This window comes from Albidovulum salinarum (genome assembly GCF_025673475.1).
In the GTDB taxonomy this organism is placed as follows: domain Bacteria; phylum Pseudomonadota; class Alphaproteobacteria; order Rhodobacterales; family Rhodobacteraceae; genus Albidovulum; species Albidovulum salinarum.
Map to the genome: position 1 here is coordinate 107,224 of NZ_JAOVQO010000010.1, position 53,679 is coordinate 160,902.

60 protein-coding genes, 1 tRNA gene, 1 other RNA gene and 1 pseudogene (2 of these 63 cut by a window edge) are annotated in these 53,679 nt (G+C 67.2%); 24 read left to right on the top strand and 39 right to left on the bottom strand.

Features of this window, described 5'->3' with window-relative positions; translation table 11 throughout:
- From OEZ60_RS12050 to OEZ60_RS12060, 3 genes are all read left to right on the top strand, one after another.
- Nucleotides 1-432, top strand: partial view of a class I SAM-dependent methyltransferase gene (locus OEZ60_RS12050; RefSeq protein WP_263336434.1) — the 3' portion only. The gene continues 204 nt to the left of window position 1, outside the view; 432 of the gene's 636 nt are visible here — the last part of the coding sequence; its start codon lies off the left edge, out of view; it ends in the stop codon at nt 430-432.
- A 234-nt stretch (nt 433-666) separates the two neighbouring features.
- A complete protein-coding gene (locus tag OEZ60_RS12055; protein ID WP_263336436.1) occupies nt 667-1,200 on the top strand; it encodes a hypothetical protein in 534 nt (177 codons plus the stop codon).
- Between the two features lie 223 nt (nt 1,201-1,423).
- Nucleotides 1,424-2,404 (top strand): S8 family serine peptidase, encoded by a 981-nt coding sequence (locus OEZ60_RS12060; RefSeq protein WP_263336437.1) that lies wholly within the window; start codon nt 1,424-1,426, stop codon nt 2,402-2,404.
- 66 nt (nt 2,405-2,470) lie between these two features.
- Here OEZ60_RS12060 and tig read toward each other — a convergent pair whose 3' ends face one another.
- The 4 genes and pseudogenes from tig to OEZ60_RS12080 form a co-directional block, all read right to left on the bottom strand.
- The gene (tig, locus tag OEZ60_RS12065) at nt 2,471-3,805 is read right to left on the bottom strand and encodes a trigger factor (RefSeq protein WP_263336440.1); all 1,335 of its coding nucleotides are present in this window, start codon (nt 3,803-3,805) and stop codon (nt 2,471-2,473) included.
- Between the two features lie 19 nt (nt 3,806-3,824).
- A tRNA-Leu gene (locus OEZ60_RS12070) sits at nt 3,825-3,909 on the bottom strand.
- A 159-nt stretch (nt 3,910-4,068) separates the two neighbouring features.
- A pseudogene (locus OEZ60_RS12075) lies at nt 4,069-5,010 on the bottom strand (ADP-dependent NAD(P)H-hydrate dehydratase); the annotation flags it as partial.
- Nucleotides 5,011-5,124: 114 nt separating this feature from the next.
- Nucleotides 5,125-5,859: an NAD(P)H-hydrate epimerase gene (locus OEZ60_RS12080; RefSeq protein ID WP_263336442.1), complete on the bottom strand. Its 735-nt coding sequence runs from the start codon at nt 5,857-5,859 to the stop codon at nt 5,125-5,127.
- A gap of 178 nt (nt 5,860-6,037) precedes the next feature.
- On the opposite strand from OEZ60_RS12080, the gene OEZ60_RS12085 reads away from it, so the two are divergent.
- Nucleotides 6,038-6,376 carry a P-II family nitrogen regulator gene (locus OEZ60_RS12085; RefSeq protein WP_263336444.1) on the top strand — a complete coding sequence of 113 codons (339 nt, stop codon included), beginning with the start codon at nt 6,038-6,040 and terminating at the stop codon, nt 6,374-6,376.
- Between the two features lie 73 nt (nt 6,377-6,449).
- On the top strand, nt 6,450-7,856 hold the full coding sequence (gene glnA, locus OEZ60_RS12090; RefSeq protein WP_263336447.1) for a type I glutamate--ammonia ligase: 1,407 nt from the start codon (nt 6,450-6,452) through the stop codon (nt 7,854-7,856).
- Nucleotides 7,857-7,921: 65 nt separating this feature from the next.
- Here the strand turns inward: glnA and OEZ60_RS12095 are convergent, their stop codons facing one another.
- On the bottom strand, nt 7,922-8,233 hold the full coding sequence (locus OEZ60_RS12095; RefSeq protein ID WP_263336449.1) for a hypothetical protein: 312 nt from the start codon (nt 8,231-8,233) through the stop codon (nt 7,922-7,924).
- A gap of 295 nt (nt 8,234-8,528) precedes the next feature.
- Between OEZ60_RS12095 and dddP the strand changes: the two genes are divergently transcribed.
- Nucleotides 8,529-9,872 (top strand): dimethylsulfonioproprionate lyase DddP, encoded by a 1,344-nt coding sequence (gene dddP, locus OEZ60_RS12100; RefSeq protein WP_263336452.1) that lies wholly within the window; start codon nt 8,529-8,531, stop codon nt 9,870-9,872.
- Between the two features lie 45 nt (nt 9,873-9,917).
- On the opposite strand, the gene OEZ60_RS12105 is transcribed toward dddP, so the two are convergent.
- Complete coding sequence (locus OEZ60_RS12105; RefSeq protein WP_263336454.1) at nt 9,918-10,136, bottom strand: hypothetical protein; 219 nt, start codon at nt 10,134-10,136, stop codon at nt 9,918-9,920.
- 218 nt (nt 10,137-10,354) lie between these two features.
- Here OEZ60_RS12105 and OEZ60_RS12110 point away from each other — a divergent pair, with 218 nt between their 5' ends.
- On the top strand, nt 10,355-11,578 hold the full coding sequence (locus OEZ60_RS12110) for a bifunctional alpha/beta hydrolase/OsmC family protein (RefSeq protein ID WP_263336456.1): 1,224 nt from the start codon (nt 10,355-10,357) through the stop codon (nt 11,576-11,578).
- Nucleotides 11,579-11,597: 19 nt separating this feature from the next.
- Here the strand turns inward: OEZ60_RS12110 and OEZ60_RS12115 are convergent, their stop codons facing one another.
- Nucleotides 11,598-12,014 (bottom strand): DUF6314 family protein, encoded by a 417-nt coding sequence (locus OEZ60_RS12115; protein ID WP_263336459.1) that lies wholly within the window; start codon nt 12,012-12,014, stop codon nt 11,598-11,600.
- Nucleotides 12,015-12,445: 431 nt separating this feature from the next.
- Here OEZ60_RS12115 and purB point away from each other — a divergent pair, with 431 nt between their 5' ends.
- The 4 genes from purB (at nt 12,446) to OEZ60_RS12135 (ending at nt 16,290) form a co-directional block, all read left to right on the top strand.
- Entirely contained in the window at nt 12,446-13,750 is a 1,305-nt protein-coding gene (purB, locus tag OEZ60_RS12120) for an adenylosuccinate lyase (RefSeq protein WP_263336461.1), read from the top strand.
- Nucleotides 13,751-13,852: 102 nt separating this feature from the next.
- Complete coding sequence (locus OEZ60_RS12125) at nt 13,853-14,020, top strand: adenylosuccinate lyase (protein ID WP_263336464.1); 168 nt, start codon at nt 13,853-13,855, stop codon at nt 14,018-14,020.
- A 75-nt stretch (nt 14,021-14,095) separates the two neighbouring features.
- A complete protein-coding gene (locus OEZ60_RS12130; protein ID WP_317852833.1) occupies nt 14,096-15,175 on the top strand; it encodes a flagellar motor switch protein FliG in 1,080 nt (359 codons plus the stop codon).
- Between the two features lie 239 nt (nt 15,176-15,414).
- Nucleotides 15,415-16,290 (top strand): lysophospholipid acyltransferase family protein, encoded by an 876-nt coding sequence (locus tag OEZ60_RS12135; RefSeq protein WP_263336465.1) that lies wholly within the window; start codon nt 15,415-15,417, stop codon nt 16,288-16,290.
- A 24-nt stretch (nt 16,291-16,314) separates the two neighbouring features.
- Here the strand turns inward: OEZ60_RS12135 and OEZ60_RS12140 are convergent, their stop codons facing one another.
- Nucleotides 16,315-17,022 carry a DUF1223 domain-containing protein gene (locus OEZ60_RS12140; protein ID WP_263336468.1) on the bottom strand — a complete coding sequence of 236 codons (708 nt, stop codon included), beginning with the start codon at nt 17,020-17,022 and terminating at the stop codon, nt 16,315-16,317.
- A 223-nt stretch (nt 17,023-17,245) separates the two neighbouring features.
- Here OEZ60_RS12140 and acnA point away from each other — a divergent pair, with 223 nt between their 5' ends.
- Both acnA and OEZ60_RS12150 read left to right on the top strand, forming a co-directional pair.
- Nucleotides 17,246-19,936, top strand: coding sequence for an aconitate hydratase AcnA (acnA, locus tag OEZ60_RS12145; protein ID WP_263336470.1), 2,691 nt, complete (start codon nt 17,246-17,248; stop codon nt 19,934-19,936).
- A gap of 178 nt (nt 19,937-20,114) precedes the next feature.
- A complete protein-coding gene (locus OEZ60_RS12150) occupies nt 20,115-20,420 on the top strand; it encodes an antibiotic biosynthesis monooxygenase family protein (protein WP_263336472.1) in 306 nt (101 codons plus the stop codon).
- Nucleotides 20,421-20,428: 8 nt separating this feature from the next.
- On the opposite strand, the gene OEZ60_RS12155 is transcribed toward OEZ60_RS12150, so the two are convergent.
- The 9 genes from OEZ60_RS12155 to yajC form a co-directional block, all read right to left on the bottom strand.
- Nucleotides 20,429-20,968, bottom strand: a complete 540-nt coding sequence (locus OEZ60_RS12155) for a DsbE family thiol:disulfide interchange protein (protein WP_263336473.1) — start codon at nt 20,966-20,968, stop codon at nt 20,429-20,431.
- On the bottom strand, nt 20,961-21,116 hold the full coding sequence (gene ccmD, locus OEZ60_RS12160) for a heme exporter protein CcmD (RefSeq protein WP_263336475.1): 156 nt from the start codon (nt 21,114-21,116) through the stop codon (nt 20,961-20,963). The genes OEZ60_RS12155 and ccmD overlap by 8 nt, the downstream gene beginning before the upstream one ends.
- A complete protein-coding gene (locus OEZ60_RS12165) occupies nt 21,116-21,844 on the bottom strand; it encodes a heme ABC transporter permease (protein WP_263336477.1) in 729 nt (242 codons plus the stop codon). The genes ccmD and OEZ60_RS12165 overlap by 1 nt, the downstream gene beginning before the upstream one ends.
- A 56-nt stretch (nt 21,845-21,900) precedes the next feature.
- Nucleotides 21,901-22,557: a heme exporter protein CcmB gene (ccmB, locus tag OEZ60_RS12170; RefSeq protein WP_263336480.1), complete on the bottom strand. Its 657-nt coding sequence runs from the start codon at nt 22,555-22,557 to the stop codon at nt 21,901-21,903.
- 79 nt (nt 22,558-22,636) lie between these two features.
- Nucleotides 22,637-23,263: a heme ABC exporter ATP-binding protein CcmA gene (gene ccmA, locus OEZ60_RS12175; RefSeq protein WP_263336586.1), complete on the bottom strand. Its 627-nt coding sequence runs from the start codon at nt 23,261-23,263 to the stop codon at nt 22,637-22,639.
- Nucleotides 23,264-23,303: 40 nt separating this feature from the next.
- Nucleotides 23,304-23,660, bottom strand: a complete 357-nt coding sequence (locus OEZ60_RS12180) for an Mth938-like domain-containing protein (RefSeq protein ID WP_263336588.1) — start codon at nt 23,658-23,660, stop codon at nt 23,304-23,306.
- Entirely contained in the window at nt 23,660-24,634 is a 975-nt protein-coding gene (gene secF / locus OEZ60_RS12185; protein WP_263336483.1) for a protein translocase subunit SecF, read from the bottom strand. Before secF ends, OEZ60_RS12180 begins: the two co-directional genes overlap by 1 nt.
- A gap of 11 nt (nt 24,635-24,645) precedes the next feature.
- Nucleotides 24,646-26,316, bottom strand: a complete 1,671-nt coding sequence (secD, locus tag OEZ60_RS12190) for a protein translocase subunit SecD (RefSeq protein ID WP_263336486.1) — start codon at nt 26,314-26,316, stop codon at nt 24,646-24,648.
- Nucleotides 26,317-26,352: 36 nt separating this feature from the next.
- A complete protein-coding gene (yajC, locus tag OEZ60_RS12195) occupies nt 26,353-26,682 on the bottom strand; it encodes a preprotein translocase subunit YajC (protein WP_263336488.1) in 330 nt (109 codons plus the stop codon).
- A gap of 443 nt (nt 26,683-27,125) precedes the next feature.
- Here yajC and serS point away from each other — a divergent pair, with 443 nt between their 5' ends.
- Nucleotides 27,126-28,415 (top strand): serine--tRNA ligase, encoded by a 1,290-nt coding sequence (gene serS, locus OEZ60_RS12200; protein WP_263336490.1) that lies wholly within the window; start codon nt 27,126-27,128, stop codon nt 28,413-28,415.
- Nucleotides 28,416-28,421: 6 nt separating this feature from the next.
- Here serS and OEZ60_RS12205 read toward each other — a convergent pair whose 3' ends face one another.
- The 3 genes from OEZ60_RS12205 to OEZ60_RS12215 form a co-directional block, all read right to left on the bottom strand.
- Nucleotides 28,422-28,964 carry an RSP_2648 family PIN domain-containing protein gene (locus OEZ60_RS12205; RefSeq protein ID WP_263336493.1) on the bottom strand — a complete coding sequence of 181 codons (543 nt, stop codon included), beginning with the start codon at nt 28,962-28,964 and terminating at the stop codon, nt 28,422-28,424.
- On the bottom strand, nt 28,961-30,163 hold the full coding sequence (locus tag OEZ60_RS12210) for an RSP_2647 family RNA methyltransferase (protein ID WP_263336496.1): 1,203 nt from the start codon (nt 30,161-30,163) through the stop codon (nt 28,961-28,963). Before OEZ60_RS12210 ends, OEZ60_RS12205 begins: the two co-directional genes overlap by 4 nt.
- A 97-nt stretch (nt 30,164-30,260) precedes the next feature.
- Complete coding sequence (locus tag OEZ60_RS12215; protein ID WP_263336499.1) at nt 30,261-30,425, bottom strand: RSP_7527 family protein; 165 nt, start codon at nt 30,423-30,425, stop codon at nt 30,261-30,263.
- Between the two features lie 190 nt (nt 30,426-30,615).
- On the opposite strand from OEZ60_RS12215, the gene edd reads away from it, so the two are divergent.
- Together edd and eda are read left to right on the top strand one after the other, a co-directional pair.
- Nucleotides 30,616-32,415, top strand: a complete 1,800-nt coding sequence (edd, locus tag OEZ60_RS12220) for a phosphogluconate dehydratase (RefSeq protein ID WP_263336501.1) — start codon at nt 30,616-30,618, stop codon at nt 32,413-32,415.
- Nucleotides 32,416-32,497: 82 nt separating this feature from the next.
- Complete coding sequence (gene eda / locus OEZ60_RS12225; RefSeq protein WP_263336504.1) at nt 32,498-33,139, top strand: bifunctional 4-hydroxy-2-oxoglutarate aldolase/2-dehydro-3-deoxy-phosphogluconate aldolase; 642 nt, start codon at nt 32,498-32,500, stop codon at nt 33,137-33,139.
- 9 nt (nt 33,140-33,148) lie between these two features.
- Here eda and OEZ60_RS12230 read toward each other — a convergent pair whose 3' ends face one another.
- Nucleotides 33,149-33,703 (bottom strand): 5-formyltetrahydrofolate cyclo-ligase, encoded by a 555-nt coding sequence (locus OEZ60_RS12230; RefSeq protein ID WP_263336507.1) that lies wholly within the window; start codon nt 33,701-33,703, stop codon nt 33,149-33,151.
- Nucleotides 33,700-35,082 carry a magnesium transporter gene (gene mgtE, locus OEZ60_RS12235; RefSeq protein WP_263336510.1) on the bottom strand — a complete coding sequence of 461 codons (1,383 nt, stop codon included), beginning with the start codon at nt 35,080-35,082 and terminating at the stop codon, nt 33,700-33,702. Before mgtE ends, OEZ60_RS12230 begins: the two co-directional genes overlap by 4 nt.
- 130 nt (nt 35,083-35,212) lie before the next feature.
- Here mgtE and guaD point away from each other — a divergent pair, with 130 nt between their 5' ends.
- A complete protein-coding gene (gene guaD / locus OEZ60_RS12240) occupies nt 35,213-36,493 on the top strand; it encodes a guanine deaminase (protein ID WP_263336513.1) in 1,281 nt (426 codons plus the stop codon).
- Between the two features lie 172 nt (nt 36,494-36,665).
- Here the strand turns inward: guaD and OEZ60_RS12245 are convergent, their stop codons facing one another.
- The 3 genes from OEZ60_RS12245 to OEZ60_RS12255 all read right to left on the bottom strand — a co-directional run bounded on the left by OEZ60_RS12245 (nt 36,666) and on the right by OEZ60_RS12255 (nt 39,384).
- The gene (locus OEZ60_RS12245; RefSeq protein ID WP_263336515.1) at nt 36,666-38,003 is read right to left on the bottom strand and encodes an 8-oxoguanine deaminase; all 1,338 of its coding nucleotides are present in this window, start codon (nt 38,001-38,003) and stop codon (nt 36,666-36,668) included.
- Nucleotides 38,004-38,158: 155 nt separating this feature from the next.
- Nucleotides 38,159-38,959: a histidinol-phosphatase gene (gene hisN, locus OEZ60_RS12250; RefSeq protein WP_263336518.1), complete on the bottom strand. Its 801-nt coding sequence runs from the start codon at nt 38,957-38,959 to the stop codon at nt 38,159-38,161.
- Between the two features lie 62 nt (nt 38,960-39,021).
- A complete protein-coding gene (locus OEZ60_RS12255; RefSeq protein WP_263336521.1) occupies nt 39,022-39,384 on the bottom strand; it encodes a helix-turn-helix domain-containing protein in 363 nt (120 codons plus the stop codon).
- A 327-nt stretch (nt 39,385-39,711) separates the two neighbouring features.
- Between OEZ60_RS12255 and OEZ60_RS12260 the strand changes: the two genes are divergently transcribed.
- Complete coding sequence (locus tag OEZ60_RS12260) at nt 39,712-40,683, top strand: NADPH:quinone oxidoreductase family protein (RefSeq protein ID WP_263336523.1); 972 nt, start codon at nt 39,712-39,714, stop codon at nt 40,681-40,683.
- Here OEZ60_RS12260 and OEZ60_RS12265 read toward each other — a convergent pair.
- Nucleotides 40,584-41,522 carry a LysR family transcriptional regulator gene (locus tag OEZ60_RS12265; RefSeq protein ID WP_411709802.1) on the bottom strand — a complete coding sequence of 313 codons (939 nt, stop codon included), beginning with the start codon at nt 41,520-41,522 and terminating at the stop codon, nt 40,584-40,586. The genes OEZ60_RS12260 and OEZ60_RS12265 overlap by 100 nt on opposite strands.
- Before the next feature lie 119 nt (nt 41,523-41,641).
- Between OEZ60_RS12265 and OEZ60_RS12270 the strand changes: the two genes are divergently transcribed.
- Both OEZ60_RS12270 and OEZ60_RS12275 read left to right on the top strand, forming a co-directional pair.
- Nucleotides 41,642-41,860, top strand: a complete 219-nt coding sequence (locus OEZ60_RS12270; protein WP_263336524.1) for a DUF1127 domain-containing protein — start codon at nt 41,642-41,644, stop codon at nt 41,858-41,860.
- A gap of 113 nt (nt 41,861-41,973) precedes the next feature.
- Entirely contained in the window at nt 41,974-42,753 is a 780-nt protein-coding gene (locus tag OEZ60_RS12275) for a Bax inhibitor-1/YccA family protein (protein WP_263336527.1), read from the top strand.
- Nucleotides 42,754-42,801: 48 nt separating this feature from the next.
- Here the strand turns inward: OEZ60_RS12275 and OEZ60_RS12280 are convergent, their stop codons facing one another.
- From OEZ60_RS12280 to OEZ60_RS12300, 5 genes are all read right to left on the bottom strand, one after another.
- Nucleotides 42,802-43,308, bottom strand: a complete 507-nt coding sequence (locus tag OEZ60_RS12280) for a GNAT family N-acetyltransferase (RefSeq protein ID WP_263336529.1) — start codon at nt 43,306-43,308, stop codon at nt 42,802-42,804.
- Nucleotides 43,309-43,374: 66 nt separating this feature from the next.
- Nucleotides 43,375-43,542 carry a 50S ribosomal protein L33 gene (gene rpmG, locus OEZ60_RS12285; RefSeq protein WP_017928995.1) on the bottom strand — a complete coding sequence of 56 codons (168 nt, stop codon included), beginning with the start codon at nt 43,540-43,542 and terminating at the stop codon, nt 43,375-43,377.
- Between the two features lie 119 nt (nt 43,543-43,661).
- Entirely contained in the window at nt 43,662-44,360 is a 699-nt protein-coding gene (locus OEZ60_RS12290) for a tellurite resistance TerB family protein (RefSeq protein WP_263336540.1), read from the bottom strand.
- Nucleotides 44,357-44,575, bottom strand: coding sequence for a hypothetical protein (locus OEZ60_RS12295; RefSeq protein ID WP_263336541.1), 219 nt, complete (start codon nt 44,573-44,575; stop codon nt 44,357-44,359). Before OEZ60_RS12295 ends, OEZ60_RS12290 begins: the two co-directional genes overlap by 4 nt.
- Nucleotides 44,576-44,584: 9 nt before the next feature.
- Nucleotides 44,585-45,520 (bottom strand): LysR family transcriptional regulator, encoded by a 936-nt coding sequence (locus tag OEZ60_RS12300; protein ID WP_263336543.1) that lies wholly within the window; start codon nt 45,518-45,520, stop codon nt 44,585-44,587.
- Between the two features lie 119 nt (nt 45,521-45,639).
- On the opposite strand from OEZ60_RS12300, the gene OEZ60_RS12305 reads away from it, so the two are divergent.
- Complete coding sequence (locus OEZ60_RS12305) at nt 45,640-45,867, top strand: hypothetical protein (RefSeq protein WP_263336545.1); 228 nt, start codon at nt 45,640-45,642, stop codon at nt 45,865-45,867.
- A 38-nt stretch (nt 45,868-45,905) separates the two neighbouring features.
- On the opposite strand, the gene rnpB is transcribed toward OEZ60_RS12305, so the two are convergent.
- From rnpB to gatC, 5 genes are all read right to left on the bottom strand, one after another.
- Nucleotides 45,906-46,304, bottom strand: an RNA gene (gene rnpB, locus OEZ60_RS12310) — RNase P RNA component class A.
- Between the two features lie 11 nt (nt 46,305-46,315).
- Nucleotides 46,316-46,990 (bottom strand): N-acetylmuramoyl-L-alanine amidase, encoded by a 675-nt coding sequence (locus OEZ60_RS12315; RefSeq protein ID WP_263336547.1) that lies wholly within the window; start codon nt 46,988-46,990, stop codon nt 46,316-46,318.
- Between the two features lie 3 nt (nt 46,991-46,993).
- The gene (locus tag OEZ60_RS12320; protein WP_263336550.1) at nt 46,994-47,824 is read right to left on the bottom strand and encodes a hypothetical protein; all 831 of its coding nucleotides are present in this window, start codon (nt 47,822-47,824) and stop codon (nt 46,994-46,996) included.
- A 44-nt stretch (nt 47,825-47,868) separates the two neighbouring features.
- The gene (gene gatA, locus OEZ60_RS12325) at nt 47,869-49,356 is read right to left on the bottom strand and encodes an Asp-tRNA(Asn)/Glu-tRNA(Gln) amidotransferase subunit GatA (RefSeq protein ID WP_263336552.1); all 1,488 of its coding nucleotides are present in this window, start codon (nt 49,354-49,356) and stop codon (nt 47,869-47,871) included.
- Nucleotides 49,353-49,640 (bottom strand): Asp-tRNA(Asn)/Glu-tRNA(Gln) amidotransferase subunit GatC, encoded by a 288-nt coding sequence (gatC, locus tag OEZ60_RS12330; protein WP_263336555.1) that lies wholly within the window; start codon nt 49,638-49,640, stop codon nt 49,353-49,355. Before gatC ends, gatA begins: the two co-directional genes overlap by 4 nt.
- A 123-nt stretch (nt 49,641-49,763) precedes the next feature.
- On the opposite strand from gatC, the gene OEZ60_RS12335 reads away from it, so the two are divergent.
- Together OEZ60_RS12335 and OEZ60_RS12340 are read left to right on the top strand one after the other, a co-directional pair.
- Nucleotides 49,764-50,294, top strand: coding sequence for a prolyl-tRNA synthetase associated domain-containing protein (locus tag OEZ60_RS12335; RefSeq protein ID WP_263336557.1), 531 nt, complete (start codon nt 49,764-49,766; stop codon nt 50,292-50,294).
- Nucleotides 50,295-50,425: 131 nt separating this feature from the next.
- Complete coding sequence (locus tag OEZ60_RS12340) at nt 50,426-51,118, top strand: metal-dependent hydrolase (RefSeq protein WP_263336559.1); 693 nt, start codon at nt 50,426-50,428, stop codon at nt 51,116-51,118.
- Between the two features lie 42 nt (nt 51,119-51,160).
- On the opposite strand, the gene OEZ60_RS12345 is transcribed toward OEZ60_RS12340, so the two are convergent.
- The 3 genes from OEZ60_RS12345 to OEZ60_RS12355 all read right to left on the bottom strand — a co-directional run bounded on the left by OEZ60_RS12345 (nt 51,161) and on the right by OEZ60_RS12355 (nt 53,160).
- On the bottom strand, nt 51,161-51,388 hold the full coding sequence (locus OEZ60_RS12345; RefSeq protein WP_263336561.1) for a hypothetical protein: 228 nt from the start codon (nt 51,386-51,388) through the stop codon (nt 51,161-51,163).
- A gap of 373 nt (nt 51,389-51,761) precedes the next feature.
- Nucleotides 51,762-52,646: a sulfotransferase domain-containing protein gene (locus OEZ60_RS12350; protein WP_263336563.1), complete on the bottom strand. Its 885-nt coding sequence runs from the start codon at nt 52,644-52,646 to the stop codon at nt 51,762-51,764.
- Between the two features lie 58 nt (nt 52,647-52,704).
- Complete coding sequence (locus OEZ60_RS12355) at nt 52,705-53,160, bottom strand: nucleoside deaminase (RefSeq protein ID WP_263336565.1); 456 nt, start codon at nt 53,158-53,160, stop codon at nt 52,705-52,707.
- A gap of 103 nt (nt 53,161-53,263) precedes the next feature.
- Between OEZ60_RS12355 and OEZ60_RS12360 the strand changes: the two genes are divergently transcribed.
- On the top strand, nt 53,264-53,679 hold part of the coding region annotated (locus OEZ60_RS12360; RefSeq protein WP_263336567.1) for a pseudouridine synthase (this coding region is incomplete at its 3' end). Its footprint extends 857 nt past the window's final position; 416 of 1,273 annotated nt are visible.

A 53,679-nucleotide genomic window follows, 5' to 3' on the forward strand; every position in this document is an offset into this window, starting at 1 on the left:
TCGCCCGACATGCTCGACAAGGCGCGCCAGAAAGTCGCCGAGAAGGGGCTGACCCATGTCACCCGGATCTCCGAGATGGACGCCCGCACACTCTCCTTCCCCGACGACCATTTCGACACCGTCGTGGCGATGTACCTCGTCTCCGTCGTGCCCGAGCCTGAACGCGTGCTGGCGGAGATGGCGCGGGTCTGCAAACCGGGTGGCGAGGTGCTGATCGTCAACCACTTCGCGCGCGACAAGGGCGTGCTCGCCGCGATCGAGCGGCTCTTCGCCCCGCTCGCACATATCATCGGCTGGCATTCGGATTTCGCGATGGAACGGGTGCTCGGCGCCGACGCCCTCGAAACCGTCAGCGTGCAGGACATCGCGCCCTTCGGCCTGTTCACCTTCCTCAAGCAGCGCAAGCTGAACGCGGAATCGGCCGCGGCCTGACACCGCGGCCCTCGAAGATCGGCAGGCGCCCGGCAGCCGGACGCCTCATGCCCGCCACATTGCCGCTGCAACCTACGCTCGTGCCGCCCCGACCGCTCCGCGCGGGCCGGGGCGATACCGGGGGCTTGGGCTGCGGGGCGGAGGATGAACGCTCGAACCCGTCGGAGTGCCGGCGATCCGTGCGCGGACCGTCGCAAGTCAAGCCCCGGCCTCGCCGGAGCGATGTGCCTCGTGATGGCGCTCATCCCTCACAAAGCCATGCCGCAGCAGTTCTGGGAGATGACGCAGCTCGTCGACGCGCGCGCAGGCACGAGCTTGAGCGACATTGCGCGACAGCTCGGAACCGGCGGGTACGAACTCTCGGACGGCTCACCGGTCGCGTTCTCGGATTGGTATTCAAGCAGCTGGACCGACCTCCGCCTCACCTGGGTCACGCAAGTGAGCCAGAACTTCGGCGTCTATTGGGGCTTCGGCACCGGCGAGCGCGGCCCAAAGTACGAGATCGAACCGAGCCTTAAGCTCGGCCTGATCGTGCTGCAGCCCGTCTCGCGGAACGGGATGCTTTCGCTCTCGGCGACCACGGTGATCGGGGGCGCTTTCAACGAGGGTACCTGTACCGCCGATTACGGCGCGATCGGCGGGACGCAGACCGTCAACTGCCGGCTCGCGGCCTCGGTTTTGCCGCCGGAAGAAACCCTGGCCTATCTCGTCCATGAGAAACCGGCCGACCGATTCGAGCTGATTCTACGCTACCGGCTCTCGTTCTAACTCAACAAGTTCACTGCGTTACGAGGATTGATCACAAAATCAGAACAACGACGTTGCCCGGAGCGCCAATCTCCGGCCCGAGACGGCAAGGCGCGCAATTTCTTTGACAGGTCCGGACCGGCTTCACCCACAATGTCACATCAGACACCAGAAACCTTTGCCCAGCGGCCCCACCGGCCAGCCCGGCGCCAGGGCCGCTCCTTGACCGAAAGGAGACGGATCCTTGCGTTTCAACGGTACCCTCCTGAGTTTCGTCGCGGCCAGCCTCATTGCCGTGACCGCCCCGATCAACCCCGCCACGGCGGACGAACCCGACCTCTTCCTCCACGCGAGGGGAGACAGGGGCAAGCCGGGCGGCAACGACGGCGGAACGCCCAGCGCGCCCACCTACTATTCCTGGATGAGCCCCGAGGTCCAGGCCGCCTGGGACGCGGGCTTCCTCGGCCAGGACGTGTCGATCACCGTCGTCGACGACTTCAACAGCCGCAGCAAGGGCTTCGGGAACCTCGGTGACGGCATCAGCCGCAAGCGCCACGGCGAGTGGACGCTGAAGCAGGCAGGGATGATTGCCCCCGAGGCGTTGACCTTCGCCGACGAATTCACCGTCGAGTCCGCGGTCACGCTCCGGTCCGGCATGAACGTGATCAACGCCAGCTACGGGTTCCAGGAACTGGCCAGCCTCTACAGCACCGGCTGGGAAAACGCCTATCCGCAGGAGAAGTCGATCATCGACGCGGCCCGGAACGGCACTGCGGTCATTTCGAAATCCGCCGGCAATAACGGCCTGCCGATCGGCTCCGTCCTCGCCGACGGCAGCCAGGACTTCCTCTCGCTCGGCCTCGTCGGCACGCAATCGGCGATCTTCGTCGGCGCGACCGACTGGAACGGCACGGTGAGCGCCCCGGCCCTGCTTGCCAGCTATTCGAACTACCCGGGCGCCAACACGACGATCCAGAACCAGTTCCTCGTGGTCGGCGTCGACAGCTCCACGACAGGGCTTGCCGGCACCTCGTTCGCGGCGCCGATCATCAGCGGCTATGCGGCGGTGCTGTCGAGCAAGTTCAAGTCCGCCAGCGAAACCCAGATCGCGAACCAGCTCCTCTCGACCGCGCGGCAGGACACGCTCCTGTTCTACGACCCGCAGTTCCACGGCCGCGGCGAGGCGAGCATCACCCGCGCGCTCGCCCCCGCCTCGATCCAGTAGACGGCCGCTTGCAACGAAAAAGGCCGCGCGGATCGCGCGGCCTTCGGTGTTCCAGATCGGTTCCGATCAGAGTTCGTCGAGCGCCTCGACCGCCTTCTGCAGATCGTCCTTGGAGACTTCCTTCTCGGTCACCTTCGCACCCGAGACGACGAGGTCGACGACCTTGTCCTCGAAGATCGGCGCGCGCAGCTGCTGCTGCATCTGCGGGTTCTTCTGCACGAATTCGAAGAACGCGCGCTCCTGGCCCGGATACTGCCGCGCCTGCATCATCACCGCCTGGGTCATCTCGGAATCGGTGACCTCGACCTTCTCCTTGCGGCCGATCTCGGCCAGCAGGAGACCGAGGCGCACGCGGCGCTCGGCGAGGGCCTTGTGCTCCTCGGTCGGCTCGATCGAACCGTGGTCGTGGTGGTGCACGTCCGGGTTCTCGTCATGCCAGAGCTGGTGGGCGATCTGGCCGGCCTCGGCCTCGACGAGGCTCGGCGGCAGGTCGAACTTCACCAGCTTGTCGAGCGCGTCAAGCAGCCCCCGCTTCATCACCGCGCGAGCCGCGCCGTGGTACTCGGCTTCCAGCCGCTCGCTGATCTGGCCCTTCAGCGCCTCGAGGCTCTCGGCCCCGAACTGCTTGGCCAGCTCGTCGTCGATTTCGGCCGGCTTCGGCGCCTTCACGGCCTTCACCGTGCAGTCGAAGACCGCTTCCTTGCCCGCAAGGTGCTTTGCACCGTATTCGGCCGGGAAGGAAACCTTCACCGCGACTTCGTCGCCAGCCTTGGCGCCGACGAGTTGGTCCTCGAAACCGGGAATGAACGAGCCCGAGCCCAGCTCGAGCGGATAGTCCTCGCCCGAGCCGCCCTCGAAGGCCTCGCCGTCGATCTTGCCGACGAAGTCGATCACGACCTGGTCGCCGTCCTTGGCCTTGGTGCCCTTCTTGCGGTCCTCGAAGTTCTTAGCCGACTTCGCGAGGTTCTCGAGCGCCTCGGTCACGGCGGCTTCATCGGCCTTCACGACGAGCTTCTCAAGCGTCAGCGCCGAGGTGTCGACCTCCGGGATCTCCGGCAGCGCCTCGTAGGACATCTCGACCACGACATCGTCGCCCTCTTTCCAGTTCTCGCCGCCCTGCATCTCGACCTTGGGCTGCAGCGCCGGACGGTCGCCAGTGGCCTCGAAATGCGACTTCATCGCGCCGTCGATCGCGTCCTGCATCGCATCGCCGAGGATGCGCTGGCCGAACTGCTTCTTCAGAAGCGCCATCGGCACCTTGCCCTTGCGGAAGCCCTTCATCTCGACTTCCGGCTGCGCCTCGATGAGCTTCTCGTTCACTTTCGCGTCCAGATCGGCGGCCGGCACGGTGATCGTGTAGCTGCGCTTCAGGCCGTCTTTCAGGGTCTCGGTGACCTGCATTCCTTCGTCCTTTTCCTCATGGTGCGGGTGGAGGGACTTGAACCCCCACGCCTTGCGGCGCCAGAACCTAAATCTGGTGCGTCTGCCAGTTTCGCCACACCCGCAATGCCCCCCGGAGCGGATCCGACCGGAACCGCCCTCGAAATCGGCGCCCTTCTAGCAAGAGTCCTTGGGCGATGCGAGCGGAAAAGTGTCGCCGCGCCGGTTCCACGGGCCATTGGTTCCGCCCGGCGGGAGGCTTTGGAACCGCGGAAACTTGGCCGTCAGAGCCCGAGATCGCGGAATACCGCCGGAAGCTCTTCGGGCAGGTCCTCGGCGATGAGGCCGGGCCCGAACTTCCGCGCGCATTCGACATGGAGCCAGGCGGCAGCCTCCGCCGCCGGCATCGGCGCGAAGCCGCGCGCCAGAAGCCCGGCGATGAACCCCGCGAGCACGTCGCCCGAGCCCGCCGTCGCGAGCCAGGGTGCCGCGCGGTCGTAGTGCGCCGAGTTGATGGAACAGCGCCCGGACGGATCCGCGATCACCGTGTCCGGCCCCTTGAAAAGCACCACACAACCCGCCCGCGCCGCCGCCTCGCGCGTCGCGTCGACCTTGGAATAGGCGGGGCCTTTCGTTGCCGGTTCCGCGAGCTTCTCCGCGATGTCGGGGAAGAGCCGGGCAAACTCGCCGGCATGGGGGGTGAGGACGCAACGGTCGTGGAGCGCGGCAAACAGGCCAGGCTCGCGGGCGAGGATCGTCAGCGCGTCGGCGTCGAGGACGACGGCACGCGCGGCCCCCCGCCCCTCTCCCCTCCCCACGAGGGGGAGGGGAAGCGCCTCCACCCCGGTCGCACCACCAGCCTCACCGCAGCTCCCCTCCCCCTCGTGGGGAGGGGATGAGGGTGGGGGGACGTGGGCGCCAACGCCGAGCGCCGTCGCCACCAGCGCCACCTCCCGATCACCGGTCCCGAGCCCCGGCCCGAGGCAGAGCGCGTTGATCCGCTCGTCTTCCAGCACCAGCCCGAGCGCCTCGGCATCCGCAAGAGGCTTCAGCATCACCGCATCGAGCCGCGCGGCATTCTCCACCAGCGCCTCGGGCGGACAGCCCACGGTGACGAGTCCGGCCCCGATCCTGAGCGCCCCCCGCGCGGCAAGACGGGCAGCCCCGCCCTTGCCCGCGCCGCCAGAGAGGATCAGGGCGTGGCCGTGGGTGTATTTGTGCGAACCTTGCGTTTTCGCGAGTCGCTCGCGCATCGCCGGTCCGCCCGCGACTGCCTTTGCCTCACGAAACATGCCTGCCTCGCTCCCCGAGAAACTGGCGGCAAGAAATGGAGGCATCCGTCATTTGACGACCTCCGCAATATGATCCCAAGGGCCAAGACCAATGTCTTTGACGACCACGTTTCCGCAGGATGCTGTGGTATATGAATGCAGATGAGCGGGTTTCATACGATGGAATGTGACCGTCAGATCGGCGAGGAACCAGGACAGGTAGTCGGGCGGCTCTGGCTCGTCAGCGAACATACCCGAAGGAATGTCAATCGCAACGTGCCGCGCCGGCGTTAGCCGGTCCCCCACGCCGACCTCTATATCATTATACCCGAACAGCGGCGACAGGCCCTCAATAGAGCGGGTGAGGCCAACCCCGAATATCGCGTCCACGACTAGAGATGTGCCGCTAAGTCCGTAAGCCGCCTCATTGAACCGTTCAACATCCGCTTCCGTGACACGCGGAAAACTCAGACTTGTCACCTCCCCCATCCCCCGCCACCGCTCATAATTCACCCGCGCATCCGGCGGCAGCTTTGCAGGCTCCCCGTAGAGGAAGACCTCCACCTCCCAGCCCCATTCCTTCAGGAGCCGCGCGACGACAAACCCGTCGCCGCCATTGTTGCCCGGACCGCAGAGCACCACCGCCCGGTGCGAGCCCGCCTTCAGTTCCGGCCATTCCTCGAAGATCGCCTCGACGACGCCGCGCCCGGCGCGTTCCATCAGCTCCAGCCCGGTCACTTCGCCCGAGGCGATCGCCGCCTGTTCGATGGCGCGCATCTGCGCGGCGGTGAGGAGTTCGGTCATGCTCAAACCTCGATGTTCGCAAACTGCCCGCGATCCGGGCGAAATGCTCAAATTTTGGGCAGCAACGCAGGAATCCCCGACGCTCAGCCCCCGAGCGGAGCCTAGCCAATTGTGCCGGCCCGGCGGAAGTGGTGACAGGGGCGCGACCGCAGGAAATTACCCCGGGGAGAGTCGGCCCATGAAGAAGATCGAAGCCATCATCAAGCCCTTCAAGCTCGACGAGGTGAAGGAGGCGCTTCAGGATGTCGGCGTCCAGGGGCTCAGCGTCATCGAGGTCAAGGGCTTCGGCCGCCAGAAGGGCCATACCGAGCTCTATCGCGGTGCCGAATACGTCGTCGACTTCCTGCCCAAGGTGAAGATCGAGGTCGTGCTCTCTGACGACATGGTCGAGGCCGCGATCGAGGCGATCATCTCGGCCGCGCGCACCGACAAGATCGGCGACGGCAAGATCTTCGTCACCCCCGTCGAACAGGTCATCCGCATCCGCACCGGCGAGACCGGCGAGGACGCGATCTGATACCCCGGAGCGCAGGAAGGGCCTGATCCCGCCCTGCGCCCGGCCCCGCAACACCCAACCGAAAGGAAGAGACATGAGCGCCAAGGACGTTCTCAAGCTCATCAAGGACGAGGAGATCGAATACGTCGATGTCCGCTTCACCGACCCCAAGGGCAAGCTGCAGCACGTGACGCTGATCGTCGACATCATCGACGAGGACTTCTTCGAGGAAGGCTTCATGTTCGACGGCTCTTCGATCGCCGGCTGGAAGTCGATCGACCAGTCCGACATGAAGCTGATCCCGGACACGTCCTCGATCTACATCGATCCGTTCTACGCGGAAAAGACGCTCTGCATCCACTGCAACGTCGCCGAGCCCGATACCGGCGAGCCCTATTCCCGCGACCCGCGCGGCACCGCCGCCAAGGCCGAGGCTTACCTCAAGTCCACCGGCATCGGCGACACCGCCTATTTCGGCCCCGAGGCCGAGTTCTTCATCTTCGACGACGTCCGCTATTCGGTCTCGCCGCAGAAGGTGTCCTACCAGATCGACAGCCATGACGCGGCCTGGAACACCGACACCGAATACGAGATGGGCAACCAGGCGCACCGCGCGCTCCACAAGGGCGGCTACTTCCCGGTCAACCCGATCGACGCCTCCCAAGACCTGCGCGGCGAGATGCTCTCGACCATGAAGCGCATGGGCATGAAGGTCGACAAGCACCACCACGAGGTGGCGACCGCCCAGCACGAGCTTGGCCTCATCTTCGGCGGCCTCGTCGAGCAGGCCGACAACATCCAGAAGTACAAGTACGTCATCCACAACGTCGCCGCCGCCTACGGCAAGTCGGTGACCTTCATGCCGAAGCCGATGAAAGGCGACAACGGCTCGGGGATGCATGTCAACATGTCGATCTGGAAGGGCGGCAAGCCCTTGTTCGCCGGCGACAAGTATGCCGACCTCAGCCAGGAAGCGCTCTGGTTCATCGGCGGCATCCTGAAGCACGCCAAGACCCTGAACGCCTTCACCAACCCGTCGACGAACTCCTACAAGCGCCTGATCCCGGGCTTCGAGGCCCCGGTCCTGCGCGCTTACTCCGCCCGCAACCGCTCGGGCTGCGTCCGGATCCCGTGGACCGAAAGCCCGAAGGCCAAGCGCGTCGAGGCCCGCTTCCCGGATCCGGCGGCGAACCCCTACCTCGCCTTCGCGGCACTGCTGATGGCCGGCCTCGACGGCATCAAGAACAAGATCGATCCGGGCCCGGCTTCGGACAAGGACCTCTACGACCTGCCGCCGGAAGAACTGGCGGGCATCCCGACCGTCTGCGGTTCGCTCCGTGAGGCGCTCGAGGCGCTCGAAGCCGATCACGGCTTCCTGCTCGCGGGCGACGTGTTCACCAAGGACCAGATCGACGGCTACATGGCGCTCAAGTGGGAAGAGGTCTATGCCTACGAGCATACGCCCCACCCGATCGAGTACCAGATGTACTACAGCTGCTGAGGCATTGCCCGGCATGGAAAGGGCCCCGATCCGGGGCCCTTTTTCGTTTCCCTCTCGCGGCAGCTTCAGGCGTGTGCGCCCGCTTTCGCGCCGATGTGGATATGGGCCTTGCCTTCCGACACCGTCGGCGCCGCCGCGCTGATATGCGCGGCATTGGCCTTCAGCCACTCCTTCGCCACGGCGAGGCTCCTGTCGGTCCCCGCCTTGTCGGTGCAGACCGTCACGGTGAAGCATCCGTCCTTCGTCTCGACCAGATCGTAGCTGACGAAGCCGGGCACCCCCGAGATGAGCTTCTCGACCTCGCTCCGGCGCGAGATCAGGAGTTTCGTCAACTCCTCCACGCCCTTGCCGGCATAGCTGCGTATCATGACATGCATCGCGATAGCCCCCTCCTTGAACGATTGTGGAAAGATCGTCTCGGGGCACCCTGTTCGCGCCCGGAGGCGACGGCGGAAGGATAGCGAAACCCGACCGATTCTTGCACGCTTGCGCGTGACTGGCGGTTCCATCGGCCATTTTCGGCGCATGAGCGTTGGGCGAGGCTGGCACGGGGGGGCGACGCAGCGGGAATCCGCGCCGCGAAAGGGCGGAATCTGACCGTCCCCGCGTCGCAATCGGGGGGGACGGCGGCGGGAACCGCTTCCATCCTGCCCGCTGAAACCGGAGGCTTCCATGGACACTCACTACCGCGACATCCGCAAGATCGATCCCTCGAAGGGCTCCACGCTCGGCGACGGCACCCCTAACGACAACAACCGCGTCGAGATCGGCCCGACGCAGCTCGCCTTTCGCGAATGGGAAGCCGCCGGGCTCACGCTGCCCAATCTCGAACGGATGCGCGAGCATCGCTGGAAGCGCCTGACGAAGGCGGTCGTCGATCGTGGCTGGGGCGGCCTTCTGATGTTCGACCCCCTGAACATCCGCTACGCGACCGACTCGACCAACATGCAGCTCTGGAACACCCACAACCCGTTCCGCGCGCTTCTTCTTTGTGCCGACGGCTACATGGTGATGTGGGACTACAAGCAGTCACCCTTCCTCTCCGAGTTCAATCCGCTCGTCCGCGAGCAGCGGTCCGGGGCGGATTTCTTCTACTTCGACCGCGGCGACAAGGCCGGCGACGCCGCCCGCCGCTTCGCCGCCGAGGTGAAGGACCTGATCGCCGCGCATGGCGGCGCCAACACCCGGCTCGGCGTCGACAAGATCATGCTGCACGGGCTCCGCGCTCTCGAAAGCCAGGGCTTCGAGGTCATGGAAGGCGAGGAAGCGACCGAGAAGACCCGCGCCATCAAGGGCATCGACGAGATCCTCGCGATGCGCTGCGCCCATGACGCCTGCGAGAAGGCGGTGGCCGAGATGGAGCGCGCCTGCCGCGAGGGCGTGCCCGGCGGCAAGATGAGCGAGGACGACGTCTGGGCCGTGCTTCACGCAGAGAACATCAGGCGCGGTGGCGAATGGATCGAGACCCGTCTCCTCGCCTCCGGGCCCCGCACCAACCCCTGGTTCCAGGAATGCGGCCCCCGCCTCATCCAGCCGAACGAGATCGTTGCCTTCGACACTGACCTCATCGGCTCCTACGGCATCTGCATCGACATCTCACGCACCTGGTGGGTCGGCGACGCCAAGCCCACCAACGCGATGATCTATGCCATGCGCCACGCGCACGAGCACATCATGACCAACATGGAGATGCTGAAGCCCGGCGTCTCGCTGAAGGAACTGACCTTCGGCGGCCACCACCTCGACGAGCAGTTCCAGAAGCAGAAATACGGCTGCAAGATGCACGGGGTCGGGCTTTGCGACGAGTGGCCGCTTGTCTCCTACCCCGATGCCTGGGTCGACGGCGCCTTCGACTATGTGATCGAGCCCGGCATGGTGCTCTGCGTCGAGGCGCTGGTCTCGCCCGAGGACGGTGATTTCTCGATCAAGCTCGAGGACCAGGTGCTGATCACCGAGACGGGGTACGAGAACCTGACGAAATACCCCTTCGACGAACGGCTCATGGGGCTGGCCTGAACCAGCCCCGATTTTTCGGCGAAGAATCGCTGCCTCGCCGGACGCTCAGCCTTCCGGCCAGGTCGAGCGCCGAACATTGCCATGCCAGTCCTCGGAGATCCCGCCGACCGCGGGGTCTCCGCTGCCGCGCCGGTCCGAATCGCCTTCGGAAAGCAGAAGCACGAACACCCCGAGGGCGGCGAGGACGATCACGCCCACGATAGGGTCGGTCCTCTTGCGCCGATCGATGATATGGTGCCGCGCGCCATGTATCGTGCTCTTCATGGGTTGCCTCCTTTCGCTTCGTCTTGCCAGGAAAGTAGGCACTCCCAAACCATAATAAAAACGAATGTAATTGATTTTAAAGATCACGATAAGTGATGATTTTCTCCAACCGCACCCGCTGACGCTCCCTCACCTGTCCGTGACATGCCGACGCCGACCCTTGCCGCGCCGGACCCGCGCCCCCAGTCTTGACCGGATCGCGAAGAGAGGACACGACCATGGCAATCGAACGGATCACCTTTCCCGGCCATTCCGGCGCGGACCTGTCGGCCCGGCTCGACTTGCCAGAGGGGGCGCATCTCGCGACCGCGCTCTTTGCGCATTGCTTCACCTGCGGCAAGGACGTCGTCGCCGCACGCCGCATCGCCGGGGCGCTCGCGGCAAGGGGGATCGCCACCTTGCGCTTCGATTTCACCGGGCTCGGCCAGTCCGAGGGCGATTTCGCGGCGACGGGCTTTTTCTCGAACGCCGCCGATCTGAAGGCCGCCGCCGACTACCTCGCCGCCCGCGGCATGGCGCCCGCGCTCCTCATCGGCCATTCGCTCGGCGGCGCCGCGGTCCTGAAGGCGGCGGGCGGGATCGGCAGCGCCCGCGCCATCGTCACCATCGGCGCGCCCTACGATCCGGGTCACGTCACCCACAATTTCGCCGGCGCCCTCGACCGGATCGAAGCGGAGGGCGCAGCCGAGGTCGATCTCGGCGGCCGCCCGATCCGCATCGGCCGCGACTTCGTGCGCGAGGTGAGGGCCGAAGAGCTTTCCGCCCCCATCGCCAACCTCCGGCGCGCGCTCCTCGTGCTGCACGCACCGCGCGACGCGATCGTCGGCATCGAGAACGCGGCCGAGATCTTCAAGGCAGCCAAGCACCCCAAGAGCTTCGTCACCCTCGACGATGCCGACCACCTGATAAGCCGCACGGAAGATGCCGACTACGCCGCCGAAGTGATCGCCGCGTGGGCTGCGCGCTATCTCGACCTTAAGGCCCCCGAGCCGCCAAAGGGCGCGCCCGAAGGGATCGTGCGCGTATCTGAGGCCGATCCCGAGGGCTTCCTGCAGAACGTCAATCACGGGCCGCGCCACCACACGCTCGCCGACGAGCCCGAAAACTATGGCGGCACCGACCGGGGCATGACGCCCTACGGGTTCCTTGCTGCCGGGCTCGGTGCCTGTACCTCGATGACGATCCGCATGTATGCACGGCGCAAGAAGTGGCCGCTCGCCCATGTCCGGGTCGATGTCAGCCACGACAAGGTCCATGCCGAGGACTGCGCCGATTGCGAGAAGGGTGCCCGGATCGACCGCTTCCTTCGCGCGATCACGCTCGAGGGCGATCTGGACGAGGATCAGCGTGCAAAGCTTCTGGAGATCGCCGACAAATGCCCGGTGCACCGGACGCTCGAACACAACTCCCGGATCGAGACCCGGCTGGTCCCGGTCGAATAGATTCGCAATCTACGACGTTTCAGGCCCGCGAATAGCGGCTGATCATCGTGTAGTCCTTGCGCGGTCCCATCACCACCCAGACCGCCCGCCAGTCCGGCCAGTCACAGAAGTCGTAATGCACCCGGTAGTCGTCCGGCGAGCAGAGATGATGCGCCTCGGGAAAGGCCGGATCGAAGGCATGGAACGGCTTGCCGTCGCCATGATCGACTGCGATCCGCTCGCCATCGGTGCGCCAGAGATAATCCCGAATGGCCGTCATCGACGGCCCCGGCCCGAGCCGAAGTTCGCCCTCCTCGTGATAGGCAAGGCCGATCTCGACCGGGCGGAAGAATGCCCGCCCCTCGAACCGCCCCTCGGCGTGGCCAAGCCGATCCTGGATCACACGGCCGACCTGCCATTCTCCTGTGAAATCAGTTAGTTTTGGAATGAAGCTCATTTCTCTCAATACTCCCTTACCGTTAACCACCCGCCGCTACTAGTAATCTGCGGCCGGCCGCTCACTGTCGGCCGCTTCAGCATGCGACAGTTCCACGATTTCGAGGGCATACAGGCCTAACAAGTCCGGTCGTTCCCGACCGACCTGCAACCCTCTCTCCATGCCGCACCGGCGCTGGACATCGTGCCACGGTCTTCGCGGAACGATCGACTTGCGCCATCCAACAGGTGCGGGCTTTGCTCGGTTGGCGCTTCCGAAAGTCCGACGGGGGATAACATTGGCCGCTCCCGTACCACGGCCGCGACCGCAAGAACCGCGAGCCATGCATTCCGAAAGGAGCAAACGCAGCATCACCCGCGCCCCTTCTTGCCACCCGAGCCCTACCAGTCTAGGACAACCGCGCCCGTCTCACAAAGAAAAAGGCCACCCGGATGATCCCTCGCTATGCCCGCCCCGAAATGGTCGCCATCTGGTCGCCCGAAACCAAGTTCCGGATCTGGTACGAGATCGAGGCGCATGCCTGCGACGCGCAGGCGGCTCTGGGCGTGATCCCGAAGGCCAATGCCGAGGCGGTCTGGCGCGCCAAGGACGTCGAGTTCGACGTCGCCCGCATCGACGAGATCGAGGCCGTCACCAAGCACGACGTCATCGCCTTCCTCACCCATCTCGCCGAGCATATCGGGTCCGAGGACGCCCGCTTCGTCCACCAGGGCATGACCTCGTCAGACGTCCTCGACACCACGCTCAACATCCAGCTCGTCCGCGCCGCCGACATCCTTCTGGCCGACATGGACAAGGTGCTCGCCGCGCTCAAGAAACGCGCTTTCGAGCACAAGGACACCGTCCGCATCGGCCGCTCCCACGGCATCCATGCCGAGCCCACGACGATGGGCCTCACCTTCGCGCGCTTCTACGCCGAGATGGACCGCAACAAGAACCGGCTCGAAAAGGCCCGCTGGGAGGTTGCCACCGGCGCCATCTCCGGCGCCGTGGGCACCTTCGCCAATATCGACCCCGCGGTCGAGGAGCATGTCTGCGAGAAGCTCGGCCTCCGCCCCGAGCCGATCTCGACGCAGGTGATCCCGCGCGACCGCCACGCCATGTTCTTCGCCACCCTCGGCGTCATCGCGTCCAGCATCGAGAACATCGCCACCGAGATCCGCCACATGCAGCGCACCGAGGTGCTGGAGGCCGAGGAGTTCTTCTCCCCCGGCCAGAAGGGCTCCTCGGCGATGCCGCACAAGCGCAACCCCGTGCTGACCGAGAACCTCACCGGCCTCGCCCGCCTCGTCCGCATGGCGGTGATCCCGGCGATGGAGAACGTGGCCCTCTGGCACGAGCGCGACATCTCGCATTCCTCGGTCGAGCGCGGCATCGCGCCGGACGCGACGGTCACGCTCGACTTCGCGCTGAACCGGCTTGCCGGCGTGGTCGAGAAGCTCGTCGTCTACCCCGAGAACATGCTCGCCAACATGAACAAGTTCAAAGGCCTGGTGATGAGCCAGCGCGTGCTCCTCGCGCTGACGCAAGCGGGCGTGAGCCGCGAGGACGCCTACCGGCTGGTGCAGCGGAACGCGATGAAGGTCTGGGAGAAGGGCGCCGATTTCAAGGAGGAGCTTCTTGCCGACGCCGAGGTGACCGCCGCGCTCTCGCCTGCCGAAATCGAGGAAAAGTTCGACCTCGGCTATCACACCAAGCACGTCGACACGATCTTCGCCCGGGTGTTCGGGGACTGACGCCGCCTCACGATCCCGTGAGATCGGGCCCGGGGCGGATGTTTGATTTGCCCCGACCCCGACGCGGCTGGCACAATCGGCCCCGACAGGATGGAGGATGCCATGCTACTCAAAGCCATCGTCACGGCGACCGCACTCGCCGCGTCCCTCACCCCGGCTCTCGCCGGCTCCGGCGGATGCGGCCACAGCGACCGCCAGGCGCAGGTCAGCTGCGCCGACGGCAAGACCTGGGACGCCGCCACCCAGAGCTGCATCACGGTCGGAAGCTGACCTCCCGAAAGCGGTAAGCCCCCGTTAACGGCTTTCTGCGACCCTTGCCCCGAACCCGGTCCGGAAGGCAAGGCCATGACAGCACTCGCGAATCTGCCGCTGCGGAACGGCCGTCCGGCGACGGGCGCGCCGTCTGCCCCGCTCGCGCCCCCCGTTCTCGCGATGAGTGGGCGCCAGAAGGCCGCGATCATCGTGCGGCTCCTTCTCAGCGAAGGCGGCGACGTGCCGATCCGCGGCCTTCCGGACCACCTGCAGGCCGCGCTGACCGAACAGATCGGCTCCATGCGCAGCGTCGACCGCGCGACGCTCAGGGCCGTGGTGGAGGAGTTCATCACGCTCCTCGATTCGGTCGGCCTCAGTTTCCCCGGCGGCATCGACGGCGCGCTCCAGATGCTCGACGGCCACATCTCGGCCACAGCGGCGAGCCGCCTCCGCCGCCTCGCCGGCGCCTCGGCCAAGGCCGATCCCTGGGACCGGATCGCGGCGCTCGATCCCGAGAAGCTCATGCTGGTGCTGACCGAGGAAAGCGTCGAGGTCGGCGCGGTGATGCTGTCGAAACTCGCCGTGCCCCGGGCCGCCGAACTCCTCGGCAAGCTGCCCGGCGACCGGGCACGGCGCATCGCCTACGCGGTCAGCCGGACCGGCAACATCGACCCCGAGACGGTGCGCCAGATCGGCCTCTCGCTCGTTTCCCAGCTCGAGGCGCAGCCGGTCCGCGCCTTCGAGACCGGTCCGCACGAGCGCGTCGGCGCGATCCTCAACCTCTCGCCCGCCGCGACCCGGGATGACGTGCTCGAAGGCTTGACGGCCGCGGATTCGGACTTCGCCGCACAGGTGCGGCGGTCGATCTTCACCTTCGCCGACATCCCCGCCCGGATCGAGGCGCGCGACATTTCGAAGGTGATCCGGGGCGTCGACCAGACGACACTGGTCGCGGCGCTCGCCGGCGCGAAGACGCCCGACGACGCCGCGGCGGCCGAGTTCATCCTCGCGAACATGTCCCAGCGCATGGCGGCCTCGCTGCGCGAGGAAATGGCCGAACGCGGAGCGATCCGCGAAAAGGATGCGGAAGGCGCCATGACCGCGATCGTCGTCGCGATCCGCGACCTTGAAGTGTCGGGCGCTTTAGCGCTCAGGATCGTGGACGATGCCTGAAGTCGATGAGAAGGCAGCCAGTGACGCCTGAGCACACCGCCGCCCGACGCGGCCACCTCTCATGCCCGACGCGCGGCAGCGCCGCCGAGCGGGGCCTCGACGGCCCCCGAGGCGGCCCTTTGCGAACCCCTCGCGTTCGGTTCCGGACGATGGCGCGCTTGTGGTCGCGGACGCCGGCGGCTATGTCTGACGCGGGAAACGCGGGCCATGCCGACGCCGCGCGTAGCGATCAAAGACGAATGACGGCAGCGCCCGATTCCACCCCGAGCCGCAGCGACCGGCTGATCGACGCGGCCTTCCGCGCGCTTCTCGCCGTCGCGCGGGCGCTGCCCTACCGGATACGGATCCCGGTTGCGGGCTGGATCGTCTCGCGGATCGCGGCGCCGATCGCCGGCTGGACCGAGCGCATCCGGGAAAACCTCGCCCATGTCTGTCCGGACCTTCCCCCGGCCGAAGTCGCGCGGCTGGTCCGGGCGGTGCCCGACAATGTCGGCCGGTCGATGATCGAGATGTATTCGGGCCAGGAATTCGCCGATCGCCAGCGCGACGTGCCGCTTCTGGGTGAGGGCGTCGAGGCCCTTGCGGAAGCGAAGCGTACCGGCCGGCCCGTCATTCTCGTCACCGGCCACTTCGGCAACTACAACGCGGCCCGTGCCGCCCTCGTCGCCCACGGATACCAGTTCGGCGGGCTCTACCGGCCGATGAAGAACCCGCTCTTCAACGCGCATTACGTCGACGCGATGCAGCGGATCAGCTCGCCCCTGTTTCCGCGCGGCAAGCAGGGCATGGGCGCGATGCTGCGCTTCATCAAGTCCGGCGGCATGCTGGGAATCCTGCTCGACCAGCACATGGGGCACGGAGCGCCGCTTCGCTTCTTCGGCCGCACGGCGCATACCGCCACGTCGGCCGCCGATCTCGCTTTGAAATACGATGCGGCCATGATCCCGGTCTACGGCATCCGCAAGCCCGACGGGCTCGGTTTCGACGTGGTCGTCGAGGCGCCGATCCCGCCCTCCGATCCGATGACGATGACGCAGGCGGCAAACGACAGCCTTGAGTTGCTCACGCGTCAGCACATGGACCAGTGGTTCTGGATCCACCGCCGCTGGAAGTGAGGTCCTAATAGCGAACCGCGACCGCTAACGCAGTTGCCGCGCCGCGAGGACCGGACCGGGGCCGGGCTCCTGGATGATCACCACGACCGCCTCGTCGCCCGGCGCCGCGAGATCGAGCGTGAGCGCCTGCGCGCCGTCCCAATCCGCGACCTTCTTCCAGTCGGTGACGATGTTGGCATAGTCGATCGTCCGGCCGGCATTCTCGCCGTGGCTGATCTCGACCCGCTCCGAAGGTGTGTAGCGCACGAGTTGCACGAAGGCGCCGTGTCGAAGCGGCGCCCGTGCTTCGGCGCGAACCCGCACTTTGCCGCCCGTCCGTGCGAGGTCGAGCGCGACCGGGGATGGCTGGGCCCGGAACCGTCGAATCAGATCCTCGAGTTGGGCCGGGCGCACCCCGATCAAATGATCGCGGCCGGCAACGATCATCTGCGGCGTGTAGACGGTGCCCACCCCCGCGACGCGGGCATAGGCGCGCTGGCGGTCCGAGTACCGCGGGCTGGCGAAATGGTCCTTCCAGCCGATGTAGTCCCAGTAATCGACATGAAGCGCGAGCGCGATGACGTCGTCGCGCGCGGACAGCCCGGCGAGGATAGCGTCGGCCGGCGGACAAGAGGAACAGCCCTGGGACGTGTAGAGTTCGACGAGAACCGGCTCCGTGTCCTTCTCCTCGGCGATGGCCGCCCCCATCACCCCGAGCCAACAACCGAGCGCGGCGCCGATAATCCTGCGCATGTTTCCAGTTCCGTATCCCCTGATCCTTCCTTCCTAGACAAAGGCCGGGCAGAAGGCCAATCAAGGTTTTGCGAGAGATCGCGAGGACCGCTCGAGCCCTCTTGCGGCTCTTTGTGCACAATGGTATACAATGCGCCGTATCGCACTTGATCGGCCCGTTACGTTGCGGCACAACGCAAGCCGAGAGACCCGAGCGACACCCTCAACGAGAAGGGAGATCCCGATGCCCATCGTCACCGGCAAGGACACCGCCAAGACGCGCAAGACACTTTCCGCCGGCGGCACGTCCGTCGCCTATTACTCGATCCCGGCGGCAGAGGCCGCGGGACTCGGCGAGTTCTCCAAGCTGCCCGCGGCGCTGAAGGTGGTGCTGGAGAACATGCTGCGCTTCGAGGATGGCGGCCGCACGGTGTCGGTCGATGACATCAAGGCGTTCTCCGACTGGGGCAAGCAGGGCGGCCAGAACCCGCGCGAGATCGCCTACCGCCCGGCGCGCGTGCTCATGCAGGACTTCACCGGCGTCCCCGCGGTCGTCGATCTTGCGGCGATGCGCGACGGGATCAAGGCGCTCGGCGGCGACGCGCAAAAGATCAACCCCCTGAACCCGGTGGACCTCGTCATCGACCATTCGGTGATGATCGACGAGTTCGGCAATCCCCGCGCCTTCCAGCGCAATGTCGATCTGGAATACGAGCGCAACATGGAGCGCTACGTCTTCCTGAAATGGGGCCAGAACGCGTTCCAGAACTTCCGCGTCGTGCCGCCCGGCACCGGCATCTGCCATCAAGTGAACCTCGAATACCTCGCCCAGACGGTCTGGACCGATACCGACCAGAACGGTGACACGGTCGCCTACCCCGACACGTTGGTCGGCACCGACTCGCACACCACGATGGTCAACGGCCTCGCCGTTCTCGGCTGGGGCGTCGGCGGGATCGAGGCCGAGGCGGCGATGCTCGGCCAGCCGGTCTCGATGCTGATCCCCGAGGTCGTCGGCTTCAAGCTCACGGGCGAGATGGTCGAGGGCACGACCGCGACCGACCTCGTCCTCAAGGTCGTCCAGATGCTTCGGAAGCACGGCGTCGTCGGCAAGTTCGTCGAGTTCTACGGGCCGGGCCTCGATCACCTGCCGCTCGCCGACCGCGCGACGATCGCCAACATGGCGCCGGAATACGGCGCGACCTGCGGCTTCTTCCCGATCGACGCCGAGACCCTGCGCTATCTGCGGCAAACGGGCCGTGACGAGGACCGCATCGCGCTCGTCGAGGCCTATGCCAAGGAGAACGGCTTCTGGCGCGGCGCGGATTACGACCCGATCTACACCTCGACGCTGGAACTCGACATGTCCACGATCGTCCCGGCGATCTCGGGCCCGAAGCGGCCGCAGGACTACCTCGCTCTGACCGACGCAAAGTCGGCCTTCGCCAGGGAGATGGAGGCGACGTTCAAGCGCCCGATGGGCAAGGACGTGGAGGTGAAGGGCGAGGACTACGCCATGTCCTCGGGCAAGGTCGTGATCGCCTCGATCACCTCCTGCACCAACACCTCGAACCCCTACGTGCTGATCGGCGCGGGGCTCGTCGCCCGCAAGGCGCGCGAGCTTGGGCTGAACCGCAAGCCCTGGGTCAAGACCTCGCTCGCGCCCGGCTCGCAGGTCGTCAGCGAATACCTTGAGGCCGCCGGCCTGCAGGACGACCTCGACGCCATCGGCTTCAACCTCGTGGGCTACGGCTGCACCACCTGCATCGGCAACTCCGGTCCGCTGCAGCCGGAGATCTCGGCCGCCATCGCCGAGGGCGACCTCGTCGCAACCGCGGTCCTCTCCGGCAACCGCAACTTCGAGGGCCGGATCAGCCCCGACGTCCGCGCCAACTACCTCGCCTCGCCGCCGCTCGTCGTGGCCTATGCGCTCGCGGGCGACATGAACATCGACCTCGCGACGGAGCCCCTCGGCACCGGCAAGGACGGCAAGCCTGTCTATCTCAAGGACATCTGGCCGACCAACAAGGAGATCGCCGATCTCGTCCACGCCACCGTCACCCGCGAGGCGTTCCAGAAGAAGTACGCCGACGTGTTCAAGGGCGATGCCAAGTGGCAAGGCGTCAAGGTCACGGAATCGGAGACCTATGACTGGCCGCCGACCTCGACCTACATCCAGAACCCGCCCTACTTCCAGGGCATGGCCAAGGAGAAGGGCGCGATCCACGACATCGAGGGCGCCCGCATCCTGGCGCTGCTCGGTGACATGATCACGACCGACCACATCTCGCCCGCAGGCTCCTTTAAGCCGACGACGCCCGCCGGCCAGTACCTGACCGAGCGGCAGGTGGCGCCGAAGGACTTCAACTCCTACGGCTCGCGCCGGGGCAACCACGAAGTCATGATGCGCGGCACCTTCGCCAATATCCGCATCAAGAACGAGATGCTGGACGGGGTCGAGGGCGGCTACACGCTCGGGCCCGACGGCAAGCAGACCTCGATCTACGACGCCTCGATGGAATACCAGGCGGCGGGCACGCCCCTCATCGTCATCGGCGGTATCGAATACGGCGCGGGCTCCAGCCGCGACTGGGCGGCGAAGGGCACCAACCTTCTCGGCGTCAAGGCGGTCATCGCCGAGAGTTTCGAGCGCATCCACCGCTCCAACCTCGTGGGCATGGGGGTGATCCCGTTCGAGTTCACTGGCGGCGACAACCGCAAGACCCTCGGCCTCAAGGGCGACGAGGTGATCTCGATCCAGGGCCTTGCCGGCGATCTGAAGCCGCTCGCGCTCGTGCCCTGCACGATCCGCTACGCGGACGGCAGCGAGAAGGTGATCAAGATCAAGTGCCGGATCGATACCGAGGTCGAGATCGAATACGTCGAGAACGGCGGCGTGCTGCACTATGTGCTGAGGAATCTCGCCCGCGCCTGACCTTGGTCTCAAAGGGCCTGGTGAAGGGCTCCGCTCCGGCGGAGCCCTCTTTTATTCCAAGGGCAGCATGGGGCATCGCCGTTTGGATAGGTCTTCAGAACGATGGCCTCGATCGGTCGTGGCCGCCGGGTCGGGCGCGATTGTGCTATCCTTTCCCCAGTGAAAAGGGAGGCGAACCATGATCATCCGCATATTTCGCGCGACCATCCACGAGGGCAAGGAGGCGGAGTTCCGCGAGTTCTTTCTCCACACCGCACTGCCCCTGGTGAAAAGCCAGCCCGGCCTCGTCTCGGCCACGCCCGGCCTGCCGCGGCCGGAAAGCCCGCGCGAGTTCTGCATGGTGATGGTCTGGAAGGACGTGGAGTCGCTGAAGGCCTTCGCCGGCGAGGACTGGCAGCACCCGCATATCCATCCCGACGAGGCCGAACTGGTCGCCGACCGGGCGCTCCACCATTACGATCTCGCGCAGCTGATCACGACCTGATTGGCCGCCTATTTGGCCGCGGCCTTCTCCATCGCCGGGCGGATGTCGGATGCGAGCACCCGCTCGGTGATCGGGCCGGCGAAGCGCAGGATGACCTTGCCCTCGCCGTCGATCACGAAGGTCTCGGGCACGCCGTAGAGGCCCCAGTCGATCCCCATGCGGCCGCTCTCGTCCGCGCCGGTGGCCGCGAACGGGTTGCCGAGATCGGCGAGGAACTTCAGCGCCGCCTGCGGCCTATCCTTGTAGTTGACGCCGTAGATCGTCACGCCCTCTCCGGCGAGCTTCGTGAGGTTGGGATGCTCGGCCCGGCATGGGGCGCACCAGCTTGCCCAGAAGTTCACGAGCTTGACCTTGCCGTCCCTGAGATCGGCGTCGGAAAAGACCGGCAGGTCGGCGAGCGGCGTCACTACGACGGCAGGCGCATCGCGGCCTTCGAGCGTTGACGGCAGCGCGTCGGGATCCTCGCGCTGCATGCCGAGAACGAACATCAGCGCGAGCCCGGCGAAGATCGCCGGCGGCAGCGCCATTAGCGGCGAGATCCTAGCCATTGCGTCCCATCCTCTTTTCCTGTGCCTCGAGCCGCCGGCGCATCTCGGCACCCTTCCTAAGCGACAGCCAGACGAGGCCCAGGATCAGGAGGATCGTCACGCCGTAGGCGCCGAGCACGGTGCCCGCGTATTTGCCTAGGTCCACCATCACGCCATCCTTTCCCGCGCCTCGAGCGCCCTGAGTCGGCGGGCGCGGATCTCGGTCCGGGTGCGGATCAGGACGAGGGTGACGAAGAGAAGGACGAAACCCGCCATCGAGACCCAGAGGGGCCAGGCATAGGTATCGGCGACATGTTCCTCGGCGTCGAGGGAGAGGGAGGCGCCCTGGTGGAGGCCCTGGTTCCAGAAGAGGACGGCATAGCGCGACAGGAGCGCGAAGACCGAGCCGACGAGGCAGAGAACCGAGGTGAGGTCGGCCGCGGTGTCGGGGTCCTCGACCGCCTCCCAGAGCGCGATGTAGCCGAGATAGAAGAGGAAGAGGATCAGGAACGAGGTCAGCCGCGGATCCCAGGCCCACCAGGTGCCCCACATCGGCTGGCCCCAGATCGCCCCGGTGAAGAGTGCGATCAGCGTCATCGTGACGCCGATCGGCGCAGCCGCCTTGGCGGCGAGGACCGAGACATGGTGGCGGCGGACGAGCCAGATCATCGAGGTGACGAGCATCATCGCCCAGGCATTGATCGCCATCATCGCCGAGGGGACGTGGATATAGATGATCTTGACGGTCGCGCCCTGGCGGTAGTCGTCGGGCGTGAAGAAGAAGCCCCAAACGAGGCCGGTGACGAGCGTCACGACCGCGAGCCCCGTCACCCAGGGCAGCGCCCAGGCCGAGGTCTGCATGAACTTCTTCGGGTTGGCGTATTCCCAGATCGACATGGCGTCCTGACTAGCGGTTCCGGCCGCGGTGCTCAACATCCATAGCACGGGCCTCCCTAGCGCAGATTGACGCGGATTGCCGCAGCCGCGGCGAAAGGCAGGATCGCGAGCGCGCCCAGGGTGATGCCCCCCTGCATCAGGAGCGGCGTGAAGGTGGCGAGCCCCTCGCCCCCGCGCCGCGCCGCCTCGGCCCCGAAGATCAGCGTCGGGATGTAGAGCGGCAGGACGAGGAGCGACAGCAGAAGTCCGCCGCGCTTCAGCCCCACGGTGAGCGCCGCGCCGAAGGTGCCGATGATGGAGAGGGCCGGCGTGCCGGCCGCGAGCGAGAGCGTGAGCCAGGCAAACCCTGGACCCGGCAGATGGAGAAGCACGCCGAGGACCGGGGCGGCGAGCGTGAGCGGCAGCCCGGTCGTCAGCCAGTGCGCGAGCGCCTTCACCGCGACCACGCCTTCGAGCGGGATCGGCGCCGTGGCGAGGAGGTCGAGCGAGCCGTCCTCGCGGTCGAGCGCGAAGATCCGGTCGAGCGAGAGGAGGCAGGCGAGGAGCGCGCCGACCCAGAGGATGCCGGGCGCGATGCGCGACAGCGTGCCGCCCTCGGGGCCGACGCCGAACGGGACGAGCACGGTGACGATGAGGAAGAAGGCGAGCGAGAGCCCGAAGCCGCCGCCGGCGCGGGTGGCAAGGCGCAGGTCGCGGAGGAGGAGCGCTAGCATGGGCAGGTCTCTCCCCGGTGGCGGGCGCCGGGGGCCCTGCCCCCGGACCCCCGGGGTATTTCGGCAATGAAGAAGCAGATCATGCGAAGGCCTCGTCGAAGCCGCCGCCCTGTCCCGGCGCGGGAAGTGTCGCGCGGAAGGGTGTGAGGTCGAGGATCCGCGCCTCTTCGAGGCCGAGGTCGATATGGGTGGCCATGAGCGCGGCGCCCCCGGACGCGAGATGGGCGCGGATCGCGGCGGCGAAGAGGGCGACCGAGGCGGTGTCGAGCGAGACCGTCGGCTCGTCGAGGAGCCAGAGCCGGCGGCCGGTGACGAGAAGCCGCGCGAGGCCGAGGCGGCGCTTCTGGCCGGCCGAGAGGTTCTGCGCCGGGCGTTCGGCGAGACCCTCGAGGTCCATCGCGTGAAGGGCAGGCGCGATGTCGCCCTGGCCATAGATCCGGGCCCAGAAGGTCAGGTTCTCGGCCACGCTGAGTGTTGCCTTAAGCCCGTCGGCATGGCCGGCGTAGGCGGCGCCTTCGGGCGGCAGTTCGGCCCTTCCCGCCACCGGCGGCTGCAGCCCGGCGATGCTGCGCAGGAGCGTCGTCTTGCCGATGCCGTTCGGGCCGCGCAGCACCAGCGCCTCGCCCGGGTCGAGCACGAAGCCCACCCGTTCGAGGATCGCGATACCGCCGCGCGAGACGGCGAGGTCGTGGACCGAGAGCATCATGGTCAAGGGGTTAGCCGATCCGGGCGGGAAGGCAAAGCGCCTAATCGACCGGCAGGAGCGCCGCGGCGATCCGCCGCCCCTCCGACAGGAGCACGTTGTAGGTCCGCGCCGCCGCGTCGCTGGCCATCGGCTCGACCCCGATCCCGACCGCGTCGAGCTTGTCGCGCAAGGCGGCCGGCGGATGGGCGATCGTGCGGCCGGTGCCGACCAGGAGGACGTCGATCTCTCCGGCGAGCGCCAGGAGCGGGCCGGCGTCATCATAGCCGCCCCAGGCCTGCGCCCCGCGCGCGGTGACGAGCACCGCTCCGTGGATGACCTCGCCGCCGACGCGGAAGAAGCCCGGCCCGTAGCCGTCGACCGGCCGGGCGCCGTTGAACGGGATCTCGTTCAGCCGGATCATTTCCCGGCCGCGAACTGGGTCCCGGCCGGCCCGTCCTCCTTCTTGCCCCAGTCGCGTTTCACACCGAGGATCAGGACGACGTTCTTGGCGACGTAGACCGAGGAGTAGGTGCCAACGATCACGCCCCAGGTCATCGCGAAGACGAAGCCGCGGATCACGTCGCCGCCGAAGACGAGAAGCGCAGTCAGTGCCATGAGCGTCGTGCCCGAGGTCATCACCGTTCGGCTCAGGGTCTCGTTGACCGAGAGGTTGCAGAGATCGCGGAGCGGCGTCGTCTTGTACTTGATGAGGTTCTCCCGCAGCCGGTCGAAGACCACGACGGTGTCGTTGATCGAATAGCCGAGGATGGTCAGGAGGGCCGCGATGATCGTCAGGTCGAACTTGAGCTGGAAGAGCGAGAAGATCCCGATCGTGAGGCCGATGTCGTGGACGAGCGCCACCACCGCGCCGACCGCGAACTGCCATTCGAAGCGGAGCCAGATGTAGAAGCAGATCGCGGCGACCCCGGCGAGGACCGAGAGCACCGCGGTCCAGATCAACTCGCCCGAGACCTTGGGGCCGACCGATTCCACCGACGGGAAGGTGATCGAGGGATCGACGCCCTTCAGCGCCGTCTCGACCTTGCCGATGATCTCGGGCGTGATCGCCTCGTCGCCTTCCTGTGCCTGGATACGCACCATCGCGACATGCTGGTCTTCGCGGAAGGTCGGGTCGTAGACCTGGGAGATCAGCACGTCGCCGAGGCCGAGGGGCTGCACCGCCGCGCGGTAGGCGCCGACATCGACGGGCGAGGTCGACTCGGTGCGGATCGTGGTGCCGCCCTTGAAGTCGATGCCGAAGTTGAGCCCCATGACGACGCTCAGGATGATCGAAGCGATCACCAGCAGGACGGAGCCGCCGAAGGTGACGGAGGCCCAGCGGAAGAAGTCGATGTTGGTGGTTTCGGGGACGAGCTTGAGACGGAATGCCATGATGATGTCCCTCAGACCGTGATCGTCTTCGGCCGTTTCCGGTCGAACCAGGTGGTGACGAAGAGCCGTGTCACGTAGATCGCGGTGAAGACCGAGGTGACGAGGCCGATGACGAGCGTGACCGCGAAGCCCTTCACCGGGCCGGAGCCGAGGAAAAAGAGGATCAGCGCGGTGATGAAGGTGGTGATGTTGGCGTCGACGATGGCCGACATGGCCTTTTCATAGCCGAGCTCGATCGCCCGCGCCGGGCCCTTGGCGGTCTTCATCTCCTCGCGGATGCGCTCGAAGATCAGCACGTTGGCGTCGACCGCCATGCCGACCGTCAGCACGATGCCGGCGATGCCGGGCAGCGTCAGCGTGGCGCCGATCATCGACAGGATGCCGAACATCATCGAGATGTTGAGCGCGAGCGCGACGGTGGCGAACACGCCGAAGAGCCCGTAGCTCGCGATCATGAAGGCGACGACCGCCACGGTGCCGACGATCGCGGCGACGCGGCCCGCGTCGATCGAATCCTGGCCGAGTTCCGGCCCGATCGTGCGTTCCTCGAGGAAGGTCATCTTCGCCGGCAGCGCGCCCGCACGCAGCAGCACCGCGAGGTTGGTGGAGCTTTCCACCGTGAACGAGCCGGTGATGATCCCCGATCCGCCCGGGATGTGCTGGTTGATGCGCGGCGCCGAGATCACCTCGTTGTCGAGCACGATGGCGAAGAGCTGGCCGACATTGGTGGCGGTGTAATCGCCGAACTTGCGCGCGCCGGACGGGTTGAAGCGGAACCCGACGGCCGGGCGGCCGTTCTGGTCGAACTCGGGGCGCGCGTCGACGAGATCCTCGCCGGTCACGACCGGCACCTCGTCGAGCGTGTAGAAGACGCCCTGCTCGTCCTCGTCGATCGACGGCACGATCATCGTGCCAGGCTTGGCGATCGCGTTGCCGTCGGTGCCGCGGCCGACGACCGGGTGGAAGGTGAGCTGCGCGGTGGTGCCGATCCATGCCTTGAGCTCGGCGGCCGAGCCCACGCCCGGCACCTGGATCAGGATCCGGTCGGTGCCCTGGCGCTGGATCGTCGGTTCGCGGGTGCCCGCGCCGTCGATCCGCCGGCGGATGATCTCCAGCGATTGCTGCATGGTCCGGTCATCGGTCGCGGCACGCTCGGCCTCCGAGAGCCGGACGATGAGCTGGTTGCCCTCGGCGGTGATGTCGAGATCCTTCTGGCCGACGCCGGTCAGGCTGACGACGTTGGAGGCAAGGCCATTCGCGACCTCGACCGCCTTCGCCATCGCCTCGGGCTTCTCGATCTGGATGCGCAGCTCTGAGGGATCCGAGGGCGCGCGGCGGATGCCGCCGATCTCGCCCCGCGCATCCGCGAGCGCCTTGCGCATCTCGGGCCAGAGCCCGTCCATCCGCGCCTTGTAGACATCGGCGACCTGGACCTCGGCGAGAAGATGCGCACCGCCCCTCAGGTCGAGGCCGAGATTGACCACCTTCGACGGCAGGAAATCGGGCCAGAGCGCCCGGTCAGCCTCCTGCTCCGGCGTCTCGAAACCGGCTTTCTCGGCCGCGGTGACGGCGTCGTTGTGCCGCTCGGCGCGGGTGTAGAAGGCGTTGGGCAGCGCCGTCAGCAGCCCGAGAGCGCAGAGCCCCAGGATGATGATCCGCTTCCAAAGGGGAAATTGCAGCATGATCGGGGATCCGGTCTCGGTTCTGGTCTGTCGGGATTACTTCGTCGCCGCAGGTTCGGTCTTCGACAGGACCTGGGTCACGGTGGCGCGGACGACGCGCACCTTCACGCCCTCGGCGATCTCAACCTCGAGCTCGCCGTCCTCCTTGACCTTGGCCACCTTGCCGATGATCCCGCCCTGGGTGACGATCTGGTCCCCACGCCGCAGCGCCTCGACCATCGCCTTGTGTTCCTTCAGCTTCTTCTGCTGCGGACGGATCAGCAGGAAATACATGATCGCGAAGATCAGGATCAGCGGCAGGAACTGCGCGAGACCGGCAGCGCCACCGCCACCGGCGGCCTGCGCATAGGCGGGAGTGATGATCATGGAAAGGCGTCCTCTCGGTCGGTGGGCGCTTGCGGCCCAGATTTTTTGTCGCGGGGAACCTATAGGCGGGAAAGGGGCTTTGCAAGGAGCAGCCCCGTCGCCGCACCCAATCGGGGAAGCCGCGGGCGGCGCGAGGTTGCGCCAACCCGCGCCTAATGGGCGCCAACCCTATGGCCGCGACCGGTACGCCGCCCCCTCGGGTTCGCCGCCGGCGACGGGAACGGCACGACGTAACCGGGGCGGCCAACCGAACGCCGCCAATGCCATCGAACAAGTGAGTTTAGAAATTTATATTTATATTCAATAATTTATATACCGATCCTCATGCGTTTACTCAAATACCCCGCCGATGGCGCCACGGAGGTCCGGGCGTACAGATTCCCGGTTCCCCTTCCCGCCCGGATCGGGCATATCTGGCCCGAACGACCCCGAAGAGGCCCATCATGCACGACATCCGCGCGATCCGAGAGAACCCCGAAGCCTTCGACGCCGCCCTCGGGCGCCGGGGTCTGTTCGGGCTCAGCGCAGATATCCTTGGTGTCGACGAGGCGCGCCGCGCGAAGATCCTCGCGGCCGAGACCGCGCAGGCCGCGCAGAACGCCGCCTCCAAGGAGGTCGGTGCTGCCAAGGCCAAGGGCGACGAGGCGGAGTTCGAGCGGCTGCGCGCCCTCGTCGCCGAGAAGAAGGCCGAGGTGGCGCGGCTGAACGAGGAGGCCGAGGTCGAGGACTCGCGCCTGCGCAATCTCCTGATGACGATCCCGAACCTGCCGCTTGCGGACGTGCCCGAGGGCGCGGACGAGAACGACAACGTCGAGGTCCGCCGCTGGGGCACCCCGCGCGAATTCGACTTCAAGCCGGTCGAACATTTCGAAATCGCGGGCGTGAAGCCCGGCATGGATTTCGAGACCGCCGCGAAGCTTTCGGGCGCCCGCTTCGTCCTCCTGCGCGGCGGCGTCGCCCGCATCCACCGGGCGCTGGCGCAGTTCATGCTCGACCTGCACACAAGCGAACACGGGCTGACGGAGACGATGACCCCCGTGCTGGTCAGGGACGACGCGATGTACGGCACCAACCAGCTGCCGAAATTCGCCGAGGACAGCTACCAGACCACCAACGGCTGGTGGCTCATTCCGACCTCGGAAGTGACGCTCACCAATACCGTCGCGGGCGACATCCTCGACGAGGCGGCGCTGCCGATCCGCATGACCGCCCATACCCAGTGCTTCCGCTCCGAGGCCGGTTCGGCGGGCAAGGACACCTCGGGCATGCTCCGTCAGCATCAGTTCGAGAAGGTCGAGATGGTGTCGATCACCACGCCCGACACCTCGCTCGCAGAGCATGAGCGGATGACGAAATGCGCCGAGGCCGTTCTGGAGCGGCTGGGGCTCCCCTACCGCACCGTGGTCCTCTGCACCGGCGACATGGGCTTCGGCGCGCGCAAGACCCACGATCTCGAAGTCTGGCTGCCGGGGCAGAACAAGTACCGCGAGATCAGCTCGGTCTCGGTCTGCGGCGACTTCCAGGCGCGGCGGATGAACGCGCGCTTCCGGCCTGCCGGCGGCAAGCCCGATTTCGTCCACACGCTGAACGGCTCCGGCCTCGCCGTCGGGCGCTGCCTGATCGCGGTTCTCGAGAACGGCCAGCAGGCCGACGGCTCGGTCGTGCTGCCCGAGGCGCTGCATCCCTGGCTCGGCGGCAAGACCCGGCTCACGGCCGAGGGTACGCTGGTCTGAGCCCCGTCAGCCGGCCAAAGCCTTGCCAAGCCGCGGCAGCTTGGCGCGCTTGAGCAGCGCGCGGAGCGGCTGCGGCGCGCCGGACAGCCGCTCCGCCTCCGCCTGAACCGCCGCGACGGCATCGCCGACCGCGCCGGGATCGGTGCGCCAGAGGTCGAGGAGGAAGCTGTCGGGATCCTCGCGTCGCACGCCTTCCTCGGCCAGCACATGGCGCGGAAAGTCGGCAGCGTTGAAGGTGACGATCAGGTCCGCATGGCCCGCGATCGCGGCGGCCAGCACATGGATATCGGCGGGATCCGGCAGCCAGAGCCGCGCCGCGAGCCCGTCATGCGGCGCGACCGAGGCTTTCGGGAAGCCGGCGCGCAGCACAGCGATCTCGCCCCGCGCGATCGTCTCGGCGCCGGGGCCGAGCTTGACGCTCGCCCGCGCCCATTCCTCGAGGATGCGGTCGGACCAGAGCGGCGTGTAGAGCCCGGCCCGCGCGACGCCGATCAGGATCTCGCGCAGCACCGTCGGATAGAGGACGCAAGCGTCGAGGATGACCTTCATCCGTCAAGCCGGAAGAACAGCGCCTTGAGATAGCCGCTCTCGGCCAGTTGCGGCAGCTGCGGATGGTCGGGCCCGGCGAAGCCGGTATGCAAGAGTTGCCCACGTCGCCCACCCCGGCCGATGCCGCGCGCCGAGGCGTTGCGGAACTGCGTCAGATCCGCCGCGTGCGAGCAGGAGCAAAGCACGAGGTACCCGCCCGGCGCCACCAGCGGCGCGGCGAGTCGCGCCACCCGCTCATAGGCGCGAAGCCCGGCCTCGAGCGCCGGTTTCGCGGGCGCGAAAGCCGGCGGATCGCAAACGACGAGATCGAAGCTGGCGCCCTCGGCCTGCAGCGCCTCCATCACCGCGAAGGCGTCGCCCTTGCGCGTCGCGAACCGCGCGCCGAAGCCCGCGGCCTCTGCGCCCGCCCCGGCCAGTTCCAGCGCCGCAGCCGAGGCATCGACCGAGAGCGCGCTCTCCGCCCCGCCCGCGAGGGACGCGAGCGCGAAGCCGCCCACATGTGAAAAGACGTCGAGCATCCGCGCCCCCTTCGCGAGCCGGGCGGCAAAGGCGTGGTTGTCGCGCTGGTCGAAAAAGAGCCCGGTCTTCTGGCCGCCCATCAGGTCGGCCATGTAGACGGCACCGTTCATCGGCACCGGCACCGGCCCGTCGAGCCCGCCCGCGAGCACGGCCGTCTCCTCCGCCAGCCCTTCGAGCCCGCGCGCGCGTCCGGTTCCGTTCTTGATGATCGTGGTGACCCCGGTGACCTCGGCCAGGGCGGCGGCAAGGTCACCGATCATCGCCTCGGCCCAGGCGGCATTGGGCTGGATCACCGCGGCATCGCCGAAGCGGTCGATGATCACGCCCGGCAGTCCGTCGGCCTCGGCATGGACGAGCCGGTAGTAGGGCGCGTCGTAGAGCCGCGCGCGCAGGGCCAGCGCGCGGCCGATGCGGGCGCCAAGCCAGGCGCGGTCGATCACCGCGCCCTCGTCGCGGTCGAGCATCCGGGCAATGATCTTCGATTTCGGGTTGACCGTGACGATGCCGAGCGGCCGCCGCTCGGCATCCTCGAGCCGGGCGATGGAGCCGGGCACGAGGCCCTGCGTGCGCCGGTCGGTCACCAGCTCGTCGGCATAGACCCAGGGAAAGCCGTGGCGGATGGCGCGGGCTTCGGCCTTGGGGCGCAGGCGGACGGTGGGAAGGCTCGGGCTGTCGGTCATCGCGCGGGTCCGGTCAGGAGGGGTTTTCCCTCCTCTAGTCGGAACGCCGCGCGGGGGAAAGGGCGCATCCATTGACGCGCCCGCCCCTTGCCGAGCTTCAGTGGCTCGTGGCGGCGGTCCGGGGCTTCACCATGCGGCGCAGCGCCCGGGCCAGCGCACGGAACGCCTCGGCCATCGCGTCGCCCTGCATCTGGCGGGCGCGGGCCATTATGTTCCGCTGTTCCTCATAGGTCGGCAGTTCGTATTTCAGGGTCTGGGCCATGACGGGCTCCTGCAATCTGGTTCGGCGGCGAGGTAAGCGACGCAGCGGGGAAGCGCCACGGACAGATGCGAAACCCCGCCATGCGACGGGTGCATGGCGGGCGCAGGACGGTTGTTAGCGATAACAGATCATGCTATGGCGCGGCGAGGCGGCTATTGTCCCGCCATTCCGGACGTTCGAGGAACCACCCATGCACCCGCGCCTTGCCGAGATCACCGACCGCATCCAGCGCCGATCGGCCGAGAGCCGCTCCGCCTATCTCGGGCGGCTCCGCCAGGCGGCCGAGGCAGGCCCCGCGCGCGCGCACCTGAGCTGCGGCAACCAGGCTCATGCCTATGCCGCGATGGCCGAGGACAAGGACCGCCTCGCGGCGGGCCGGGCGCCGAACATCGGCGTCGTCACCGCCTATAACGACATGCTGTCGGCGCACCAGCCCTACGAGCGTTACCCCGACCTCATCCGCACCGCCGCCCGCGCTGCCGGTGCGACCGCCCAGGTCGCGGGCGGCGTGCCGGCGATGTGCGACGGCGTCACGCAAGGCCAGGTCGGCATGGAGCTCAGCCTCTTCTCGCGCGACGTGATCGCGCTCGCCGCCGGGGTGGCGATGAGCCACAACTGCTACGACGCGGCACTCTATCTCGGCGTCTGCGACAAGATCGTGCCCGGCCTCGTGATGGCGGCGGCCAGCTTCGGCCATGTGCCCGCGATCTTCGTGCCCGCCGGGCCGATGCCCTCAGGCCTGCCCAATGACGAGAAGTCGAAGATTCGCAACCGCTTCGCCGCGGGCGAGATCGGCCGCGACGAGCTGATGAAGGCCGAGATGGCGGCCTATCACGGACCCGGAACCTGCACCTTCTACGGCACCGCGAACACCAACCAGATGCTGATGGAGTTCATGGGGCTGCACCTGCCCGGCGCGAGCTTCGTCAACCCAAACACGCCCCTGCGCGAGGCGCTCACCACCGCCGCCGTGACCCGTGCGGCCAAGATCACCGCGCTCGGCAACGACTTCCGCCCGGCGGGCGAGATCCTCGACGAACGCGCCTTCGTCAACGGCATTGTCGGGCTTATGGCGACCGGGGGGTCGACGAACCTCGTGATGCACCTGCCGGCGATGGCGCGGGCCGCCGGGGTCTCGCTGGAGCTCGAGGATTTCGCCGCCATATCGGAAATCGTGCCCCTGATGGCCAAGGTCTATCCGAACGGGCTCGCCGACGTGAACCATTTCCACTCCGCGGGCGGACTCGGCTTCCTCATCGGCGAACTCCTAGAGGCCGGGCTACTGCACGAGGACGTCCGTACCGTGGCGGGCGACGGGCTCCGCCGCTATACCGAGGAGCCGGTCCTTACGGACGGCGCGCTCGCCTGGCGCGCCGGACCGACCAGGACCGAGAACGACAGGATCCTGCGTCCGGCCGCCGACCCGTTCCAGCCGACCGGCGGGCTCAGGGAACTCACCGGCAACCTCGGCCGCGCGGTGATCAAGGCTTCGGCCGTCGCGCCGGAATACCAGGTCGTCGAAGCCCCGGCGCGGATCTTCTCCGACCAGGACCAGGTCAAGGCCGCCTTCGCGAGGGGCGAGTTCACCGCCGACACCGTCGTCGTCGTGCGTTTCCAGGGACCGCAGGCCAACGGCATGCCGGAACTGCATTCGCTGACGCCGGTGCTGTCGGTGCTCCTCGGCCGCGGCCTCAGGGTCGCGCTCGTCACCGACGGGCGGATGTCGGGCGCCTCCGGCAAGGTCCCTGCGGCGATCCATGTCAGCCCCGAGGCCGCCGCCGGCGGCCCGCTCGCGCGACTCCGCGACGGCGACGTGATCCGGCTCGACGTCACGACCGGGGAGCTCGCTGTCAGGGGCGTCGACCTCGCCGCCCGCACACCCGAGACCCCGGACCTCTCGGCCAACCGCCACGGCATCGGCCGAGAGCTCTTCGAGACCTTCCGCCGCCACGTCGGCGCCGCCACCGACGGCGCCTCGGCGCTCCTGTGAGCGCGCCCGCTTCTTTATTGCCAAAATACCCCCGCCGGAGGCGTCCGACGCCGCCTCCCGCCGAACCGCAGAAGGATGAGCGATGACCCCCGCCGCGCAATCGGCCAAGGCCGAAGAAATCTGTCGCCTCGCCCCCGTCGTTCCGGTCCTCGTGGTCGAGGATATGACCAGCGCCGCCCCGCTCGCGCGCGCCCTCGTCGCTGGCGGCCTTCCGGCACTCGAGGTGACCCTGCGCACGCCCGCAGCACTCGACGCGATCCGCGCGATGGCCGGGGTCGAGGGCGGCGTCGTCGGCGCGGGCACCCTCATCTCCCCCGCCGATGTCAAGGCCGCCAAGGCCGCGGGCGCCCGGTTCGGCGTCTCGCCGGGCGCGACCGACAGCCTGCTCAGGGCCTGCGAGGATGAGGGCCTGCCGCTCCTGCCCGGTGCCGCGACCGCGACCGAGGTGATGGCGCTTCTCGAACGCGGCTACACGGTGCAGAAGTTCTTCCCCGCCGAAGCCTCCGGCGGCGCCCCGGCGCTCGCCGCGATCGGCGCGCCGATCCCGCAGGTCCGCTTCTGCCCGACGGGCGGCATCGGCCCGGCGAATGTCGGAAACTACCTGAAACTTGCCAATGTGCTCTGCGTCGGCGGCAGCTGGGTCGCGCCGAAGGACCGGGTCGCCGCCGGCGACTGGGCCGCGATCACCGCGCTTGCGCGCGAGGCGGCGGCGCTCAGAGCTTAAAGCCTCCGCTCACCGACCCGGCGCGAAGACCTCGGCCTCGGTGACGATCAGGTCGAGCTGCTGGTCGGTCGGCTCGATCGGCACTTCGCCGATCTCCTGCGCCGCGAAGGCGAAACCGATCGCGGTCACCGACTTACGCGCCCGCAGCTCCTCCAGCGTCCGGTCGTAGAAACCGCCGCCATAGCCGAGCCGGAAGCCGCGCCGGTCGAAGGCCAGAAGCGGCACGATCAGCACGTCGGGCTCGACCCAGTCGCCATTTTCGGGGATGAGGGCACCAAACTCGCCCGCGATCATGGTCGCCTCCAGGCTCCAGCTGCGGAACCTGAGCGGCGTCCCGGCCCCGAGGATCACCGGCACGCCGACCGGCCCCTCATGCGCCGCCATCGCCGGCAGGCAGTCGATCTCGGTGCGCATCGGCATGTAGCCCGCGAGCGCCTTGCCCGCATGCTCCGCCAGCACCGCCTTCAGCCGGGCACAATCCTCCGCCGCCCGCGCCGCGAACGCCACCTTGCGCCGGGCAAAGGCCTCCGCCCGCGCCGCCGCCTTGATTTCAGTCAGGTTCACAGAAGCACCACCGCCGCCAGTCCGAGAAACGCGAAGAACCCAACCACGTCGGTCACCGTCGTCACGAAGGCGCCCGAGGCGAGCGCGGGGTCCACGCCTGCCTTCTCAAGTGCCACGGGCACCAGAATCCCGGCGAGCCCGGCAACGACCAGATTGACCACCATTGCGGCAGCGAGCACCACCCCGATCATCGCGGAGCCGAACCAGAACCAGCCGACCGCGCCCATGACGACGGCGAAGATCACGCCGTTGAAAAGGCCGACGGTGGCCTCGCGGCGGACGACCCGCCACATGTTCGAGCCCGTGAGGTCGCGCGTCGCGATGGCGCGCACCGCGACCGTCAGCGCCTGGGTCCCGGCATTGCCGCCCATCGAGGCGACGATCGGCATCAGCACCGCGAGCGCCACGATCCGCCCGATCACGCCCTCGAACTGGGCGATGACGATCGAGGCGAGGATCGCGGTGACGAGGTTGACGGCCAGCCAGGGCAGGCGCTGCTTCGTCGTCTCGACCACGCTGTCGGAAAGCGAGCCCTCGCCGACGCCGGCGAGGCGCAGGATGTCCTCCTCGTGCTCCTCGTCGAGGACCGCCATCGCGTCGTCTATGGTGATGACGCCGACCAACCGGTCGTCGGCATCCACGACGGGCGCCGAGATCAGGTGGTACTGGTTGAAGGCATAGGCGACATCGCCCTCCTCCTCCAGCACGTCGATGGTGCGGAAACTGTCCTCGGTGATGTCGGTCAGCGGCACTGCCCGCTTCGACGACAGAAGCTTGCCAAGCGTGACGTAACCGGTGGGATGCCAGCGTGGGTCGATCAGGATCACGTGGTAGAACTGATCCGGCAACTCCTTGGCGTTTCGCAGGAAATCGATCGCCTGCCCGACCGTCCAGTCATCCGGCGCGGTCACAACCTCGCGCTGCATGAGGCGGCCGGCGGAATATTCCGGATAGGTGAGCGACTGCTCGACGGCGGCCCGGTCGCTGTCCTCGAGCGCGCCGAGGATGCGCTCCTGCTGCGGCTCCTCGAGGTCCTCGATGAGGTCGACGACGTCGTCGGAATCGAGTTCCCGCACCGCCTCGGTCAGGACCTCGTGCGGCAGCAACTCGATCACTTCCTCGCGGATCGATTCGTCGAGTTCGGAGAGGATCTCGCCGTCGATGCCGCGCGACCAGAGGCCGATCAGCGCGGCCCGGTCGTTGTAACCGATCTGCTCGAAAAGGTCGGCGATGTCGGCCGCGTGCAGCGGCTCCATCAACTCGTCGATGCGCGCGGCATCACCGGCCTCGACGGCATCGAGGATGGCATCGACGACCTCGGGATCGAGGGCGTATTCGTCCTCGTCCCGCTCGACGACCTCTCCCTCGGCTTCCGTCATCCTGCCCCCCGCTCGATTACCGCGACATTATCGGAAGGAGTTTCAAAGAAACAGGGGCAACGGGCGGATTTCCCCGTGCCCCTCATGGCCTTAGACTGCGCAGGCAACGGAATTATGATGGCGAGGCGAGATGGCGGATCTCCTGATCGGACAGGTGCTGCAGTTTACCGGAAACCCGATGACCGACGGCGTCGAGGCGGCGCGGCACTCGGCGCGCGGCGGCGTGCTCATCGAGGCGGGGCACATCGCGGAGGTGGGCGAGGCGGATGACCTTCGCCGCGCCCACCCGCAGGCAAAGGTGACCGATTACGGCAAGGCGCTGATCTCGGCCGGATTCGTCGATGCCCATGTCCATTACCCCCAGACCGCGATGATCGCGAGTTGGGGCAAGCGGCTCATCGACTGGCTGAACTCCTACACCTTTCCGGAAGAGATGAAGTTCGCCGACCCGGCCTACGCCGCCGAGATCGCCGCGCGCTATTTCGACCTGACGCTCTCGAACGGCACCACCACGGTTTGCTCCTACTGCACGATCCATCCCGAAAGCGTCGACGCCTTCTTCACCGAGGCCGAGCGCCGCGGCGTGCGCGCCTTCGCCGGCAAGACCTGCATGGACCGCAACGCGCCCGAGGCGCTCACCGATACGCCGCGGTCGGCCTATGACGACAGCAAGCGGCTGCTGGAGAAATGGCAGGGGCGCGGGCGGCTTTCCTATGTGGTCACGCCCCGCTTCTCGCCGACCTCGACGCCCGAACAGCTCGAGGCGATGGGCGCGCTCTGGAAGGAGCACCCGGACTGCCTCATGCAGACGCATCTTTCCGAGCAGACCGACGAGGTCGCGTGGGTCAAGTCGCTCTTCCCGACGCTGAGGGACTATCTCGATACCTACGAGCAGTTCGGCCTTCTCGGTCCCGGGGCGCTGTTCGGTCATGCGATCTACCTCGAGCCGCGCGAGGTCGACCGGCTGAAGGAGGTCGACGCGAGCCTCATCCACTGCCCGACTTCGAACACCTTCATCGGCTCGGGGCTCTTCGACATGGACGGTCTGTCGCGCTCGGGCCACCGGATCGGCCTTGCCACCGACACCGGCGGCGGGTCGTCCTTCTCGATACTGCGCACGATGGCCGCAGCCTACGAGGTGGCGCAGCTCCGCGGGCGGCCGCTGCATCCCTCCGAACTCTGGTGGCTCGCGACGCAGGGCGCCGCCCGGAGCCTGCGCGCCGACGGCCGGATCGGCAACCTAGCCCCGGGGATGGAGGCCGACATTGCGGTGATCGACCTCGCCTCAACCCCGGCCATCGCCCAACGCTCCGAGCGCGCCAAAGACATCTGGGAAGCGGTTTTCCCGACGATCATGATGGGGGACGACCGGGCGGTGACGGCGGTCTGGGTGGGCGGCCGGCCGCTCTGATCCCGGCCGATCCAGCGGAGACACCTTCGGCGTCACGCTTTCACTGGGGTCGCCCGCGAAACGCGGGCTCCCGTGCCTCCGGCGGGAGTATTTCAGGACAGAAAGTGAGAGCCGCTTCTTCCACTTTCTGTCTGAAAATACTCTCGGGGGCGGGGGCAGACAGCCCCCCGCGTCACGCCATAAGCCGCCGGGCCAGATGGTTCTGGGTCTCGATCACACCGGGAAGGTCCAGGGTCACGATCTGGCCGCCGCGCACCACCGAACGTCCTTCGACGAAAAGATCGCGCACCCGGGTCGGACCGCAGAGGAGAAGGGCGGCGACCAGATCCCAGGCCCCGGCGGCCTCGATCCCGGAGAGGTCCCAGACCGCGATATCGGCGCGCTTGCCGGGTTCGAGCACACCGCAATCCGACCGCCCGAGCACCCGCGCACCGCCCAACGTCGCGATCTCCAGCGCCTCGCGCGCGCTCATCGCGTCCGCCCCGCGCGCCACGCGCTGCAGGAGCATCGCGGTCCGCGCCTCGGCGATCAGGTTCCCGGCGTCGTTCGACGCCGAGCCGTCGACGCCGAGCGCCACCTTGACGCCCGCATCGCGCATCGCCCGCACCGGCGCGATGCCGGAGCCGAGCCGGCAATTCGAACAGGGACAATGGGCGACGCCGGTGCCGGTCCGGGCGAAAAGATCGATCTCCGAACCATCGAGCTTGACGCAGTGAGCATGCCAGACATCGGCGCCGGTCCAGCCGAGGTCCTCGGCATATTGCCCCGGACGGCAGCCGAACTGCGCGAGGCTGTAGGCGATGTCCTCGTCATTCTCGGCCAGATGCGTGTGCAGCATCACGCCCTTGTCGCGGGCCAGGAGTGCCGCCTCGCGCATCAGGTCACGGCTGACCGAGAACGGCGAGCAGGGCGCGAGGCCCACCCGCACCATCGCCCCCTCGGCCGGGTCATGGAAGGCGTCCACAACCCGCTCCATGTCCTTCAGGATCGCCGGCTCCGCCTCGACGAGGCTGTCGGGCGGCAGGCCGCCCGCGCTCGTCCCGATCGACATCGCGCCGCGCGTCGGGTGGAACCGCAGCCCGATCTCGCGCGCCGCGTCGATCGTGTCGTCGAGCCGGGCGCCGTTCGGATAGAGGTAGAGATGGTCGGACGTCATCGTGCAGCCTGAAAGCGCCAGTTCGGCCAGCCCGGTGAGCGCGGAGACGCGCATCTCCTCGGGCCCGAACCGCGCCCAGATCGGGTAGAGTGTCTTCAGCCAGCCGAAGAGGAGCGCGTCCTGCCCGCCCGGAACCGCACGGGTGAGCGTCTGGTAAAGATGGTGATGGGTGTTGACGAGGCCGGGCGTCACCACGCAGCCCTGCGCCTCGACCACGGTGCCGCGGGTCGCGAGGCCCTGACCGACCGCGGCGATCACGCCGCCGCGGATCAGCACGTCGCCCCCTTCGACCTCGGTGCGGCCCGCGTCCATGGTCACGACCCGCGCGGCATTCCTGATGAGTATCTCGGACATGTTCCCTCCTGCCACCCCCTTCGGTGGATCGGGAACGGCTGCGCGACAGAAGGGGGAAGGACTCGGCAGCGGCGGCAGTCTAGAGGGTTCGCCGCCGCGCGACCATGCGGGATTTCCGAAAACTCCTGTTCAAAATCCCGAAAAATCCGCCGAACCTAGCCGTTGAGCACCTCCATCGCCGCGCGATGAATCTCGGGATTGGCTGCGGCCAGCACCCTTCCGCCCTGATGCGCGGGGCGGCCCTCCCAGTCGGTGACGATGCCGCCCGCCGCCTCGATCACCGCGATCGGCGCCTGCACGTCGTAGGCCTGCAGACCCGCCTCGACCACGAGGTCGATCTGGCCGGCGGCGACGAGCGCGTAGGCGTAGCAGTCGATCCCGTAGCGGGTCAGCCGGGTCCGCGCGGAGAGCCGGCGGAAGGCCGCGCCCTCGGCCTCGGTGCCGACCTCGGGAAAGGTGGTGAAAAGGATCGCTTCCGAGAGCGGCCGCGCCGGGCGCGCCCTGAGCGGCCGCATCCCCATCGGGCCGGTCACCTCGGAAATCCCGAACCCGCCGGCGAAGCGTTCTCCGATATAGGGCTGGTCGATCAGGCCGAAGACCGGGCCGGTCGGGTCGGAAAGCGCGATCAGCACCCCCCAGGTCGGGGTGCCGGAGAGATAGCTGCGCGTGCCGTCGATCGGGTCGAGCACCCAGGTCAGGCCCGAGGTTCCGGGTTTCGGCCCGAACTCCTCGCCAAGGATCGCATCGTCCGGACGCCGCTCGGCGAGGATCGCCCGCATCCGCTCCTCCGAGGCGCGGTCGGCGACCGTCACCGGATCGAAGCGGCTGGTTTCCTTGTTGTCGGCAGCCAGCCCATCGGCGCGGAAATGCGCCAGCGTCGCCTCGCGGGCGGCGTCGGCCAGGGCATGGGCGGTGGCCACGAGCGCATCACGCTCGGAATCAGGAAAAGGGTTCATCGGGGGCCTCGCGCATCTTTGCGTCAGCGGTAGCCCCCGGTGCCCCTCCCGGTCAAGCCGCCTCAGGCCGCGTCGGAGAGAACCTTGGCGAGATCGAAGAGCCGCCGCCGCTGCGCCTCGGGGATCGCGTAGTAGGAGCGCACCAGCATCAGCGCCTCCTTGTCGGCGAGGATGTCGCCGTCGATCTCCTCGACGATCGGCGTGCGGGAATCGAGTCCCTCGAAGAAGAAGCTGATCGGCACACTGAGCGCATCCGCGATATCCCACAACCGGGAGGCGGAAATCCGGTTCATGCCGGTTTCGTATTTCTGGATCTGCTGGAACTTGATGCCGACCTTGTCGGCAAGCTGCTGCTGGGTCATGCCAACCATCCAGCGCCGATGCCGGACCCGCTTGCCAACGTGCACATCTACAGGGTGTTTCATATCCGCCTCCACACTACCATGTCATTAAACTAGCAAGTTTCGTGCCATTCATAATAACCTCCCCGAAATTCGATAAGGAATTACCAAAAAGGCGAAGGTCACGCGCAGTCGATGCCGTTCCCTTCAAGAATCCATATTTATCGCACGATGTCATCCTATACGAAAATACAGATCATGTCGCTCGCCTCAGGCGAATTTTGCATTTTGCAATTCATTTCGCAAAGATCGTGCAGGAAACCTTGTTCGTTCTGCAAATGCTACCCTGCGCAATGCCACTGGAAACCGCTCAATCGGAGAGGTAGCCTCCCCTCGATCGAGGGAGGCAAGATGAAAGCGTTCGGTATCGAAACCTTCGGCGGGTCGCCGGAACTGCGCGATCTCCCGCTGCCGGAACCCGGCCCCGGCGAGGTCCGGCTCAGGATCGCGGCCTGCGGCCTGAACTTCGCCGATCTCCTGATGATCGAGGGCAAGTACCAGGAACGGCCCGAGCCCCCCCTGACGCTCGGGATGGAGCCGGCCGGCTGGGTCGACGCGGTCGGGCCCGGCGTGACGGGCCCCGCCCCCGGCACAAGGGTCGCGGTACATGCGCCCTGCGGCGGGCTCGCCGAATACGGCTGCTTCCCGGCTGCGCGCTGCGTGCCCCTGCCCGACGCGATGCCCTTCGACGACGCGGCCGCGTTCCAGGTCGCCTATGGCACGAGCCATGTGGCGCTCGACCACAAGGCGCGACTGCAGCCTGGCGAGACGCTCCTCGTGCTCGGCGCGGCGGGCGGCGTCGGCCTGACGGCGGTGGAGATCGGCAAGCGCATGGGCGCACGCGTAATCGCCTGCGCACGCGGCGCCGACAAGCTCGCCACGGCCGAGGCCGCCGGCGCCGATCACCTCATCGACAGCGAGGCCGGCGACCTGCGCGGCGCGATCAAGGCGCTCGGCGGCGCCGACGTGGTCTATGATCCGGTCGGCGGCGAACAGTTCGACGCCGCCTTCCGCGCCACCAATCCCGACGGCCGCATCCTCGCCATCGGTTTCGCAAGCGGAACCGTGCCGCAGATCAAGGCCAACCACCTCCTCGTCAAGAACCTCTCGGTGATGGGGCTCTACTGGGGCGGCTACCTGAAATTCCGGCCGGAGGTCCTGACGTCGAGCCTCGCCACGCTCTTCGGCTGGTACCAGGAGGGCGGGCTCCGGCCTCACATCTCCTACCGGCTGCCGCTGGCACGGACCGAGGAAGCGCTGACGCTCCTGCGGGCGCGGAAATCGACCGGCAAGGTCGTGGTGCGCGTCTCGGGCGAGGCATAGGCCGCGACGATCTCGCTTTTCAGCCGTTCAGTAACCTCGCCCTTGCTGATCCCGGCGTCGTAAAGGCAGATCTGCATCGTGCCGAGATCGGGCAGAGCGTCATCCACGACCTCGGCCAGCCCGTCGGGGATCAATCCCTGCATCCGCGCGGTGACCGCAAGATCGGCCGCGACCATCGCCTGGATCGTGTCGTTCGAGCGGCCGGTGAAGCCCATTTCCCAGGCGATTCCCGCGCGGTCGAGCGCGGCGAGTACCACGGGACGGAACCGGCAATTCTCCTCGAAGCCAAGCCGGAGCGGCCGGCGTTGCCAGACCTTGCCGCCCGGCGCGCCGACCCAGGCCAGCGGCATTCGGACCAAGCCCTCCCCACCCTCGCCCGGGGCCTCCTCGGTGGTCAGCATCAGGTCGAGTTCGCCCCGCGCGAACTCCTCCTTGAGAAGAGGCGTGAAGCAGGACAGGAGATTGACGCGGGCGCAAGGATAGACGGCATTCAGCCGCTGGAGGACGCCGGGGATCGCCGGATAGACGATGTCATGCGGCACGCCGAGCCGGATCTCGCAGTCGAAACCTGTGTCCGCAAGCCGCGACAGCGCCTCGTCATTCAGTTCCAGCATGCGCCGCGCGTAATGGAGAAGCTGCTCGCCCTCCGGCGTCAGCGTCAGCCGGCGCTGCGCGCGAAGGAAGAGCCCGAGCCCAAGCCCCTCCTCGAGCCGCTTGATCTGCATCGAGACCGCCGATTGCGTGAGATTCAGGAGCCCCGCCGCGCGGGTCACGCCGCCGGCATCGGCAACCGCGACCAGAGCTCGGAGGGCGGTGAGATCGAGATTTCGAGGCATCATCACAATCCGTTATCGTTTCTCATACAATCATTCATTTCATTAATTCATCACACCATGCCATATAAATCAAGCTTCTTGATGAACAGCCACCAACCCATCACGACGAGAAAGGAATACCGATGGAACGCACGATCATTCACCCCTTGGCCTATTCCCGTCCGCGCCGCCACACCGGACTTTTCGACCGCCTGCGCCAGATACGTGAAATCCGCCGCCAGCGCCGGGCACTCTCCGAACTCAGCGGCCATTTGCTGAAGGACATCGGAATAAGCGCCGACGAGGCCCGTCGCGAGTCCGAGCGCCCGGCCTGGGACGTTCCGTCGCACTGGCTTCGTTAACGACACGAAATCGTGGACGGAAAAGCTTGAATTTGAGCGCACGCTTCCCGATATTTCACCGGAAGGGCGCGGCGGCGACGTCGCGCCCAAGGGAAACGCATCTGGAGGCTTAGATGGCTGAATATGAAACGATCCGTGCCGGCCGGGTAGGCGCCCGGACGCTAGCGATCGACGAGGGCCTGCGCGCCCATATGAACAAAGTCTACGGGCTGATGTCGGTCGGCATGCTGCTGACGGCAGCCGCCGCCTGGGCGATTGCCGGCCTTGCGGTGACCACCGACCCGTCGCTCGCCGCTGCACAGATCGGCGCCGACAAGTACCTGACGGGCTTCGGCGCCGCGCTCTACCTCTCGCCGTTGAAATGGGTGGTGATGTTCGCGCCCCTCGCCTTCGTCTTCGGCTTCACCGCGATGCTGAACCGCATGTCGGCCGCGGCCGCGCAGCTCGTGTTCTATAGCTTCGCCGTTGTGATGGGCGTCTCGATCAGCTCGATCTTCCTCGTCTTTACCGGCATGTCGATCGTGCAGACCTTCCTCGTGACCGCGATCGCCTTCGCCGGCCTCTCGCTCTGGGGCTACACGACGAAGAAGGACATCTCGGGCTGGGGTTCGTTCCTGATCATGGGCGTGATCGGCCTGATCGTTGCCTCGATCGTGAATCTCTTCCTCGGCTCGGGCACGGTGCAACTCGCGATCTCGGCGCTCGGCGTGCTGATCTTCGCGGGTCTCACGGCCTATGACACGCAGAACATCAAGAACAACTACATCGCGCACGCCCAGCAAGGCGACGCGGAGTGGCTCGGCAAGTCGGCGATCATGGGGGCTCTGAACCTCTATCTCGACTTCATCAACATGTTCATGTTCCTGCTGCAGTTCCTCGGCAACCGCGAGTGATCTGAGCCGAACCGAAGATCGAAGGGCCGGGGATCTCCCCGGCCCTTTTCATATCTGCGCCCGCATCCGCACCGCCGGGAAGTCGATGCCGGGACGCAGCGCGACGGTCACCTCCTCGAGCCGCTCGAAGCCGACCGCCGCGTAGAACGGCACCGCCGTCCGGGTCGACAGGCAGTCCAGCTCGCGCACACCGCCGGCACGCGCCTCCGCGAAGACCCGCTCCAGGATCGCCCGCGCGATGCCCCGCCGCAGGTGCCGGTGATCCGTCACGAGATGGCGCACATGGCCAAGGCCCGGCCCGGTTTCGCCGGAGCCCGGTGCGGCCCGCGACCAGCCACCGGCCCCGATCACCTGCCCGTCGGGCGCCTCTGCGAGGTAGTAGCGCCCGGAGGCGAGCAAGGCCGGCTGCGCCCGCGCCAGAAGCGGCAACGCGAGGACCAGAGCCGAGGGCGGATAGTCGGGCGCGAGCAGCCGCGGATAGGACCGCGCCAGCAAAGCGTCGACCGCCGCAAGATCGGCCGGCCCTGCCGTTCGGATCGTGAAGCCGTCGGACATGGTACTCCACCAAAAGAAAAGGCCGCGCTGATGCGCGGCCCCTGTCCCTCGTCGATCCGGCAGATCTTACTTGATCTTGCCTTCCTTGTATTCGACATGCTCGCGCTTGACCGGGTCGTACTTCCGCACAACCATCTTTTCGGTCATGGTGCGGGCGTTCTTCTTGGTCACATAGAAGTGCCCGGTGCCCGCCGTCGAGTTCAGACGGATCTTGATCGTCGTCGGCTTCGCCATCGTCGTTCTCCTACAGCCGGACGGTCTGCCGCCCGCGAAATCCTTGGAGCCCGCCTTTTACCCGGGCGTGGGACGGAGTCAACCGCAATCCTGCCCTTGGCCGCGCAATTTCTGCGCCGTCAGCCCTCCGCCAGCCCCATTTCCCGGTGGAGCCGCGCCCGCGTCGTCGGATCGAGCCTGAGCGCCTGGGCGAGCTGGCTGAGATAGATGTGCTCGGCCGGGTTGTCGACCCGGATCGCCATCAGCGAGGTCGCGTAGATCTGCGCCCGCATCGACTCGTCGGTGGCCTGCGCCAGCGCCATCACGTCGGAGGGCCGCTGCAACTCGGCGCGGACGAATGCCACCTCCTCGGCGCTCGCATCGCCGAGATGGTCGAGGATCTTGCGCTGCTCCTCGGCGTCGATCTCGCCGTCGGCCTTGGCGGCCTGGATCATCGCCCGGATCATCAGCCGCGCGTGCTCCTCGGCGATCGCCGAGGCCGGGCTCGCGCCCACCATCGCGCCCATCATCTCGCCCATCGCCTTGCTGCCCGCGGTAGCCGCGCCGGTCATCGAGGCGAGAAGCCCGCCGAGCCCGGCCTCGGCGGCGTCCGTCGCACCGCCGAACTGCTCGTAGAGCTCGCGCACGGCGCGGGCGCCGCCCGGCAGGCCCATCTTCTCGGCGCTCGCGCCGAGCTGGTCGACCATGCCGCCCGGCTCTCCTGCCTCCTTCATCATCTTCTTCACCCCGGCCATGCCGCCCATGTCCTGGTACTTGTCATAGCCCTTGGCGGCAGCGAAACCGGCGGCCAGCGCCGCCAGCGTCTTGACGAAACTCATGATGCTCCTCCCTCTCGGTTCGCGGCCATGATACCGCGAACCGCCTGAATCGCGGCGAAAATCGTCCGTGCGCATGCGCCACCCCTGCCGAGCCGCGCGAAGTGGTCGACGAGGTAGTCGACGATTACCCGGACCTTGGACGGAACGTGGGTCCGATGCAGGAAGACCGCGTGGACCGGCTGCTCGACGGTCACGTGGTCCAGCAGCAGCCGCACAGCCGAAGCCTACCGGCGATCCTCCGACTCTTCCGGACCACCGAGCGGCACGCCCCGGCCTTTGAACCACTCCAGGATGAAATCCAGAAAGACCCGAATTCGCGTCGCCATCAGGTGACGATGCGCGTAAACCGCGTAGACCGATTGCGGCACCGTCTGAAACCCGGGCAGAACGTGGACCAGCCGCCCCGCTGCGATCTCCGGCGCGGCAACGTAGTCGTGCATGAGCGAGAGGCCATGCCCGGCGAGAACCGCCCCAAGCTGGGCACGGAACGCATCAACGCTAAAAGCTTCCGGGAGACGGTATTCGACGGGGCCATCCGGCGTCTGAAGGGTATGAACGTGGCCCCAACTGCCCGTGAAAAGCTTAACGACCGGCCGCCCTTTGAGCTCCTCCAGATCGGTCGGGTAGCCATGCGCGCTCAGGTAACCGGGCGATGCGACGAAGATCAGCCGGTAATCGAGAACCCTTACCGCCTTGAGCGTCGAGTCCGGCAACCCGCCAACGCCTATGCGAAACGCGATATCCACATGCTCCTGAATGAGGTCCACGGTCCGGTTTGAAACGCCGAGTTGAACCTGTACCTCCGGATGCCTGGCCAGAAACCCCGCGATTGCCGGCGGCAGCAGCTCATTGCCGAATGCAACCGACGAGCTGAGCGTGATCTGGCCACTGAGGACACGATGCTGCGCTCGCGTCACTTCTCTCAAGGCATCGATTTCTTCAAGTATCGCCTCGCCCCTTCGGAAGAATACCTGTCCCTCCTCCGTCAACGCGACATGCCTCGTGCTGCGGTTGAAGAGCCGCACGCCGAGGTCGGCTTCAAGCTCGGAGACGATCCGGCTGACCGAGGGCGGCGACAGACCGAGTGCGCGGCCCGCCGCGGCGAAACTGCCGCGATGGGCGATTTCTGCGGCAACCTTCATGGCCATGAGCATGTCCATGCCGCAAGTATTATTCTGGTTTTTGAAATAGTAAATGCCGCACCAAGCGGATTACCGACCCAATCAGGCTCAATTACCATCCCTGCCATCGTCAAGTCAGGAGAACGAAGGATGGAAAGATGTTCGAACATGACCACCGCCATCTCGTCACCGATCACCACTCCGGCCGCGTGCAAGAGCGCCATGCCATCGCCCGGAAAGAGCACATCGAGCGCAGGACGGTACAGTTGCACGCCGAGGCCGCGTACCGTCGCCGGGTGGCGCTCGCCCGGCTCATCGCCCCGCTTGCGGTGCTCTTCCGGGCCGTGCGCGGTCTGCCGATCACGCCTGCCGACCGGCACGGATAGGCCGCATGTCGGACGGACGGGCGGGCCACAAGAAAAGGATGCGCGGACGGCCTGTAAGCCGGATTCTGTCCACCCCGGACCGTGATCCGGGGCTGGATGACCATTCCTCTCGGCGCGCCGTTACCGGCGCGCTCAAGCTGCCAACCCGGGCCTCTCGGGCTGAAGCGTCCCTGCGGTCAGTATCCTTGCGGACTTGCCCCGCGCGAGGCCCCTATTTGGCATTGCTCCCGGTGGGGCTTGCCGTGCCGTCCTTGTTGCCAAGTCCGCGGTGGGCTCTTACCCCACCGTTTCACCTTTTCCCCGGACAGGTCCGGGGTAGTCTGTTCTCTGTGGCGCTTTCCCTCGGGTTTCCCCGGCCGGGCGTTACCCGGCACCGTCGCTTCATGGAGTCCGGACTTTCCTCGAAGGTCGCCCCTCGCGGTCATCCGGCCATCCGCGCACCGTGGAGTTAGGCGTCCGCCGTGCCGCCGTCAACCGGGAAGCGGCGCGCGAGATCGGCGGCGAGCGCCCGGTCTTCCGCATCCTCGGGTCCGCCGGTCCCGGGCCGGAAGCGCAGCCGGAACGCGGCGAGCAGGGTTTCGGGCGCCGCGTCGGGATAACCGGAGGCGCGTGCCGAAGCGACGAAAGCGGTGGCGGGATCGCCACCTGTGCCGGGCCAGACCGAGAGCCCGGCCTGCGCCAGCCGCCGCCAGTCGAACCGCGGCCCCGGATCGCGCTTGCGCTCGGGCGCCATGTCGGAATGGCCGATCACCCGCTCGGGCGGGATCGCCCAGCGCGCCATGATGCCGGCCAGAAGCGCTTCCAGCGCCGCCATCTGCGGCTCGGGGAACGGCGCATCGCCGGGATTGGCAAGTTCGATCCCGATCGAATGCGAGTTGACGTCGGTGATCGCCCCCCAGGCCCCTGCCCCCGCATGCCAGGCCCGCGCCTCCTCGGCCACCAGCGCCTCGACGACGCCGGCCTCGGAGACAAGGTAATGCGCCGAGACCTCGGCGGCCGGGTCGCAAAGCCGCGCCCGCGCCTCGGCGCAGGTCGGCATCGCGGTATAGTGGAGGACGATCAGGCTCGGCCGCGCGCCGCCGCGCCGCTCACCGAAATTGGGCGAGGCGGGCTCCGCCGCCACGCCTCAGCCGCGCACCTTCTGGAACGGGGTCGGATCCCAGAAACAGGCGAAGCCGTCGCCGTCCGGGTCGAGGTTCTTCGAGTCTCGCAGGGGTCCGCCGGCTTTCAGGAACGCCTGCTGCGCGTCTTCGGGCGTCGCGTAGCGGGCGCAGGCGCGCTCGTGATTGGAAAGCGCGACGCCCGAGCGCTTGTAGATCGATTCGCCCAGCCGGTTCGGCGCGCTGATCGCGTATTCGACGATGTTCGGGCCCGATCCACCCTCGCGCTGGGGCAGCTCTGTCGGCTGGATCTGCTCGTATTGCGCGCGGTTCGCGGCCATGCGCTCCTTGTCCGATTCGATGGATTCGCGGGAGGAGACGGCGGAGAAATCCTGTTCGTCAGAGATGCCGGTATTGTTGACCGGCGCGGCGGGCACGACAGCGGCCGGGGCCGTCGCCTGCGGATAGGCGGGCTCAACTGCCTGCGGGACCGTCGACGGATAGGTGGTCTCGGCGTAGGTCGTCTGCGGAAAGGTCGTCTGCGGATAAGTGGTTTCCGGGTAGGCCGTCTGCGGATAGGTCGACTGCGTATTCGCGAGCGCGGCCGCGCCGGTGACGCCCGCCTGCGCGAGTTCCGCCGCGGTCGGCGCGCCGGTCCCGGCAGTCGCCGTCTGCGGATAGGTCGCCATCTGGCCCTGGGCGGCCTCGTCGGGCAACCGACCATAGCCTTGGGCTTGCACCTCGGCCATGCGCCGGCTCTGATAGTCGCTGTAGCTCTCGAACCCGACGCCGCCGGTCTGGCTGGTCGGTCCCGAGCTTTGGCAAGCCGCCACGAACAGCAGCGTCAGGCTAGGCACAATTCTACGCATCGCGAATTCCCAATTACCCTTCGGTGCGCGCCTTACCACCATTTCGACGGCTTGGAAACAAATCCCGCCGCACGCTCCAGCACATAGGCGTGATTCAGCAGATCACCCTCTTCCCACGGCCGGCCGATGAGCTGCAGCCCGAGCGGCAGGCCCTGACGGTCAAGACCTGTCGGAACCGCGACGCCCGGCAGGCCGGCGAGGTTCACGGTGACGGTGAAGACGTCGTTGAGATACATCGCGACCGGATCGGCATCGGCCATCTCACCGAGCCCGAAGGCCGCCGAGGGTGTCGCCGGCGTCAGGATCGCGTCAATGCCATCGGCGAAGACGGTCTCGAAGTCGCGCTTGATCAGCGCGCGCACCTTGCGGGCGCGGTTGTAATAGGCGTCGTAGAAGCCGGCCGAGAGCACATAGGTGCCGATCATCACCCGGCGCTGGACCTCGTGGCCGAAGCCCTCGGCGCGGGTCTTCTCGTACATCTCGGTGATGCCGTCGCCCTGCGCGAGCCTGGCGCGGTGGCCATAGCGCACCCCGTCATAGCGCGCGAGGTTCGACGAGGCCTCGGCCGGCGCCACGACATAATAGGCCGGCAGCGCATATTTCGTATGCGGCAGCGAGATGTCGACGATCTCGGCACCGGCATCGCGAAGCATCTCGGCCCCCTTGTGCCAGAGCGCCTCGATCTCCTCGGGCATACCGTCCATGCGGTATTCGCGCGGGATACCGATCTTCTTGCCGCGGATGTCGCCGGTGAGCATGGCCTCGAAATCCGGCACGGCGAGATCGGCGCTGGTCGAATCCTTGGGGTCATGGCCGCACATCGCCTGCAGCATGATCGCCGCGTCGCGCACGTCCTTGGTCATCGGCCCGGCCTGGTCCAGCGAGGAGGCGAAGGCGACGATGCCCCAGCGCGAGCAGCGGCCATAGGTCGGCTTGATCCCGGTGATGCCGGTGAAGGCGGCCGGCTGGCGGATCGAGCCGCCGGTATCAGTGCCGGTGGCGCCAAGGCAGAGATCGGCCGCGACCGCCGCCGCCGAGCCGCCCGAGGACCCGCCGGGCGTCAGCGCCGTATCGTCGTTGCCGCGTCGCCAGGGGTTGACGGCGTTGCCGTAGCAGGAGGTCTCGTTCGACGAGCCCATCGCGAACTCGTCCATGTTGAGCTTGCCGAGCATCACCGCGCCCGCGTCCGCGAGCTGCTGGCTGACGGTGGATTCGTACTCGGGACGGAAGTTCTTCAGGATGTTCGAGGCCGCCTGCGAGGGCACGCCCCTGGTGCAGAAGAGGTCCTTGATCCCGACCGGTATACCGCACATCGCCGGCGCGTCTCCAGACTTGATCCGCTGGTCCGCCGCCGCCGCACGCTCCCGCGCGATCTCGGGCGTCTTGTGGACAAAGGCGTTGAGCGCCCCGGCCCCCTCGATCGCCGCGAGGCAGGCCTCGGTCAGCTCGGCCGAGGTCACCTCGCCCTTGCGCAGCGCATCTCGCGCGGCCGCGATGGTCAGTCTGTTCAGTTCGCTCATTCCACCACCTTCGGCACTGCGAAGAAACCCTCGCGCGCGTCGGGCGCGTTCGAGAGGATCTTTTCGGGCATGTTCCCGTCCGTCACCACGTCCTTGCGGCGCTTGAGCCGCATCGGCGTGACCGAGGTCATCGGCTCGACGCCCTCGACATCGACCTCGTTGAGCTGCTCCATGAAAGCGAGAACGGCGGAGAGCTCCCCCGCCAGCGCCGGCAGGTCCTCTTCCTTCACGGCGATGCGCGCCAGATGCGCGACCTTGCGGGCGGTATCGGTGTCGATCGACATGGGTGCCCCCTTGAAAAACGTCCCGCACCGTTTAGCCGCGCCGCGCCGGGGCCGCAAGCCGGACCGGGCATTGCGGGAGGCCGCGCACGCCCCTATTGTCCGCCCGCCAGCGAAAGGTACGACATGGACGCCTCCTCCGCCCACCAGGACAGCCTGCCCCTCAGCTCCGACGCGCTGCTCGCCGAGCTTGACGCCTGGGGTCTGCCCTACCGGCTCTACACCCATGCCCCGCTCCGGACGGTCGAGGATTCCAAGGCCGCGGAACATCTCTTCGTCGAGCCGGGCGAGAAGGCGCTCCGGATCAAGAACCTCTATCTCCGCGACAAGAAGAAGAAGAACCACCTCGTGACGCTGGAGCAGAGCCGCGAGATCGACCTCAAGGCGCTCGGCGCCGCGCTCGGCGCGGGCAACCTCTCCTTCGGCTCCGAGGAACGGCTCTTCGAGCATCTCGGCATCCGGCCGGGCGCGGTCAGCCCGCTCGCGATGGTCAACGGGGTGAAGTCCGGCGTGAGCTTCCACCTCGATCCCGCCGCGCGCGAGGCCGAGGTGATCTACATGCACCCGCTCGTCAACGATCGCACCGTCGCCATGGCCCGCGACGACCTCTTCGCCTTCCTCGAGCGGATCGGCTGCGCCGTGAACTGGTTGGCGTGACCGCCGGCCGGAAGCCTCGAATTTTCGCCGAAAGTTCGCCCCCGGCCCGGCCGCCGCGTCGGACGGAACGGTTGTGCCGCCACCACCGACGCTCTAGCCTGCCCGAGCGCGCCAGCACAAGGGAGGGTTCCATGCAGATCACCTGGCTCGGCCATTCCGGATTTCGCATCGAGATCGAAGGAGCGGTGCTGCTCGTCGACCCCTGGGTCACCGGCAATCCGTCATTCCCCGAGAAGCGCCGCGCCGAAGCGGTCGCGGGCGCGACCCATATCCTCCTGACCCACGGCCACGGCGACCATGCCTCCAATGCCGTCGCGATTGCAAAGGAGGCCGGCATCCCCATCGCCTGCATCCATGAACTCTCGGTCGTGTTCGGCGCCGAGGGGGTCGAGGCGGTCGGCTTCGGCAAGGGCGGCACGGTGGATCTAAGCGGGGCGAAGGTGACGATGGTCAACGCGTGTCATTCTTCGAGCATCGACTTCGCCGGCGGCCTGCCCCAGCCCGCGGGCTCGGAGGCCGGCTTCATGATCGCGGGTGAAGGCCATGTGATCTACGTCTCGGGCGATACCGACGTGATGGCGGACATGGGCTGGATGGGGGAATATCACAAGCCCGACATCGGCATCCTCTGCGCCGGCGGCCACTACACGATGGACATGAAGGCCGCTGCCTGGGCTGCGAAGAAATTCTTCGCCTTCAAGACCGTTATTCCCTGCCATTACAAGACCTTTCCCATCCTTGCTCAATCGGCGGACGAACTGAAGGCCGGGCTTTCCGGGGTCGAGGTGATCGAGCCCGAAGTGCTGGTCCCGATCACGCTCTGACCCCGCGCAAGAGGCCGGGCGCGGCACCCCGCGCCCGGCCCTTCAGGGCAGGAACTTCCAGTATTCCGGGTTCTTGCCCAGGGGGTCGAGCCCGATGTCCCGGCGGAGCCAGCCAGACAGATCGTCCGCGGAGCGCCGCCGCGACGGCCTGAGCCGCGCCGCGAGCACGCGCAGGAGCGCCGCCGCGACGCGGGCCGGACCGTGCCGGGAGATCAGATCCTCCAGCGCAGCGGCGGGAGGGCGAGGGTCGAGATGCAGTTCGACGTTCATTTGTTCACACGACCGGCCGCCCTTGGCCGCCGGTTCCTCAATGGTTGGGTTTGAATGCGAATCCGCTCGGCGGGGTGCAGTCGTCCCGCGAACGGGACCACTCGGGCGCGTCAGGATTGGTGGAAACGGCCGGGCGGGCGCCCGGCGGCGAGGACGTCAGCAGTGGCCGGGATAGGCCGGGTACCACGTTGCTGCGGTCTCAAGGGTCCACGCACCTCGACGGAGCATCGCATGATCATGGAAAGTCATCCTACGCCTCCTTCTTCTGGTGTCTGGACGCGCGCAAGATACACCGATTCCGGCGGATACAAAGCTCGGAATTGTACCCTTCCCCGAAGGCGATTGTATGTGTCCCGCCCGACACGGCCGGCCGTCACGCGGCCGCCGCTCCCCGTTCCAGCCAGCGCACATCCGCCTCCGGCAAGAGCTCGCGGATGCACCGGTCGTAGCGGGCAACCTCTTCGGCGGTGAGGTATTTCTCCCACTTGTTGCTGGTCCCGCTGGCGAAGAAGCTCGCCGCGTTGTCGAGGACCGAGTTCTCCTCCTGCACCGCCTCCCGCGCATTGGCCTTCATGGTCTCGAACCGCGCGCCTGCAACGATCTCGTCGATGAGGCGTTCGGGATGGTCGTAGCCGAGGATCCGCTGGATGCGCTCGACCTGCCCCTTCAGGTCGCGCGTGAGATCGGCATAGTGCAGCAGGTGCAGGTTCGGCAGATGCGCCCAGCGCCGGAACGAGGCGTAGTGGTAAGTGATGGAATCGAGCGTCATGTCGTCGTTGCCGCCGTCCTTCGAGCGGTCTTCCAGATACATCCGGAATCCCTCGGAAATATCGTCGGGGAAGCGGTCGTTCATCAGGTCGACGTTCATCGACAAGGCAAAGCGGCGCATCGAGAAATGTACGTCGAGCGGGTGGCGGTAGACCGCGAAATAGGTGCAATCGGGATCGTAGGTGATCCCGTCGAGCGGCGTGTGCGACTTGATGCAGCGCCGGTGGGTCTGGGCGGCAAGCACCGCGGCACGGGCATCGACATCGCGAAAGCCGCAATCGACCCAGAGCGAGATCTGGTCGACCAGCTTGTCCATGCCCGGCCGGCCGTGGATCAGCATCAGCACGATCGCCTGCACCCAGGTCGTGCCGCATTTCGGCGGCGTCACCACGAGCGCATCTCCGGGCCTGAGCGCGAACCGGTCCCAGATCGTCGAATCGGTGATCCGGCCCCGGTAGATCCTGGAGCGTTCCGGCAAGGCTTCGGTCATGATCCCCTCCCCGCTTCCCGAAAGGCTAGACCGATCGCGCGCCTCGACCAAGACCTTGTCAGCCGCGCCGCCCGGCGAAGAATTCCTGCAAAAGCCGCGCCGCCGGTTCCGCGCCGATCCCGTCATAGACCTCCGGGACATGGTGGCACTGTGGATGGGCGTAGACCCGCGCGCCGTGGGCGACGCCGCCGGACTTCGGATCCTCCGCGCCGTAGTAGAGCCGGCCGATCCGGGCGAACGAGATCGCCGCCGCACACATCGGGCAGGGTTCGAGCGTGACATAGAGGTCGTGCCCCGGCAGCCGCTCCGACCCGGCGGCGGCGCAGGCGGCGCGGAGCGCCAGCATCTCGGCATGGGCGGTCGGATCGTTCAGCTCGCGGGTGCGGTTTCCGGCCGCGGCCACGATCCGTCCATCGGGCGCGACGATAACCGCGCCGACCGGCACCTCGCCGCGCGCCGCCGCTTCCCGCGCCTCGGCGAGCGCGGCCTCCATATGGCTGCGAAATCCGCTCATGGCCCCCGTGATGCCCTGCCCCGGCGGCGCACGCAAGCGCTTCCCCCGGGGCGCGAATGGGTTTAGAGGGGGCGCTTCAGACCAGATTGAGGGCTCCCGCGCCATGACCGACGACACCGCACAGGGCGAACGTATCGCCAAGGTAATGGCCCGCGCGGGTGTGGCCTCGCGCCGCGATGCCGAGAAGATGATCCTCGACGGCCGGGTGACGGTAAACGGCAAGCCGGTGAAGAGCCCCGCGCTCGACGTCCTGCCCTCCGACAAGGTGACGCTCGACGGCAAGCCGATCGACGAACCGCAGCCGGCGCGGCTCTGGCTCTACTACAAGCCCGTCGGCCTCGTGACCTCGGCCAAGGACGAGAAGGGCCGCCAGACGGTCTTCGATACGATGCCCGAGGGGATGCCGCGGGTGATGAGCGTCGGCCGGCTCGACCTCAATTCCGAGGGGCTCCTCCTCCTGACCAACGACGGCGAGCTGAAACGGCAGCTGGAACTGCCCTCCACCGGCTGGCTCAGGAA

Coding starts and splice junctions, on each gene's coding strand:
- OEZ60_RS12055 (WP_263336436.1), top strand. CDS start 667: ATGGCGCTCATCCCTCACAAAGCCATGCCGCAGCAGTTCTGGGAGATG.
- tig (WP_263336440.1), bottom strand. CDS start 3,805: ATGCAGGTCACCGAGACCCTGAAAGACGGCCTGAAGCGCAGCTACACG.
- OEZ60_RS12080 (WP_263336442.1), bottom strand. CDS start 5,859: ATGACCGAACTCCTCACCGCCGCGCAGATGCGCGCCATCGAACAGGCG.
- OEZ60_RS12085 (WP_263336444.1), top strand. CDS start 6,038: ATGAAGAAGATCGAAGCCATCATCAAGCCCTTCAAGCTCGACGAGGTG.
- glnA (WP_263336447.1), top strand. CDS start 6,450: ATGAGCGCCAAGGACGTTCTCAAGCTCATCAAGGACGAGGAGATCGAA.
- OEZ60_RS12095 (WP_263336449.1), bottom strand. CDS start 8,233: ATGCATGTCATGATACGCAGCTATGCCGGCAAGGGCGTGGAGGAGTTG.
- dddP (WP_263336452.1), top strand. CDS start 8,529: ATGGACACTCACTACCGCGACATCCGCAAGATCGATCCCTCGAAGGGC.
- OEZ60_RS12105 (WP_263336454.1), bottom strand. CDS start 10,136: ATGAAGAGCACGATACATGGCGCGCGGCACCATATCATCGATCGGCGC.
- OEZ60_RS12110 (WP_263336456.1), top strand. CDS start 10,355: ATGGCAATCGAACGGATCACCTTTCCCGGCCATTCCGGCGCGGACCTG.
- OEZ60_RS12115 (WP_263336459.1), bottom strand. CDS start 12,014: ATGAGCTTCATTCCAAAACTAACTGATTTCACAGGAGAATGGCAGGTC.
- purB (WP_263336461.1), top strand. CDS start 12,446: ATGATCCCTCGCTATGCCCGCCCCGAAATGGTCGCCATCTGGTCGCCC.
- OEZ60_RS12125 (WP_263336464.1), top strand. CDS start 13,853: ATGCTACTCAAAGCCATCGTCACGGCGACCGCACTCGCCGCGTCCCTC.
- OEZ60_RS12130 (WP_317852833.1), top strand. CDS start 14,096: ATGACAGCACTCGCGAATCTGCCGCTGCGGAACGGCCGTCCGGCGACG.
- OEZ60_RS12135 (WP_263336465.1), top strand. CDS start 15,415: ATGACGGCAGCGCCCGATTCCACCCCGAGCCGCAGCGACCGGCTGATC.
- OEZ60_RS12140 (WP_263336468.1), bottom strand. CDS start 17,022: ATGCGCAGGATTATCGGCGCCGCGCTCGGTTGTTGGCTCGGGGTGATG.
- acnA (WP_263336470.1), top strand. CDS start 17,246: ATGCCCATCGTCACCGGCAAGGACACCGCCAAGACGCGCAAGACACTT.
- OEZ60_RS12150 (WP_263336472.1), top strand. CDS start 20,115: ATGATCATCCGCATATTTCGCGCGACCATCCACGAGGGCAAGGAGGCG.
- OEZ60_RS12155 (WP_263336473.1), bottom strand. CDS start 20,968: ATGGCTAGGATCTCGCCGCTAATGGCGCTGCCGCCGGCGATCTTCGCC.
- ccmD (WP_263336475.1), bottom strand. CDS start 21,116: ATGGTGGACCTAGGCAAATACGCGGGCACCGTGCTCGGCGCCTACGGC.
- OEZ60_RS12165 (WP_263336477.1), bottom strand. CDS start 21,844: ATGTCGATCTGGGAATACGCCAACCCGAAGAAGTTCATGCAGACCTCG.
- ccmB (WP_263336480.1), bottom strand. CDS start 22,557: ATGCTAGCGCTCCTCCTCCGCGACCTGCGCCTTGCCACCCGCGCCGGC.
- ccmA (WP_263336586.1), bottom strand. CDS start 23,263: ATGATGCTCTCGGTCCACGACCTCGCCGTCTCGCGCGGCGGTATCGCG.
- secF (WP_263336483.1), bottom strand. CDS start 24,634: ATGGCATTCCGTCTCAAGCTCGTCCCCGAAACCACCAACATCGACTTC.
- secD (WP_263336486.1), bottom strand. CDS start 26,316: ATGCTGCAATTTCCCCTTTGGAAGCGGATCATCATCCTGGGGCTCTGC.
- yajC (WP_263336488.1), bottom strand. CDS start 26,682: ATGATCATCACTCCCGCCTATGCGCAGGCCGCCGGTGGCGGTGGCGCT.
- serS (WP_263336490.1), top strand. CDS start 27,126: ATGCACGACATCCGCGCGATCCGAGAGAACCCCGAAGCCTTCGACGCC.
- OEZ60_RS12205 (WP_263336493.1), bottom strand. CDS start 28,964: ATGAAGGTCATCCTCGACGCTTGCGTCCTCTATCCGACGGTGCTGCGC.
- OEZ60_RS12210 (WP_263336496.1), bottom strand. CDS start 30,163: ATGACCGACAGCCCGAGCCTTCCCACCGTCCGCCTGCGCCCCAAGGCC.
- OEZ60_RS12215 (WP_263336499.1), bottom strand. CDS start 30,425: ATGGCCCAGACCCTGAAATACGAACTGCCGACCTATGAGGAACAGCGG.
- edd (WP_263336501.1), top strand. CDS start 30,616: ATGCACCCGCGCCTTGCCGAGATCACCGACCGCATCCAGCGCCGATCG.
- eda (WP_263336504.1), top strand. CDS start 32,498: ATGACCCCCGCCGCGCAATCGGCCAAGGCCGAAGAAATCTGTCGCCTC.
- mgtE (WP_263336510.1), bottom strand. CDS start 35,082: ATGACGGAAGCCGAGGGAGAGGTCGTCGAGCGGGACGAGGACGAATAC.
- guaD (WP_263336513.1), top strand. CDS start 35,213: ATGGCGGATCTCCTGATCGGACAGGTGCTGCAGTTTACCGGAAACCCG.
- OEZ60_RS12245 (WP_263336515.1), bottom strand. CDS start 38,003: ATGTCCGAGATACTCATCAGGAATGCCGCGCGGGTCGTGACCATGGAC.
- hisN (WP_263336518.1), bottom strand. CDS start 38,959: ATGAACCCTTTTCCTGATTCCGAGCGTGATGCGCTCGTGGCCACCGCC.
- OEZ60_RS12255 (WP_263336521.1), bottom strand. CDS start 39,384: ATGAAACACCCTGTAGATGTGCACGTTGGCAAGCGGGTCCGGCATCGG.
- OEZ60_RS12260 (WP_263336523.1), top strand. CDS start 39,712: ATGAAAGCGTTCGGTATCGAAACCTTCGGCGGGTCGCCGGAACTGCGC.
- OEZ60_RS12265 (WP_411709802.1), bottom strand. CDS start 41,522: ATGATGCCTCGAAATCTCGATCTCACCGCCCTCCGAGCTCTGGTCGCG.
- OEZ60_RS12270 (WP_263336524.1), top strand. CDS start 41,642: ATGGAACGCACGATCATTCACCCCTTGGCCTATTCCCGTCCGCGCCGC.
- OEZ60_RS12275 (WP_263336527.1), top strand. CDS start 41,974: ATGGCTGAATATGAAACGATCCGTGCCGGCCGGGTAGGCGCCCGGACG.
- OEZ60_RS12280 (WP_263336529.1), bottom strand. CDS start 43,308: ATGTCCGACGGCTTCACGATCCGAACGGCAGGGCCGGCCGATCTTGCG.
- rpmG (WP_017928995.1), bottom strand. CDS start 43,542: ATGGCGAAGCCGACGACGATCAAGATCCGTCTGAACTCGACGGCGGGC.
- OEZ60_RS12290 (WP_263336540.1), bottom strand. CDS start 44,360: ATGAGTTTCGTCAAGACGCTGGCGGCGCTGGCCGCCGGTTTCGCTGCC.
- OEZ60_RS12300 (WP_263336543.1), bottom strand. CDS start 45,520: ATGGACATGCTCATGGCCATGAAGGTTGCCGCAGAAATCGCCCATCGC.
- OEZ60_RS12305 (WP_263336545.1), top strand. CDS start 45,640: ATGTTCGAACATGACCACCGCCATCTCGTCACCGATCACCACTCCGGC.
- gatA (WP_263336552.1), bottom strand. CDS start 49,356: ATGAGCGAACTGAACAGACTGACCATCGCGGCCGCGCGAGATGCGCTG.
- gatC (WP_263336555.1), bottom strand. CDS start 49,640: ATGTCGATCGACACCGATACCGCCCGCAAGGTCGCGCATCTGGCGCGC.
- OEZ60_RS12335 (WP_263336557.1), top strand. CDS start 49,764: ATGGACGCCTCCTCCGCCCACCAGGACAGCCTGCCCCTCAGCTCCGAC.
- OEZ60_RS12340 (WP_263336559.1), top strand. CDS start 50,426: ATGCAGATCACCTGGCTCGGCCATTCCGGATTTCGCATCGAGATCGAA.
- OEZ60_RS12345 (WP_263336561.1), bottom strand. CDS start 51,388: ATGAACGTCGAACTGCATCTCGACCCTCGCCCTCCCGCCGCTGCGCTG.
- OEZ60_RS12350 (WP_263336563.1), bottom strand. CDS start 52,646: ATGACCGAAGCCTTGCCGGAACGCTCCAGGATCTACCGGGGCCGGATC.
- OEZ60_RS12355 (WP_263336565.1), bottom strand. CDS start 53,160: ATGAGCGGATTTCGCAGCCATATGGAGGCCGCGCTCGCCGAGGCGCGG.